The 55807-nt window shown below is 71.2% G+C and carries 55 protein-coding genes and 1 pseudogene (2 of these 56 cut by a window edge); 29 read left to right on the top strand and 27 right to left on the bottom strand.

Annotated features, from left to right (window positions below; translation table 11 throughout):
• A protein-coding gene (locus P8A20_RS32190; RefSeq protein ID WP_147962511.1) for a DedA family protein crosses the window boundary here: on the bottom strand, positions 1-86 show its 5' end (the start). 577 nt of this gene lie to the left of the window's left edge; only the first 86 of its 663 coding nucleotides appear in the window; the start codon lies at positions 84-86; the stop codon falls past the left edge of the window.
• A gap of 185 nt (positions 87-271) precedes the next feature.
• Positions 272-709 (bottom strand): DUF4442 domain-containing protein, encoded by a 438-nt coding sequence (locus P8A20_RS32185; protein ID WP_147962781.1) that lies wholly within the window; start codon positions 707-709, stop codon positions 272-274.
• 109 nt (positions 710-818) lie between these two features.
• Here P8A20_RS32185 and P8A20_RS32180 point away from each other — a divergent pair, with 109 nt between their 5' ends.
• Together P8A20_RS32180 and P8A20_RS32175 are read left to right on the top strand one after the other, a co-directional pair.
• A complete protein-coding gene (locus tag P8A20_RS32180; protein WP_306104756.1) occupies positions 819-1862 on the top strand; it encodes a DUF8017 domain-containing protein in 1044 nt (347 codons plus the stop codon).
• Between the two features lie 67 nt (positions 1863-1929).
• Positions 1930-3240, top strand: coding sequence for an MFS transporter (locus P8A20_RS32175; RefSeq protein WP_306104755.1), 1311 nt, complete (start codon positions 1930-1932; stop codon positions 3238-3240).
• On the opposite strand, the gene P8A20_RS32170 is transcribed toward P8A20_RS32175, so the two are convergent.
• From P8A20_RS32170 to tuf, 3 genes are all read right to left on the bottom strand, one after another.
• On the bottom strand, positions 3202-4047 hold the full coding sequence (locus P8A20_RS32170; protein WP_147962510.1) for a spermidine synthase: 846 nt from the start codon (positions 4045-4047) through the stop codon (positions 3202-3204). The two genes, P8A20_RS32175 and P8A20_RS32170, sit on opposite strands and share 39 nt — an antisense overlap.
• A 40-nt stretch (positions 4048-4087) precedes the next feature.
• The gene (locus tag P8A20_RS32165; RefSeq protein ID WP_147962509.1) at positions 4088-4939 is read right to left on the bottom strand and encodes a patatin-like phospholipase family protein; all 852 of its coding nucleotides are present in this window, start codon (positions 4937-4939) and stop codon (positions 4088-4090) included.
• A gap of 70 nt (positions 4940-5009) precedes the next feature.
• Complete coding sequence (gene tuf / locus P8A20_RS32160; protein ID WP_147962508.1) at positions 5010-6179, bottom strand: elongation factor Tu; 1170 nt, start codon at positions 6177-6179, stop codon at positions 5010-5012.
• Positions 6180-6760: 581 nt separating this feature from the next.
• Between tuf and P8A20_RS32155 the strand changes: the two genes are divergently transcribed.
• From P8A20_RS32155 to P8A20_RS32115, 9 genes are all read left to right on the top strand, one after another.
• A complete protein-coding gene (locus P8A20_RS32155; RefSeq protein ID WP_147962507.1) occupies positions 6761-7195 on the top strand; it encodes a hypothetical protein in 435 nt (144 codons plus the stop codon).
• A 50-nt stretch (positions 7196-7245) separates the two neighbouring features.
• Entirely contained in the window at positions 7246-8685 is a 1440-nt protein-coding gene (locus tag P8A20_RS32150; RefSeq protein ID WP_306104754.1) for a hypothetical protein, read from the top strand.
• Complete coding sequence (locus tag P8A20_RS32145; RefSeq protein ID WP_147962505.1) at positions 8682-9197, top strand: hypothetical protein; 516 nt, start codon at positions 8682-8684, stop codon at positions 9195-9197. The genes P8A20_RS32150 and P8A20_RS32145 overlap by 4 nt, the downstream gene beginning before the upstream one ends.
• A gap of 379 nt (positions 9198-9576) precedes the next feature.
• Complete coding sequence (locus P8A20_RS32140; RefSeq protein ID WP_306104753.1) at positions 9577-9792, top strand: hypothetical protein; 216 nt, start codon at positions 9577-9579, stop codon at positions 9790-9792.
• Between the two features lie 21 nt (positions 9793-9813).
• Positions 9814-10596, top strand: a complete 783-nt coding sequence (locus P8A20_RS32135; RefSeq protein WP_306104752.1) for a MarR family transcriptional regulator — start codon at positions 9814-9816, stop codon at positions 10594-10596.
• A gap of 58 nt (positions 10597-10654) precedes the next feature.
• Positions 10655-10822: a hypothetical protein gene (locus P8A20_RS32130; protein WP_187282338.1), complete on the top strand. Its 168-nt coding sequence runs from the start codon at positions 10655-10657 to the stop codon at positions 10820-10822.
• A 58-nt stretch (positions 10823-10880) separates the two neighbouring features.
• Positions 10881-11627 (top strand): TVP38/TMEM64 family protein, encoded by a 747-nt coding sequence (locus P8A20_RS32125; protein WP_306104751.1) that lies wholly within the window; start codon positions 10881-10883, stop codon positions 11625-11627.
• A 171-nt stretch (positions 11628-11798) separates the two neighbouring features.
• The gene (locus P8A20_RS32120; protein WP_147962502.1) at positions 11799-12671 is read left to right on the top strand and encodes an undecaprenyl-diphosphate phosphatase; all 873 of its coding nucleotides are present in this window, start codon (positions 11799-11801) and stop codon (positions 12669-12671) included.
• 167 nt (positions 12672-12838) lie between these two features.
• The gene (locus tag P8A20_RS32115; RefSeq protein ID WP_306104750.1) at positions 12839-13618 is read left to right on the top strand and encodes an SGNH/GDSL hydrolase family protein; all 780 of its coding nucleotides are present in this window, start codon (positions 12839-12841) and stop codon (positions 13616-13618) included.
• A 2-nt stretch (positions 13619-13620) separates the two neighbouring features.
• On the opposite strand, the gene P8A20_RS32110 is transcribed toward P8A20_RS32115, so the two are convergent.
• The gene (locus tag P8A20_RS32110; protein ID WP_306104749.1) at positions 13621-17814 is read right to left on the bottom strand and encodes a bifunctional nitrate reductase/sulfite reductase flavoprotein subunit alpha; all 4194 of its coding nucleotides are present in this window, start codon (positions 17812-17814) and stop codon (positions 13621-13623) included.
• Between the two features lie 218 nt (positions 17815-18032).
• On the opposite strand from P8A20_RS32110, the gene P8A20_RS32105 reads away from it, so the two are divergent.
• Positions 18033-18896, top strand: a complete 864-nt coding sequence (locus tag P8A20_RS32105; RefSeq protein WP_306104748.1) for a universal stress protein — start codon at positions 18033-18035, stop codon at positions 18894-18896.
• 146 nt (positions 18897-19042) lie between these two features.
• Positions 19043-20671: an apolipoprotein N-acyltransferase gene (gene lnt / locus P8A20_RS32100; protein WP_306104747.1), complete on the top strand. Its 1629-nt coding sequence runs from the start codon at positions 19043-19045 to the stop codon at positions 20669-20671.
• Here lnt and P8A20_RS32095 read toward each other — a convergent pair.
• Together P8A20_RS32095 and P8A20_RS32090 are read right to left on the bottom strand one after the other, a co-directional pair.
• Positions 20595-21500 (bottom strand): Gfo/Idh/MocA family protein, encoded by a 906-nt coding sequence (locus P8A20_RS32095; RefSeq protein ID WP_147962500.1) that lies wholly within the window; start codon positions 21498-21500, stop codon positions 20595-20597. The genes lnt and P8A20_RS32095 overlap by 77 nt on opposite strands.
• 39 nt (positions 21501-21539) lie before the next feature.
• The gene (locus P8A20_RS32090) at positions 21540-22745 is read right to left on the bottom strand and encodes an FAD-dependent monooxygenase (protein WP_147962499.1); all 1206 of its coding nucleotides are present in this window, start codon (positions 22743-22745) and stop codon (positions 21540-21542) included.
• A gap of 79 nt (positions 22746-22824) precedes the next feature.
• Between P8A20_RS32090 and P8A20_RS32085 the strand changes: the two genes are divergently transcribed.
• A complete protein-coding gene (locus tag P8A20_RS32085; RefSeq protein WP_147962498.1) occupies positions 22825-23439 on the top strand; it encodes a TetR/AcrR family transcriptional regulator in 615 nt (204 codons plus the stop codon).
• A 41-nt stretch (positions 23440-23480) separates the two neighbouring features.
• Positions 23481-23993, top strand: a complete 513-nt coding sequence (locus P8A20_RS32080; RefSeq protein ID WP_147962497.1) for a DinB family protein — start codon at positions 23481-23483, stop codon at positions 23991-23993.
• 133 nt (positions 23994-24126) lie between these two features.
• Here the strand turns inward: P8A20_RS32080 and P8A20_RS32075 are convergent, their stop codons facing one another.
• The 8 genes and pseudogenes from P8A20_RS32075 to P8A20_RS32040 form a co-directional block, all read right to left on the bottom strand.
• Positions 24127-24633: a hypothetical protein gene (locus P8A20_RS32075; protein WP_187282361.1), complete on the bottom strand. Its 507-nt coding sequence runs from the start codon at positions 24631-24633 to the stop codon at positions 24127-24129.
• Between the two features lie 108 nt (positions 24634-24741).
• Positions 24742-25461 carry a uracil-DNA glycosylase gene (locus P8A20_RS32070; RefSeq protein WP_147962495.1) on the bottom strand — a complete coding sequence of 240 codons (720 nt, stop codon included), beginning with the start codon at positions 25459-25461 and terminating at the stop codon, positions 24742-24744.
• 91 nt (positions 25462-25552) lie between these two features.
• Positions 25553-27133 carry an ABC transporter substrate-binding protein gene (locus tag P8A20_RS32065; protein ID WP_147962494.1) on the bottom strand — a complete coding sequence of 527 codons (1581 nt, stop codon included), beginning with the start codon at positions 27131-27133 and terminating at the stop codon, positions 25553-25555.
• Positions 27134-27250: 117 nt separating this feature from the next.
• Positions 27251-28006, bottom strand: coding sequence for an SDR family oxidoreductase (locus P8A20_RS32060; protein WP_147962493.1), 756 nt, complete (start codon positions 28004-28006; stop codon positions 27251-27253).
• A gap of 22 nt (positions 28007-28028) precedes the next feature.
• Positions 28029-28790: a 3-oxoacyl-ACP reductase FabG gene (fabG, locus tag P8A20_RS32055; protein WP_147962492.1), complete on the bottom strand. Its 762-nt coding sequence runs from the start codon at positions 28788-28790 to the stop codon at positions 28029-28031.
• A gap of 202 nt (positions 28791-28992) precedes the next feature.
• A complete protein-coding gene (locus tag P8A20_RS32050; RefSeq protein WP_147962491.1) occupies positions 28993-29376 on the bottom strand; it encodes a DUF3037 domain-containing protein in 384 nt (127 codons plus the stop codon).
• On the bottom strand, positions 29373-30257 hold the full coding sequence (locus P8A20_RS32045; RefSeq protein WP_306105223.1) for a HipA family kinase: 885 nt from the start codon (positions 30255-30257) through the stop codon (positions 29373-29375). The genes P8A20_RS32050 and P8A20_RS32045 overlap by 4 nt, the downstream gene beginning before the upstream one ends.
• Before the next feature lie 233 nt (positions 30258-30490).
• Positions 30491-31604: pseudogene (locus tag P8A20_RS32040) on the bottom strand (PP2C family protein-serine/threonine phosphatase).
• 123 nt (positions 31605-31727) lie between these two features.
• On the opposite strand from P8A20_RS32040, the gene P8A20_RS32035 reads away from it, so the two are divergent.
• Both P8A20_RS32035 and mgtA read left to right on the top strand, forming a co-directional pair.
• On the top strand, positions 31728-32081 hold the full coding sequence (locus P8A20_RS32035; protein ID WP_014157511.1) for an ArsR/SmtB family transcription factor: 354 nt from the start codon (positions 31728-31730) through the stop codon (positions 32079-32081).
• Positions 32044-34719, top strand: coding sequence for a magnesium-translocating P-type ATPase (gene mgtA, locus P8A20_RS32030; protein WP_371606600.1), 2676 nt, complete (start codon positions 32044-32046; stop codon positions 34717-34719). Before P8A20_RS32035 ends, mgtA begins: the two co-directional genes overlap by 38 nt.
• Positions 34720-34764: 45 nt before the next feature.
• Here mgtA and P8A20_RS32025 read toward each other — a convergent pair whose 3' ends face one another.
• Positions 34765-36324, bottom strand: coding sequence for an LCP family protein (locus tag P8A20_RS32025; RefSeq protein WP_306104745.1), 1560 nt, complete (start codon positions 36322-36324; stop codon positions 34765-34767).
• 149 nt (positions 36325-36473) lie between these two features.
• On the opposite strand from P8A20_RS32025, the gene tatA reads away from it, so the two are divergent.
• Positions 36474-36749: a Sec-independent protein translocase subunit TatA gene (gene tatA, locus P8A20_RS32020; RefSeq protein WP_147962488.1), complete on the top strand. Its 276-nt coding sequence runs from the start codon at positions 36474-36476 to the stop codon at positions 36747-36749.
• Between the two features lie 21 nt (positions 36750-36770).
• On the opposite strand, the gene P8A20_RS32015 is transcribed toward tatA, so the two are convergent.
• Positions 36771-37001 (bottom strand): hypothetical protein, encoded by a 231-nt coding sequence (locus P8A20_RS32015; RefSeq protein WP_306104744.1) that lies wholly within the window; start codon positions 36999-37001, stop codon positions 36771-36773.
• Between the two features lie 110 nt (positions 37002-37111).
• On the opposite strand from P8A20_RS32015, the gene P8A20_RS32010 reads away from it, so the two are divergent.
• Positions 37112-37690: a TerD family protein gene (locus P8A20_RS32010; RefSeq protein WP_147962486.1), complete on the top strand. Its 579-nt coding sequence runs from the start codon at positions 37112-37114 to the stop codon at positions 37688-37690.
• Positions 37691-37741: 51 nt separating this feature from the next.
• On the opposite strand, the gene P8A20_RS32005 is transcribed toward P8A20_RS32010, so the two are convergent.
• Positions 37742-38185, bottom strand: coding sequence for a sec-independent translocase (locus P8A20_RS32005; RefSeq protein ID WP_147962485.1), 444 nt, complete (start codon positions 38183-38185; stop codon positions 37742-37744).
• A 151-nt stretch (positions 38186-38336) separates the two neighbouring features.
• Between P8A20_RS32005 and P8A20_RS32000 the strand changes: the two genes are divergently transcribed.
• The 4 genes from P8A20_RS32000 to P8A20_RS31985 all read left to right on the top strand — a co-directional run bounded on the left by P8A20_RS32000 (position 38337) and on the right by P8A20_RS31985 (position 41697).
• A complete protein-coding gene (locus P8A20_RS32000; RefSeq protein ID WP_306104743.1) occupies positions 38337-38912 on the top strand; it encodes a TerD family protein in 576 nt (191 codons plus the stop codon).
• A 336-nt stretch (positions 38913-39248) separates the two neighbouring features.
• Positions 39249-40499, top strand: a complete 1251-nt coding sequence (locus tag P8A20_RS31995; protein ID WP_306104742.1) for a cytochrome P450 family protein — start codon at positions 39249-39251, stop codon at positions 40497-40499.
• 184 nt (positions 40500-40683) lie between these two features.
• Complete coding sequence (locus P8A20_RS31990) at positions 40684-41139, top strand: Rieske (2Fe-2S) protein (protein WP_306104741.1); 456 nt, start codon at positions 40684-40686, stop codon at positions 41137-41139.
• Positions 41140-41226: 87 nt separating this feature from the next.
• A complete protein-coding gene (locus P8A20_RS31985; protein ID WP_306104740.1) occupies positions 41227-41697 on the top strand; it encodes a pyridoxamine 5'-phosphate oxidase family protein in 471 nt (156 codons plus the stop codon).
• Between the two features lie 67 nt (positions 41698-41764).
• On the opposite strand, the gene P8A20_RS31980 is transcribed toward P8A20_RS31985, so the two are convergent.
• Positions 41765-42679, bottom strand: coding sequence for a LysR family transcriptional regulator (locus tag P8A20_RS31980; protein WP_147962481.1), 915 nt, complete (start codon positions 42677-42679; stop codon positions 41765-41767).
• A gap of 73 nt (positions 42680-42752) precedes the next feature.
• On the opposite strand from P8A20_RS31980, the gene P8A20_RS31975 reads away from it, so the two are divergent.
• Positions 42753-43793, top strand: a complete 1041-nt coding sequence (locus tag P8A20_RS31975; protein ID WP_261988913.1) for a DMT family transporter — start codon at positions 42753-42755, stop codon at positions 43791-43793.
• On the opposite strand, the gene P8A20_RS31970 is transcribed toward P8A20_RS31975, so the two are convergent.
• On the bottom strand, positions 43780-45111 hold the full coding sequence (locus P8A20_RS31970) for an aminotransferase class I/II-fold pyridoxal phosphate-dependent enzyme (protein ID WP_306104739.1): 1332 nt from the start codon (positions 45109-45111) through the stop codon (positions 43780-43782). The genes P8A20_RS31975 and P8A20_RS31970 overlap by 14 nt on opposite strands.
• Positions 45112-45146: 35 nt before the next feature.
• Here P8A20_RS31970 and P8A20_RS31965 point away from each other — a divergent pair, with 35 nt between their 5' ends.
• Positions 45147-45875: a pyridoxamine 5'-phosphate oxidase family protein gene (locus P8A20_RS31965; RefSeq protein ID WP_306104738.1), complete on the top strand. Its 729-nt coding sequence runs from the start codon at positions 45147-45149 to the stop codon at positions 45873-45875.
• 19 nt (positions 45876-45894) lie between these two features.
• On the opposite strand, the gene P8A20_RS31960 is transcribed toward P8A20_RS31965, so the two are convergent.
• The 3 genes from P8A20_RS31960 to P8A20_RS31950 form a co-directional block, all read right to left on the bottom strand.
• Complete coding sequence (locus P8A20_RS31960) at positions 45895-46929, bottom strand: EamA family transporter (RefSeq protein ID WP_306104737.1); 1035 nt, start codon at positions 46927-46929, stop codon at positions 45895-45897.
• A 67-nt stretch (positions 46930-46996) separates the two neighbouring features.
• Complete coding sequence (locus P8A20_RS31955) at positions 46997-47539, bottom strand: Clp protease N-terminal domain-containing protein (RefSeq protein ID WP_371606599.1); 543 nt, start codon at positions 47537-47539, stop codon at positions 46997-46999.
• Between the two features lie 231 nt (positions 47540-47770).
• Positions 47771-48382 (bottom strand): PadR family transcriptional regulator, encoded by a 612-nt coding sequence (locus tag P8A20_RS31950; protein WP_147962477.1) that lies wholly within the window; start codon positions 48380-48382, stop codon positions 47771-47773.
• Positions 48383-48578: 196 nt separating this feature from the next.
• On the opposite strand from P8A20_RS31950, the gene P8A20_RS31945 reads away from it, so the two are divergent.
• A complete protein-coding gene (locus tag P8A20_RS31945; protein ID WP_306104736.1) occupies positions 48579-49238 on the top strand; it encodes a class I SAM-dependent methyltransferase in 660 nt (219 codons plus the stop codon).
• A 94-nt stretch (positions 49239-49332) separates the two neighbouring features.
• Positions 49333-50154, top strand: coding sequence for a PhzF family protein (locus tag P8A20_RS31940; protein ID WP_147962475.1), 822 nt, complete (start codon positions 49333-49335; stop codon positions 50152-50154).
• A gap of 22 nt (positions 50155-50176) precedes the next feature.
• On the opposite strand, the gene P8A20_RS31935 is transcribed toward P8A20_RS31940, so the two are convergent.
• A complete protein-coding gene (locus tag P8A20_RS31935; protein WP_306104735.1) occupies positions 50177-50956 on the bottom strand; it encodes a CPBP family intramembrane glutamic endopeptidase in 780 nt (259 codons plus the stop codon).
• Positions 50957-51051: 95 nt separating this feature from the next.
• On the bottom strand, positions 51052-52557 hold the full coding sequence (locus P8A20_RS31930) for a glutamate-cysteine ligase family protein (protein WP_147962473.1): 1506 nt from the start codon (positions 52555-52557) through the stop codon (positions 51052-51054).
• 490 nt (positions 52558-53047) lie between these two features.
• Between P8A20_RS31930 and P8A20_RS31925 the strand changes: the two genes are divergently transcribed.
• Together P8A20_RS31925 and P8A20_RS31920 are read left to right on the top strand one after the other, a co-directional pair.
• Positions 53048-53662: a hypothetical protein gene (locus tag P8A20_RS31925; RefSeq protein ID WP_147962472.1), complete on the top strand. Its 615-nt coding sequence runs from the start codon at positions 53048-53050 to the stop codon at positions 53660-53662.
• Between the two features lie 289 nt (positions 53663-53951).
• Complete coding sequence (locus P8A20_RS31920) at positions 53952-54158, top strand: DUF5999 family protein (protein WP_147962471.1); 207 nt, start codon at positions 53952-53954, stop codon at positions 54156-54158.
• Between the two features lie 89 nt (positions 54159-54247).
• Here the strand turns inward: P8A20_RS31920 and gcvP are convergent, their stop codons facing one another.
• Positions 54248-55807: the 3' portion of an aminomethyl-transferring glycine dehydrogenase gene (gcvP, locus tag P8A20_RS31915; RefSeq protein ID WP_147962470.1), read on the bottom strand. It continues 1326 nt past the right edge of the window; the window shows 1560 of its 2886 coding nt (coding positions 1327-2886); the start codon falls outside the window, past its right edge — the gene reads right to left on this strand; it ends in the stop codon at positions 54248-54250.

Below are 55807 nucleotides of genomic sequence, written 5' to 3'. Positions count from 1 at the left end.
CCCAGGCTCTCGAGTCCGATGACCACCCCCACCAGGAGGTAAATGCTGACCGCGGGTACGGTCTCGAGCCACTCCTGGACGTGCATCGCCGGTCCTCCCGTGAGAATTCTGCCGCCGCGCACCACGAGGGGTGCACGGCGGGCAGCCTACCGGGCCGGACGGACGGAGAAGTCGCCGCGGCCCCCGGCCGGGGTCCGCGGGGCCGGAAGGCAGTCACCGGGGGCGGCCGGGGTCCGCGGGGCCGCCGGCGGTCACCGGGGGCGGCCGGGGGTCAGCGGTTCGGGCGCAGGGTCCAGACCACACTCATCTCGCTGGTGACGGCGCCGTCGGCGCGACGGATCTCGACGCGCACGGGAAACTCCGGGCGCTTCCCCTCGTCCAGCTCCGCGACGACCTCGGCCGCCGGGCGCCCCAGGACCGCGGTGGCGGTGAGATCGCCCATGGCCACCTTCTTGAAGGCCATCTCGGTCGTGACGGGCAGCGGAACCGCCCGGCCCATCTGGTCACCGAACGCCGCGACGACGATCGCGCCGCTCGCCGACTCGGCGAGCGTGAACATCGCTCCGGCGTGCGGTCCGGCGAGGTGGTTGTGGTACTCGGCACGGTCGGGGAGCGAGAGGACAGCACGCTCCGCGGTCGTCTCGAGGTATTCGATGCCAAGGGTCCGGACCATCGGGACGCTTGCGGACAGGATCTCGCCGACCGTCATCTCTTCAGTACTCATGGCGGCGATGTTACTTGCCAGTAGCAGGCTTTGGCCATCCCCTCACAGGGGCGCCCGTAGCAGTCGACGCCCCTCCCCTCTATGGTTACTGGCCATGTGGCCAGGACAGCAGCCGCCCGGGGGCGAGCAGAACCCGCAGGACCAGAACCAGAACCCGTACCAGCAGCCGGGGTACCAACAGCCGAATCCCTATCAGCAGCCGGGATATCAGCAGCAGGGTCAGCCAGGGCAGCAGCCGGGCTACCCGCAGCCCAACCCGTACCAGCAGCCCACGATGCCGCAGTACGCCGTACCCGGCGGGCCCGGCGGACCGCAGCCGGACGACAAGAAGAAGACGACGATCGTCGCCGTCCTCGCGGCGACCGCCGTCGTCATCGCGGCCGTCGTCACCGGTGTCGTCGTCATGAACAAGGACGACAAGGGCGGCTCGGACGTGGCCGACGACAAGGCGTCCTCGTCACCGACCGCCAAGCCGTCCGACACCGCGTCCTCCTCCCCCGCGGCCAACCCGCGGGGCGGCGAGGACGCCGCACCCACGGTCCCGGGCTGGAAGGTCGTGACCAACCCCAAGTGGGGCACGCAGTTCGACGTGCCCGGCGACTGGGAGGTCTCGGGCACCGGTGTGATCTCCGGTTTCGAGGACGTGAAGGACCCCACGGGTCCTCCGGCGGTCGGATTCTCCGCTCCCGCGTACCTCAAGACGAAGTGGTGCAGCGACGACACGGACAAGGACGGCAAGCAGGAGGACACCGGTCTGGCCGGTGTCGGCACCAAGGGAGCCCAGGGCGCCAAGAGCACGGACGAGGCGGCCACCAACGAGGCCTCCAACTGGGTCTGGGCCGCCTATGCCCAGGAGGACCCGAAGGAGAAGGTGAAGACCGGTAAGCCCGAGCAGTACACGACGAAGTCGGGTCTGTCGGGCAGCGTCGTCAAGGCCACCGCCACCGGGCTGGCCAACAAGAACAAGTGCGACACCGACGGCAAGTCGATCGCGTTCAGTTTCAAGAACGCCAAGGGCGACTACTCGTCCTGGATCCTCTACGCCAACGCCGGCGTCGACGACGAACTCCCGGACGCCACCATCCAGAAGATCCTCAGCACGGTACGCCTGGCGGAGGGCGCGGAGACCACGTCCTGAGCCTCCGGCCCGGGTCCCCCGGGCCGTCCATTTGGCGGGGAGGGGCCGGGGCGGGGATAGTCCCTTGGTGACCTCCGCCTCCACCTCCCCCTCTCCCGCCCCGCGCTCCCTGCCCGCGGGACGCAATTTCGGTCTGCTGACCGCCGCCGCGATCATCACGAGCCTGGGCACCAACGGCGCTCTGATCGCGGCGGCGTTCGCGGTTCTGGAGTCGGGCGGCGACAGCGGCGACGTCGGGCTGGTCGCCGCCGCGCGTACGGCGCCGCTGGTGCTCTTCCTGCTGATCGGCGGCGCGGTCGCGGACCGGCTGCCACGTCACCGCGTGATGGTGGCCGCCAACACGCTGAACTGTGTCTCACAGGCCGTGTTCGCCTGGCTGGTACTGACCGGCGGCGCCGAGCTGTGGCAGATGATGCTGCTGACGGCGCTCTGCGGCACCGGGCAGGCCTTCTTCGGTCCGGCCGCCGAGGGCATGCTGATGTCCAGCGTCAACGGTGAGCAGGCTGCCCGCGCCTTCGCCTTCTTCCGGATGTCCATGCACGGCGCGGCCATCGGCGGCGCGGCGCTCGGCGGCGCCATGATCGCGGCCATGGACCCGGGCTGGGTGCTGGCGGTCGACGCGGCGGCGTTCGCCGTCGCCGGCGCGCTCAGGGCCTTCCTCGACGTGAGCCACATCCCCGCGCGCCTGCCCGGCGGCGGGCTGCTCGCCGATCTCCGTGAGGGCTGGCAGGAGGTCGTCGGGCGCCCCTGGCTGTGGGCCGTCGTGCTGCAGTTCTCCGTGGTCGTGGCCGTCGTGGGAGCCGCCGAGGCGGTGTACGGGCCGCTGGTGGCGCGGGACGAGCTCGGAGGCGCCCGCCCCTGGGGCTTCGCCCTCGCGGCCTTCGGCGTCGGCACACTGGGCGGGGCGCTGCTGATGATGCGGTGGAAGCCGCGGCGGCTGCTGCTCGCCGGAACGCTCTGCGTCTTCCCTCTGGCCCTGCCGTCCGCGGGGCTCGCGATCCCGCTGCCGGTCGCCGGCCTCTGCGCCGTGATGTTCGTGACCGGGGTCGCCATCGAGGTGTTCGGGGTCTCCTGGATGACGGCCCTCCACCAGGAGATCCCGGAGGAGAAGCTGTCGCGGGTCGCGGCGTACGACTGGTTCGGCTCGGTCGCGATGGTGCCCCTCGCCACGGCTGCGGCCGGCCCGGTGGAGACGCTCGTCGGCCGCAGCGAGGCGCTGTGGGGCTGTGCCGCCCTCATCGTGGTGGTGACCGCGGGCGTCCTGCTCGTTCCCGACGTACGGAATCTGACGCGCCGCGGCACCGTGGCGAAGATCAGCGTGCCGGAGCCGGCCGGCGTGTCAGCCGACGCCGAAAGCCCCGTCGGGGGGCTCGGGTGAGGCCACGGCCTCACTGTCCGGTACGGGCTTCGCACCGCCGACGAAGCGGGTGAGCGCCGCACCGTGCTCGACCCGCGCGGGGAACACGTCGGCGGCGCAGAGCCTGATGAGCGGCACGACGTCGAGGGGGGCGTGCGAGGCGAGCAGCACGGCGTTGCCGAAGCGCCGGCCGCGCAGGACGGACGGTTCGGCGATCAGGGCGAGTTCTTCGAACACCGCGGCGAAGTTGGCCAGTTGCGACCGGAGAAAGGTGAAGGGAGCACCGTCGGCCAGGTTCGCCGCGTAGACGCCGTCACTGCGCAGGACCCGTCCGGCGGCCCGGGCGTACTCGACGGAGGTGAGCTGCGCCGGTACCCGCGAGCCGCCGAAGACATCGCCGATCAGGAGGTCGGCGGAGCCGTCCGGTGCCTTCTCGATCCAGGCCCGGGCATCGGCGCCGTGCACGGTGACATCGGCCCCTCCGGGCAACGGCAGGTGCTCACCGACCAGTTCGGCGAGCCCGTGGTCCGCCTCGACGACGTCCTGCCGCGAGCCCGGCCGGGTCGCGGCGACGTAGCGGGGTAGCGTGAGCGCGCCACCGCCGAGGTGTACCGCGTCCAGGGGCGCACCCGGCGCCCCGGCCAGGTCCACGACGTGGCCGAGCCGTCGTACGTACTCGAATTCGAGGTGTTCCGGCTCGTCGAGGTCGACGTACGACTGCGGGGCGCCGTCGACCGTGAGCAGCCAGGCCCGGTCCCGGTCGACGTCGGGCAGCAGCCTGGCGGTGCCGCAGTCGGTGTCGCGGATGACGGGTATCGGCTCGTTCACTCCCCCATTGTGACGGGCTCCGGGCGTCCTCCTGGCCGGGTCAGCCGTTCCACACCGCGGCGACCGCCTCGGTGTGGGCCGCGGACTGGGCGAGGCCGGCCCTGGCCGCCGCGGCTCGCCCGGCGGGATCCAGGGGATTGCGCCCGATGGCCTTCCGCGTGCCCGCGTCCGGGGTGATGACCTCGACCCGGGCGCCCTCGGCCTCCAGCAGGGCGGCCTGCGAGCGGGGCGAGGCGATCACCTTGTTCCCGGTGGCGGTGGGCGCGATCACGACGACGCGTTCGTAGCCGGAGGCGAGCTGGGCGTTGGCCGGGGAGTGCACTCCGCCGTCGATCCAGTTCCGGCCCCCCGCGCTGACCACGGGCCAGACAACGGGGACCGCGCAACTGGCGGTGACCGCGTCGGCGAGCGGGACCGTGCCCGTCCGGTCGAAGGTGTGCAGTGCGCCGGTGGCGGCGTCCACGGCGGTGACCAGCAGGTTCCCCTCGGGCCATTCGGACGAGGGGAGCAGGCTCGCGATCATCTCCCGCCGTTCGTCGGCGGTCACCACGGACCGGCTGTCGCGGGCCAGGGCACCCAGTCTGCGGCCGTAGTCGTCCGGCGTGCGGGAGGAGAGCACCGCTCTCGCGTAGCGCAGCACGGTGACGGGGCCGAGCCTGCCCACCGGCCCGTTCTCGCTCTCCGGGGCCACGAGCTGGCGCTCGTAGAGATCGTCGACGCCGGCCGGCCCGAAGGCGAGCTGCGCCCCGACGATGGCACCCGCGGAGCTCCCGACGATCAGATCGGCGGTGGAGAGGTCGACGCCCGCCTTGGCGAGGCCGTGCAGGATGCCGCTTTCCCATGCGGTGCCGGTGACGCCTCCGGCACCCAGTACGAGAGCTGTGTCTGCCATGGCCCCCAGTCTGCCGCAGGTGGCGCGGCCCGCCTTCCCGGGGTCGGGGAGGCGGGCCGCGCGGGTAGGTTCAGAGCAGGCCGGTGACCGTACCGGCGCCGACCGTGCGGCCGCCTTCGCGGATCGCGAAGCCGAGGCCGGACTCCAGCGGGACGTCACGGCCGAGCTCGACGGTCATGGTGACCGTGTCGCCGGGCCGCGCGACGGCCGCCTCGCCGAGGTCGACGTCCCCGACGACGTCCGCCGTACGGATGTAGAACTGCGGCCGGTAGCCCGTGGTGACCGGTGTGGTCCGGCCTCCTTCCCGGGCCGACAGGACGTACACCTGCGCGGTGAAACGCCGGCTGGGCGTCACACTGCCCGGCGCCGCGACGACGTGGCCGCGGCGGACACGGTCGCGCTCGACCCCGCGCAGCAGCAGCGCGACGTTGTCACCGGCCTCCGCGGACTCCATCGGCTTCCCGAAGGTCTCCAGCCCGGTGACGACGGTCTCCACGTCCGCGCCGAGCACCGAGACACGGTCCCCGACGCGCACCGTCCCGCGCTCCACGGCCCCGGTGACGACGGTGCCTCGTCCGGTGATGGTGAGGACGTTCTCCACGGACAGCAGGAACGGCGCGTCGGTGTAGCGCACCGGCATCGGTACGTACGTGTCGACCGCGTCCAGCAGCCCCTCGACGGACGCCGTCCAGCGTGGGTCTCCTTGGAGCGCACCGAGCCCCGACACCCGTACGACGGGCACGGTGTCCCCGCCGTATCCGTGCGCGGAGAGCAGCTCGCGGACCTCCAGCTCGACCAGGTCGGTGAGCTCGGGGTCACCGGCGTCGGCCTTGTTGAGGGCCACGACGATGTGGTCGACACCGACCTGACGGGCCAGCAGGACGTGCTCCGCGGTCTGCGGCATGATGCCGTCGAGCGCGGACACGACGAGGATCGCCCCGTCGAGCTGCGCCGCTCCGGTGACCATGTTCTTGATGTAGTCGGCGTGTCCGGGCATGTCGACGTGCGCGTAGTGCCGGGTGTCGGTCTCGTACTCGACGTGCGAGATGTTGATGGTGATGCCGCGCTGCGCCTCCTCGGGCGCCCGGTCGATCCGGTCGAACGGCACGAAGGTGCCGGTGCCGCGGTCGCTGAGCACCTTGGTGATGGCGGCGGTCAGGGTGGTCTTGCCGTGGTCGACGTGGCCCATGGTGCCGATGTTGAGGTGCGGCTTGGTGCGCACGTATGCCGTCTTGGGCATGGCTCGTCCTTGGTGTTCGAAGCTGAGAGAGAAGACCCCAGGGCCCCGCCGACCCTCCCCTTACGGGGTCCGCCGGATTGTCGGGGGAGGGTCAGCTTCGGGCGCCGCCGAAGGGCGCCGTTGCAGCGGCGAACGCTGCGTCGGTCGCTGCTGCTGCGACAGCCGTCGCAGGGCTCACGGCAGCCTTCGGCGTGTCCGCGACTGCGGACTGCGCTGCGAGGAAGGCGTACCGGAACATGCCCTGATCATGGCGGAGCGGCGGGGCGGCGTCGAATGGTTTTCGCGCGCTCCCACCCGGCCCGAGTGGCAGAATCGCTACGCGGCGGCTGAGCCCGAAGGAGGCCCGTCACCGGAGAGCAGTTCGGTGGCACTGAAGGCCGTGCGGTCGGCGTCGTCCGGGAGGAAGCGGCTCGCACGGCCGTTCCACGTCACGACGAGTCCGTCACGAGAACGGGGTCGCTGCCACGAATTCCCTCACACATCAGCCAGCCCATCTCGAACCTTTGGCCAGGCTCCAGCTGTCAGCCGACGCACCGACTTCCGTATCTTTATCGCAAGTGATCACACTGACGGGGGATCCCATGGCCTGGGAAGAGTGGAAGCAGATCAAAAACGATGTGGCCGCCCAGCACACGGACTCGATGCGACTGAACCAGCTCGCCCCGGCGGCAGGGGGCGGCGGCGCCCCGGATCTCGCCTCCAGCCCGGAAAAGAAGCAGGCTGCGGCGAAGGCCATCAACGATCATCTGGAACCGGACGTCGAGAGGGGCGGCAAGCACGCCGCCGAGAGCGTGAAAGCGGTGGTCAAGGAGCTCGGTGCCAGGGACGGGTACGGCTGGGACACGTCGGGTGCGTTGAAGAAGGCGCACAGGACGTGGGAGCAGCAGGTCAAGGCGCTGCTGGGTCGACTGGCGTCGGAGAAGCACGCCTTGAGCAAGACGGGCATCGACTTCCGGAACGACGACATCGGCATCGGCTCGCAACTGGGTCCGCCGTCCCCGATCGACGACTACTGACCAGCCGACCGACCGCCCCGGGGGATGCCGTGCCGACCTATCACGAAGTGATGAGCAGCGACCTGTCCAAACTCACCGACGCCGCCGACAAGTGGGTTGAGATGGCAGGCAAATTCGAGACGATCGAGGAGCAGTACGAACGAGATGTCCATGGCGTCTCACTCGGACCGTCATGGGTCGGCCAGAGCGCCGATGCCGCGAACTACAGGTTCACCGTGACACTCAAGGAGCTGCAGGGGGCTCAGAAGGAGGCCAAGGCGATTGCGTCCATCCTGCGGGATTCACACACCCAGCTCGCCGCCCTCCGCGGCAGGGTGAACACCGTGCACACCGACGCGATCAAGGACGGCATGCGCGTCTCCGATCAGGGCGTCGTTTCGTTCGATACCGAACAGCTCAGCCAGAGTGCACGCAGTGCATACGTACATGACCCCGGCTACCAGGAAAGTGTGCGCGCGCAGGTGACCCGGTGGGGCGATCTCCTGGACCAAGCGGTCCAGGCGGTCACTGACGCCGACGACGGCATCAGGCTCGCCCTCGCAGCCGCCGTGGTCGACTCCGACATCATGGACGGGACCATGAACGGCTTCAACAGAAGCCCTGCGAGGAGTCCTTATCCCTCCCTGGAGGAGGCCGGCAAGGCTGCCAACGTGCCGAAGGGGAAGGCCGCCGTGGCGGAGTGGTGGCGTGATCTCGATCCGGTGACCCGCGGCATCCTGCTGCGGGAGCGCGGCGACGACCTTCGAGAGGCGGGGATCATGGCCCCGCTGTACGAGTGGAGACCGGCCGACGCAGGCTCGGGAGCATTCGACACGGAGGATCCCACCGCTCACGACCTCTGGGTCCTGACGCAGGCTCAAGCGATCGCTGCAGGGGGCGATTTCACAGGAGAGGTAGCGGCATCCCGCAACATGCAGCACTACCTCGGTGGCACCGGCGAGCCGCTCGACCTCGACGTCGACCGCATCCTGCACGACGATTCCGGGTTCCGGACCGACGTCGGCACGCTTCACATCACCGAGAACCAGGACGCATGGCGTCAGAAGGCCCTCGACGAGTTCGAGAAGGCCGGCGGCGACAGGACGGTCGTCGTTCCTGTGGAGAGCCAGGCGATCGGGCGGACCTTCGGGGAGGACGAGTGGTTCCACGCGGTCGGGTCGCACCAGCAGAACGTGTCGGGCATGGTCACCGTCAGTCCGGGCGACGGCGGCAAGCCACAGCTCTCGCTCGACTACCAGGTCAACGTGTGGGACCGGTACAACTGGGACTCCGGAAAATCGACGACGTTCCCCGGGGGCGTCACCATTCCCGACGACGACATGGGGCGGCTGCACAAGGTGGGCTTCGCCCAGGAATTCGATATGCGCGGGAGCAGCAGCACCTACACCCAGGATCTGAACAGTGGCTCAGCCCCCGGGGTGACACCGGCGGACCCTGGGCGCGAAGGGTCCCGCGGGGACGTCTCGCGCGGCGACGAGGAGAACCGGTGAACAACGGATCTGCCCTGCGGCCACAGCTGCTCGCGGCCTTCGGGGCCGCCCTGCTGCTCACCTCCTGTTCGAGTGCCGGCGGGGATGGTCACCGGACGACGGACGGGCGCACCTCGCACTGGGAAAAGGACATGGGCGCCCCGGAGGCATCGGCGTTCATGAAGGTGACGGTGCCCGAGAGCGCGACAGAGGTGAAGGGCGCCGTGCAGATCAACCCTCAGGAGGACATCTACCTGCTCTCCTTCGTGACCGACGAGAAGACCGCCGTACGAGTGGCGGAGGATCTGCGTCCCGAAAAGCCCCTGCGCGCCAGGAACCAGGATCTCCCGTCCCCCACGGAGCTTTTCGGACATCTCGGCCTCGCCGAGCCGCAGAGCGAGAAGGGCGTCCGCTGGGCCGGGGTCTGCCCGCCCTGCGTCGGGGACAGCCGCCGGAGCAAGGTCCAGTGGATCGAGATCCACGTACTCGGACTGGACGCCGACAGGACCCGGGTGTACGTGCAGGCGTTCTGACCGCCCGTGAGATGCGTGTGTCGCCTCGGAGCTCGGAGCTCGGAGGCCGGCACCTGAGCTTCGAGGTCCGGGACCGGGCGGTTCACTCTTTCGCAGGTACGCCGACGAGGTGCGGGCCCGGCGCTTGAGCTTCGGGATGCGGGCGTCGGGATGCGGGCTCCGGGATTCGAGCGATACAGGTATCCGGTAGGGAAAAGAAGGGTGGTCGGGAAAACCTTCCCACCTTCCCCACCCCGCCACGACCAGCAAGTATGACCAATCGTGAGCGAGTTGCGGCGCAGCGCGACGACTGCTTACGGTGCCCACAGCGAAACGACCCCGACGCGGTGCAACGAACACCAGGCCGGGGTCTCACCCCAAGATCGAAAAGAGCGATCTCGTGGCTACCGAGCACCTTAGCTCCGCGCTGCGCACCCCCGCAGCCTCCCGCCCGTACGACAGGGACCAGCGCGACTACGGCAAGCGTTCCGCACCCGACCAGCGCCCCTCTCGCGCGGACGACTTCGCACTCCTGCCGGAGCGCGAGCGGTACATCGCCGGATTCGTCGACCGGCTGCCCGAAGGCGCCGCCATGGACGTCAAGTCCCTGGCCTAGGCCCTTCCCCTGTACGGGCAGATGGCCGTCGGCACCGCCTTGCGGGCTCTGGGCGTGGCCGGTCATCTGCGGCGCGTGCGCTGCCAGGTCGTCGGCAGCGGACAGAGCCGCTGGGTCACCCGCACCTTCTGGTCCCGTACCGCCCGGGACGGCGAGTGGTGGGACGCCTTCACACGAGCCGAGGAGCGCCTGGCCACCCAGGCAGCCGAGTGCGCATCGGCCACTCCCCCACCACCCCCGGCCTCGACGGAGGCCCCCGAGAGGCCCTTCGAGACCGAATCCCCGGCACCGGTCTCGCCCGCAGCCGTGGTTCCCCAGCAACGGGGCCCTGAGCGGACTCCGGCCGGTCCGTCACCCGCGTATCTCGCCCTCGCCCGACTCGGCCGCGTCGAGCCGCGCCTGGCTCTCTCCGCTGCCGACTGCGCCGTGCTGGAAGAGTTGGCCGCCGCCTGGCTGGACCGGGGTGTGAACACGGACTACCTCACCCAGGCCCTCGTCTCCGGACTCCCCTCCCAGGTCGGCTCGCCCGTGGGCCTCGTACGCCGTCGGCTCACCGACAAGGTCCCGCCCCGCCTGCCCGCCGCCCCGGCACCGGGCGCCCCGGGAGCACCGGCACGCCGCGTGCTGATGGAGTGCACCGAATGCGGCGCCCCCGGAGAGCCGGAGGCACTTCCCGACGGCCTCTGCCGCCGTTGCCGCACACAGGCGGAGGGCCCGCCCACGGCCACCTCTGCCGAGGCGCCGGTGGAACGTGACATCCACGCCCTGGTCAGCGGACTCAGGGACCTGCTGAAAGCCCCTTGATCTGCGGGAGCCGGTCCGATCCAGGGCAGCGGCACGGCGGTTTCTGTACGCGTCAGGGATGCAGCCGGAGGACGAGCCGGGCACGGCGATGGTCGCGGCGCTCGGCCGGCTGGTACGCAGGACGGCGGGCATGGAGCGGGCCGAGCTGGGAGCAGGACCGGGCTACGCGGCTCCGATCCCCCCGCTCACCACGTGCCCGATGTCCCAGCCGTCGGAGGCCAGGTGACCCGTCGTCCGCCCGCGCATTACGACGATCACACACCCATTTCGGTTACGCTCCCCAGATGTTCGACCCCGTCCCCGCAACACGGCCCTCCGGTGGCCTCGCAGTGCGCTGTACGAGGGCGCTGCTCTCCCCCTGGTCCCGGTTCTCCCTGCTCGTGGCGGTCCTGCTGGCCGCTGCCGTCACCATGCTGCTGTTCGAACCACAGCGGCTGCTGTCCTCCGGCTGGCCATCCCAACTGACGGGGTCCGGCGCGGCGATGCTCTTCGGGCTCGCGTACGGCGTGTGCACCGTGGCCTTCGTGCCGCGCCCGCTGCTCAATCTGGCCGCCGGGGCGTTGTTCGGCGCCCAGGCCGGGCTCGCGGCGGCGCTGGCCGGCACCGTCCTGGGCGCGGGAGTGTCCTTCCTGCTCGGCAGGGTGCTGGGGCAGGACGCGCTCCGGACGCTGTTGCGCGGCAAGTACCTGAAGGCTGCGGACGGACTGCTCAGCCGGCACGGGTTCCGGTCGATGCTGGCGCTGCGGCTCTTTCCCGGGGTGCCCTTCGCCGCGGCGAACTACTGCGCGGCGACATCACGCATGGGCTACCCGCCGTTCCTGCTGGCCACCGGGCTCGGCTCGATCCCGAACACGGCGGCGTACGTCATCGCGGGCAGCACGGCCGCCTCGCCGACGTCCCCGGTGTTCCTGGCTGCGACGGCCTTCATCGTGCTGTCCGGCGCGGGTGCGGCCCTGGTGGCCTGGCGCAGGCGGCACCGGCTGGCCGGGGAGGACGGCGCTCCGCCGACGGAGGCGGGCGGCGCGGCCTAGTCAGGGGCAGGCGGCAGTCTGTTCACCCGCAGACGATACGCTGCCCGCAACCGACAGAGGATGTCCGGGGCCGTGGCGTCCCGTCTCCCTTTCTGACCGCATCCGCACGTTGCCGACGGCCTTCGCGTCCGTCGGCCGTTGCTTGAGTACCTCCGGGATGGCCTAAGCCCCATGAGCTGGTTCGAATCATTCGTCCTGGGCCTCGTTCAGGGACTGACCGAGTTCCTGCCGATCTCCTCCAGCGCGCACCTGCGGCTGACCGCGGCCTTCGCGGGCTGGCACGACCCGGGGGCCGCGTTCACCGCGATCACCCAGATCGGCACCGAGGCCGCGGTCCTCATCTACTTCCGCAAGGACATCGCCCGGATCGTCTCCGCATGGTTCCGGTCGCTGACGAACTCCGCGATGCGCAGCGACCACGACGCCCAGATGGGCTGGCTGGTCATCCTCGGTTCCCTTCCGATCGGTGTCCTCGGCCTGGCGTTCAAGGACCAGATCGAGGGGCCCTTCCGCGACCTCCGCCTGATCGCCACGACCCTGATCGTTCTGGGCATCGTCCTCGGCATCGCGGACCGGCTCGCGGCCCGTGACGAGACAGGCGGGAAGCACCGGGCGATCAAGGAGCGCAAGTCGCTGAAGGAACTGGGCGTCAAGGACGGTCTGATCTTCGGCTTCTGCCAGGCGATGGCGCTGATCCCCGGTGTCTCGCGCTCCGGTGCCACGATCAGCGGTGGTCTGCTCATGGGGTACACCCGTGAGGCGGCGGCCCGCTACTCCTTCCTCCTGGCCATTCCCGCCGTCCTCGCTTCCGGCGTGTTCGAGCTGAAGGACGCGGGCGAGGGACATGTCTCCTGGGGGCCGACGATCTTCGCGACGGTCGTCGCGTTCGCGGTCGGCTACGCGGTCATCGCGTGGTTCATGAAATTCATTACCACGAAGAGCTTCATGCCGTTCGTCATCTACCGCGTGCTCCTGGGCATCCTGCTGTTCGTCCTGATCGGCGCCGGTGTGCTGAGCCCCCACGCGGGTGAGTCCGCCGGCTGAGAAGGACGCTGCCGCCCCTGACTCCCGGACCGCCACGGTCCGGGAGTCAGTCATTTCACCGATGACGTGCGGGCCCGGGGGCGGGAAGTTGGGAGTGGTCCACGGCGTCGTGTCGCACGGCGGCCGCGGGCCTGCCGCCCTTCGCTCCCACACCCCGGAGAAACCCCATGTCTCTCTCCCGTACGGCCGGTGCCGCCCTTCTGGCCCTCGCGCTCGCCTCGGTCGCCGTCCCGGCCTCCGCCACGACGGATGCGGCCGCCGCACGCTACGTGGCGCTCGGCGACTCGTACGCCTCGGGCACCGGCGCCGGCAGCTACTCCGATGTCGCGTGCACACGCAGCCGTAACGCCTATCCCGCGCTCTGGGCCGCCGCCAACGCCCCCGCCTCGTTCACCTTCGCCGCCTGCGGTGGGGCGACGATCCCCGACATGCTCGGCGACCAGGTGGACGAGCTCGGCGACGACACCACCCTGGTCAGCCTCAGCATCGGGGGCAACGACTCGGGCTTCGCGTCGACCATGCTCAGCTGTCAGTACTCCACCCAGTCGGCCTGCGAAAGGGCCCTGCGGACCGCCGGGGAGTACGTCGTGAACGAACTGCCGGGCGAGCTGGACAGCCTCTACGCGACCGTCCGCGCCCGGGCGCCCCACGCCGAGGTGGTCGTCATCGGATACCCGCACCTCTACAAGGAGGGCGGCCTCTGCCTCGGGGGCCTCAGCTCGGCCAAGCGCACGGCCGTCAACCAGGGTTCCGACCTGCTGAACGAGACGATCGCGGGCCGTGCCGTGGCCGCCGGGTTCGCCTTCGCGGACGGGCGGCCCGCCTTCGCCGGGCACGAGATCTGCACGAGCGACGCGTGGATCAGCAGCACGAACGTCCATCCGACGGCCGAGGGCCACGCGTCCGCGTATCTTCCGGCCTTCAGCGCGGCCGTGTCGGCGGGCTGAGCTCAGTACACGTCGCGGACGTACCGTTTGTCCGCCGCGAGCTGCTTGACGTAGGCGGTGGCGGCGTCCTCCTGGAGTCCGCCGTGGGCCACTGCGATGTCCCGCAGGGCCTGGTCCACGTCCTTGGCCATCCGGGAGGCGTCGCCGCAGACGTAGAAGTGGGCGCCTTCCCGGAGCCAGGACCACAGCTGGGCGCCGTGCTCCCGCATCCGGTCCTGCACGTAGATCTTTGAGCGCTGGTCGCGGGAGAAGGCCGTGTCCAGCCGGGTCAGGGTGCCGTCGCGGCGCAGGGCTTCGAGTTCCTCGCGGTAGTAGAAGTCGGTGGCGCTGCGCTGCTCGCCGAAGAACAGCCAGTTCGCCGCCCGGTGGCCGAGGGCACGCCGTTCGTCGAGGAATCCGACGAACGGCGCCACTCCCGTGCCGGGGCCGACCATGACCATGGGCGTGGCGGGGTCGGCCGGCGGGCGGAAGTGCGGGGCGCTCTGGACGAAGACGGGGACGGGGCTGCCCGCTTCCGCGTCGGCGAGGAAGGTGGAGGCCACGCCCTTGCGGACGGCTCCGTGCCGGTTCTCGTACCGGACGACGGAGACGGTGAGACCCACCAGGCCCGGGTCCGTCAGCGGACTGGAGGATATGGAGTAGAGCCTCGGCCGCAGGCGCGTCAGCGTTCCGGCCCACTCGGCCGCGGTGGCGCGGGCGGAGTGTTCGGCGACGACGTCGACGGCCTGACGGCCCCAGGTGTACTGGGCGAGTTCGCCCTTGTTGTCGGGGCGGAGCAGCTTCTTGAGGGTGCGGTCGTGGGTGCGGTCGGCGACCAGGCGCAGCAGCCCGGGGGTGATCCGGGCGATGTCCAGGTGGCGGTGCAGGGCCTCGCCCAGGGACACGGTCCCCGCCCCGGACAGGTCGACGGTGTCCGCGGGGTCCAGTCCGGTGACGGCGAGCCATTCCGCGACGAGTCCGGGGCAGTTGCGCGCCTCCACGCCGAGTGCGTCGCCGGCCTCGTAGGTGAGCGGGACGGCGCTGTCCTGCGTGTCGAAGGTGAACCGGCGCACTTCCTTGGTGGCGCCGGGGAGGCTGAGCAGTTTGTTGCCGACGAGCCGGCCGGTCGTCACCGCGCGGCGGGAGCGTGCGGCCCCGGGTGCGGACGCGGCGTCCGAACCGGAGGCGGGGGGCGCGGCCGACGGGGCGGGGGCGGACGGGGCGCCCAGCGCGGCGAACACCTCGTCGAGCCACTGCCCGGCCGGCTCCTCGTAGTCCGGTTCGCAGTCCGTACGGGGGACGAGCCGGACTGCGCCCAGCTCCCCGAAGCGTTCGTCGAGGCGTCGTCCGTGCCCGCAGAAGTCGTCGTACGAGGAGTCCCCCAGGGCGAGTACGGCGTAGCGCACACCGTCCAGCCGGGGCGTGTCGGGCGCGTTGAGCGACTTCCAGAATCCGGAGCCGTTGTCCGGGGCGTCGCCGTCACCGAACGTGCTGGTGACGACGAGCAGGTCGGCTGCGCGCGGGAGGCTCTCCAGCGGGCTGTCGTCCATGCCGAGAAGGGTCGCCGGCCGCCCTTCGGCGGTCAGCCGCCGGGCCGCGGCCGCGGCGACCTCCTCGGCGTTCCCGGTCTGCGACGCCCAGAGCACCACCACCTGGCGGCCGGACGCGGCGTCGGGGCCCGCAGCCGTCCCTGCGGGCTCCGCGCCGTGGGCCGCGTCGCCGGGCACACGGGAGAACATTCCGGCCAGCACCCCGTTGACCCACAGGGCGTGGTCCGGATCGAACGGCGCGTGGGCCGGCAGTACGGGTGTCCCGGCGGGCGGGGTCCCGAGTCCCGCGAGGAAACCCGACAGGTAACGCCGCTCGTGGTCGGCCAGGACGGGCGGTGTCGTGTCCTCGATGCCGAACACCCCGGCGAGGGCGGCGACGGGCGCGGCCACCGCCGCCGGGACCGTGGCCCCGGCGGATGAGGACGCGGCAGCGGGTACGCCGGCGGACGAGGGCGCGGCGGCCGGCACGACGGCGGCGACCTTCACCATCGTCACGGCGCAGACCTTGAACTCGGGCTGGAGGGACACCGGGTCGACGGCGTCGTTGGTGACCGCGTTGACGCTGAGGTACTCACCGAAAAGATCGTTCCAGTGGAACGGCGCGAAGCAGTCCCCCGGCCGCACCCGGTCGGTCACGACGGCCGGCAGCACGGCCCGGCCGCGCCGTGAGGCGACCTCGACCGAGTCGCCCTCCGCGATCGACAGGGCGGCGGCATCCCGCGGGTTGATCTCCACGAAGGGGCCCGGGTTCAGTCTGTTCAGCTTGGGGACCTTCCCCGTCTTCGTCAGGGTGTGCCACTGGTGCTGCAGGCGGCCGGTGTTCAGCACGAAGGGGAAGTCGTCGTCGGGCATCTCGGCCGGGGGCATGTGCGGGCGGCCGAAGAACGCGGCCCGGCCGCTCGCCGTGGGGAAGGCCAGCCGGGGCACGCTCCCGTCGGGGCGTACGGTCAGGGTCTGGCTGACGCCGTCGTTGAGGTAGCGGACCGGGTTGCGGTCGGGGCCGTCCGCGGCGGCGCTGGGCCACTGGACGGGGGCCCGGCGGAGCCGCTCGTAGCTGACCCCGCGCAGGTCGTACCCCGTCCTCGGGTTGTGGGCCCGCCTGATCTCCTCGAAGACCTCCTCGGCGTCCGCGTAGCCGAAGGCCTCCTCGTAGCCCATCTCGCAGGCGATCCGCGCGATGATCCGCCAGTCCGGCCAGGCCTCACCCGGTGGGTCGGCGGCCTGCGTGGCCAGGGTGAGGTTGCGCTCCGAGTTGATCATGACGCCCTCGGCCTCGCCCCACAGTGCGGCGGGCAGGGCGACGTCGGCGTACGCGTTGGTCTCGGTGTCCGCGAACACGTCCTGGGTGACGACGAAATCCGCCGCTTCGAGCCCCTCGATGACGGTCCGGCGGTTGGCCACGGATGCCACCGGGTTGGTGCAGATGATCCAGCAGGCCTTGATGTCGCCCTCGGACATCCGCCGGAACATGTCAATGGTTCCCGCGCCGGCCGCGTCCGTGCGCAGGGTTCCCGGCTCGATGCCCCACAGTTCCTCGACGTGGGCGCGGTCGTCGTCGGACTGGAGGACGCGCTGGCCCGGGAGGCCCGGCCCCATGTAGCCCATCTCGCGGCCGCCCATGGCGTTGGGCTGGCCGGTCAGTGAGAAGGGGCCGCTGCCGGGGCGGCAGATGGCTCCGGTGGCCAGGTGCAGGTTGATCAGGGCGTTGGTGTTCCAGGTGCCGTGGGTGCTCTGGTTGAGTCCCATGGTCCAGCAGCTCATCCACTCGCCCGCCTCGCCGATCCAGCGGGCGGCGAGACGGATGTCCGCCTCGGGGATGCCGGTGATCTCCGCGACCGTCGCGGGCGGGTAGTCCCGCAGGAAGCCGGGCATGGCCTCCCAGCCCTCGGTGTGCTCGGCGATGAACTCGGGGTCGGTGTGGCCGTTCTCGACGAGGAGATGCAGGAGGCCGTTGAGGAGCGCCAGGTCGGTTCCCGGGCGTATCTGCAGGAACAGGTCGGCCTTGTCGGCGGTGGCGTTGCGCCGCGGGTCGACCACGATGAGTTTCGCCCCGGCCTTCACCCGTTCCAGGAGGCGGAGAAAGAGGACGGGGTGGCAGTCCGCCATGTTCGAGCCGGTCACGAGGAAGGTGTCGGCGTGCTCGAAGTCCTCGTACGAGCCGGGCGGGCCGTCGGCGCCGAGGGAGAGCTTGTAGCCGCTGCCCGCACCGGCCATGCAGAGCCGGGAGTTGGACTCGATCCAGCTGGTGCGGACGAAGCCCTTGGCCAGCTTGTTGGCGAGGTACTGCGCCTCCAGCGTCATCTGCCCGGAGACGTAGAGGGCGAGCGCGTCGGGCCCGTGCTCGTCCACGACCGCGCGGAGCCGGCGCGCGGTCTCCCGGACCGCCGCCTCCATGGGCAGCGGTGCGGGCTCCTGGCTGCGGTCCGCCCGCACCAGAGGAGTCGTCAGCCGGCCGGGGGCGGCGAGCATGTCGGCGCTCAAGGCGCCCTTGGTGCAGAGCCGTCCGCCGTTCGCGGGGTGCGCCTTGTCGCCCGTGGCCTTCAGGACCGTACGGCGTCCGTCGGGGCCCCTGCCGATGTCGAGGACCATCCCGCAGCCGACCCCGCAGTACGAGCAGACCGTCCGCACCTGTGCGGGGGTGTCCGGCTGCGGATTCGCCACGGTCATGTACGGCCTTTCCTGGGGAACGCTGATGTCGCGACGGTACGAAACGCCCGTTTCCCGGGTGTCACACCGGACGAACAGCCGTGGTTACGTCCCCTGCACAGCCGTCCGTGGACGCCGGTGAGGCCCGGCCGACCACACCGGCGCACCGTCGGGTCATAATCGCAGTTCGGGCGATCATGGACGCGCCCGGGAGTACTCCGACGGTCCTGGAGGCCCGCATGAGCACCGACGCCCTTCCCGTGATCGCCGCCGTGGACGGCTCGGCGCACAGCTGGGAGGCGCTCGACTGGGCCGTGGACGAGGCGGTGCGCGGCGGTCTGCCGCTGCTGATCGTGCACGTCCGGCCGCACGCCGGGCGCGCGGAGGAGGAGAGGGGACTGCGGGAGGCCGAGGAACTGCTCGCGCGGGCCGTGCTGCGGGTCTCCGCGCGGGCCCCGGAGCTGCCCGTCTCAACCCTGGCCCCGCTGGACTTCCCCTCGGCTGCGCTGGTCTCGCTCAGCCGTGACGCCTCGCTGGTCGTCGTCGGGTCCCGTGGGCTCGGCGGTTTCCGCTCGCTGATGACCGGATCCGACAGCCTGGCCACCGCCTCGATGGCGCGGTGTCCGGTCGTCGTCGTCCACACCGGCCGCACGGACGGGAGTGACGCCGGGCACGCGGGCAGCTCCCTGGACGTGGTGGCGGGGATCGCCGCGGACGAGAGCAGCGCGACGGTCCTCGACTTCGCCTTCGAGGCCGCCGCCGCCAGACCGGGCGCACGGCTGCGGCTCGTGCACGGGTGGACGATGTTCTCGTCCGTCCTGTCCGGCGGCCCGGTCTTCGACAGCGAGGCGGCCGCGGAATCGGCGGAGCGTGCGCTGGCCGAACTCACCGCCGGGCGGGATGAGAAGTACCCGCAGGTGGAGGTCGTGCGCGAACCCGTCCGGGGCTCGGCGTCGCGCACCCTGGTCACGGCGTCGGCCACCGCGGCACTGACCGTGGTCGGACGGCGCAGGGGCGGTGAGTCCCTCGGGCTCGGTCTCTCGCCCGTCGCGCAGACGACGGTGACGCACGCGCTCGGGCCGGTGGCCGTCGTTCCCAGCTGACAGCGTGCCTCACTGCGCACCCTGGTCACGGGAACACCCCGCCCCGGCGGGGAGGCGTGGTCCGGCGGCTGCGGCACGCCCACTGTGCACTGCTGATCTTCTGCACCACACTGGGATCAGGCACTGGACGGGCGAGGAGGAGACGCATGCCGATGCGGGGCGGGCGGCCTCCGGGCGGGCGGGCGGGCGAAGGCGGAGCGCGGCCGTACGAGCGGCTGCTGCGTTCGCGCACCGGCCGCGGGGCAGTGGCGCTCTGCGCGGGCGCCCTGCCGGCCCTGGCGTTTCCGGCGCCCTCGCTCTGGTGGTTCGCCTACGTCGCTCTGGTGCCCTGGCTGCTGCTGATCCGGTCGGCGGGTACGGGACGGCGTGCGGCGGCCGACGGCTGGCTCGGCGGCATGGGCTTCATGCTCGCCGTGCACCACTGGCTCATGCCGAGTCTCCATGTGTTCATCGTGGTGCTCGCCGCTCTGCTGGGACTGCTCTGGGCGCCCTGGGGCCTGCTCGTGGCCCGGCTGCTCGGCGGCACGCCGTCCCTGCGGCGTTCGGTGGCGGCCGTGGCCGTGGTGCCTTCCGGATGGCTGATGATCGAACTGGTCCGCTCGTGGGAGGGGCTCGGCGGGCCCTGGGGGCTGCTGGGAGCCAGCCAGTGGGAGGTGGCGCCGGCTCTGCGCGTCGCTTCGGTGGGGGGTGTGTGGCTGGTCAGTCTGGGTGTCGTGGCCGTGAACACCGCGCTCGCGCTGCTGCTGGCCGTGCCGACGGCCCGTGCGGCCGCGGCCGCGTGTCTGGTGGCCGTCGCGGTCGGCGTGGGAGCGACGGTGGTCTGGGCACCACGGCCGCAGGAGACCGGCTCCGTCCGTGTCGCCGTCGTGCAGCCGGGCGTGGTCGAGGGTCCCGGCAGTGTCGAGCGCCGGTTCTCCCGCAGCGAGCAGCTCACCCGGGAACTGGCGGGCCGGGACGTGGACCTGGTGGTGTGGGGCGAGAGCAGTGTGGGCGTCGACCTGTCCCGGAGCCCCGGGCAGGCGGACCGGGTCGCGGCGCTGTCGCGTCTGGTCGGGGCCGATGTCCTGGTCAACATGGACGCACGGCGCACGGACTCCCCCGGCCGCACCGGGATCTTCAAGTCGGCGGTGCTGGTGGGCCCGGACGGGCCGACCGGGGAGCGTTACGACAAGATGCGCCTAGTGCCGTTCGGGGAGTACGTCCCGGCCCGCGCGTTGCTGGGCTGGGCGACCTCGGTGGGCAAGGCGGCGGGCGAGGACCGGCTGCGGGGCAGCGGCCCCGTGGTGATGGACCTGCCGGACGGGCTGCGGGTGGGCCCGCTGGTGTGCTTCGAGTCGGCGTTCCCCGACATGAGCCGGCACCTGGCGAAGGACGGGGCCCAGCTGCTGGTCGCCCAGTCGTCCACCTCGACGTTCCAGCACAGCTGGGCCCCCGCACAGCACGCCTCGCTCGGGGCGCTGAGGGCCGCGGAGACGGGGCGCCCGATGGCGCACGCCACGCTCACGGGCGTGAGCGCGGTCTACGGCCCGCTGGGCGAACGGGTGGGACCGGTGCTCGGCACCGACGCGAGCGAGGCCGCCGTGTACGACGTCCCGCTCGCCCGGGGCACCACCCTGTTCGTCCGGCTGGGTGCCTGGCCCGTGTACGGCGCCCTGGCGGTACTGGCCGTCTTCTTCGGTGCGCTGGGCCTGCGGTCCCTCAGGACGCCTGCTCCGAGGCGTCCAGGACCACCCGCTCGCACAGCCGGTGGGTCTCCAGGGCGTCCTGGGCACTGAGGAGTTCCCCGGACCGCACCGCGTCCAGGAAGGACACGACGCTCTGCTCGATCCCGCGCTGGCGGGCGACGGGCACCCAGTCGCCGCGGCGTCGCAGGGTGGGCTGTCCCTTGTGGTCGACGACGTCCGCGAGGTTGAGGACCTGCCGCTTCGTGTCCTGCCCGGAGACCTCGAGGATCTCCTCCGTCGATCCGTTGAGCCGGTTCATCATGCCGATCGCGGTGAATCCGTCGCCGGACAGCTGCAGCACCACATGGTGCATGAGGCCCTCGTCGATCCGCGCGCGCACCACGACGTCGGACACCGGTCCGGGAACCAGGAAGCGCAGGGTGTCGACGACGTGGATGAAGTCGTCGAGCACCATGGTGCGCGGGTCCTCGGGCAGCCCCACCCGGTTCTTCTGCAGGAGGATCAGTTCGCGCGGGTGCTCGGCGCACTGCGCGTACGACGGGGCGAGCCGGCGGTTGAACCCGACGGCGAGTGAGACGCCGCGCTCCTCGGCGAGGGCCACCAGTCTTTCGGAGTCGGCGAGTTCGTAGGCGAGCGGCTTGTCGACGTAGGTGGGGACGCCCGCTTCGAGCAGTCGGCCGACGATCTCCGAGTGCGCGGCGGTCGGCGCGTGCACGAAGGCGGCGTCGAGCCCCTGGGCCAGGAGCGCGCCGAGGTCCTGGTGGCACTTTGCCGACGGGATCCGGTGTGCCCCCGCCACCGCCGTGAGGGTGGCCGGGGTGCGGGTCTGCAGATGCAGTTCGACGCCGGGCAGGGTCGTCAGTACCGGCAGGTACGCCTTCTGCGCGATGTCTCCGAGCCCGATGCAGCCGACCTTCACGAGGTTCTCCCTGTCGCCTTGACCAGGGTCTTGTCACGGTCACGTGCTCTGCCCTTCCCTGGTCCTGGCAGCATACGTGCGCTGCGGGGGCCGCCAGTCGCAGATGCCGTCGAAGGTCCGCAGGACGAGACCCGGGCCGAGCCTGGAGACCGCGGACATCAGCCCGTCCCTGAGGGCGACGGCCGGTGCCGCGGACAGTCTCGTCATCCGGGAGATCTGCGCCGCCTTGCGGACCATCGCGGTCGTCCGGGGCACCCTGGCCGCACTGTAGGCGGCCAGACCCGCGCCCAGGTCGGCTTCGGGCGCGACGTGGTGGGCGAGCACCACGGCGTCCTCGATGGCCTGGTTACCGCCCTGACCGAGGAAGGGCACCATGGCGTGCGCCGAGTCGCCGACCAGCACGGTGCGGCCCCGGTGGAAGGACGGCAGCGGATCCGCCAGCTGGTGGACGTCGTGGCGCAGGACCTGGCCGGGCTCGACCGACGCGATGATCCCGGGGATCGGGTCGTGCCAGTCGCCGTACCTGCGCAGCAGCTCCGCCTTCTCGTCGTCGGCAGCCCGCACTCCCGCCGGCACGGCCGCCGCGGCGTAGGCGTAGATCCCGCCGTCCTTCAACGGGTGGCTGCCCCACAGCGCGCCGCGGCCCCAGGTCTCGTGCGAGCTGAAGGTGTGGCCGACTCCCGGGGAGATGACCCGCCAGGTGGTGAATCCGCTGTACGCGGGTCCGGGGTGACCTGGGAAGAGGGTGCTGCGAACCGCCGAGCCGATGCCGTCGGCGCCGATCACCAGGTCGGCCTCGATGTCCCCCGAGGGCGTCCTGACCAGGGCCCGGGCCCCGTCCGCGACACCGGGCGTGACGAGTCGGGCCGGTGTGCCGGTGTGCACGGCGGACCCGGGGAGCCGGGCGCGGAGCAGGCCGATGAGCGCGGCGCGGTGCAGCAGCACGAGCGGCCCGCCGAACCGCTCGGCGGCGGCGGCGCTGTCGGTCCGGGCGAGCCAACGCCCGGACGGCGTACGCATGCCACCGTCGCCCTGCCACACGGCGAGGGACCTGACCTGGTCGCCGAGCCCGATGACGTCCAGGGCGCGCTGGGAGTTCGGGGCGAGGCTGATGCCCGCCCCGACGGGTTCGAGCGAGGCGGCGCGCTCCAGCACCGTGACCTGCCAGCCGCTCCGGTGGAGCGCAGCGGCAGCGGTGAGGCCGCCGATTCCGCTTCCGATGACCACCGCTGCGGATGTCGCCATGACCGGACCTCCCATGCACTACACCTGTAGTAACAGCCTCACCGTACTACACGTGTAGTGGCGGCGGTAGATTAAATCCATGCCCACACGCACCACACCCGCAGGCAGCGCCCGGCCGTCCGGGCGGTCCCGCGCCGATCTGATCGCCGACTCCGCGCTCGCGCTGCTCGCGGAACGCGGCATGAGGGGCCTCACCCACCGGGCCGTGGACGAGCGGGCCGGACTCCCCCAGGGATCCACGTCGAACCACGCCCGCACCCGGGAAGCCCTGCTGGAGGCCGCCGTGCACCGGCTCGCCGAACTGGAGGGGCGGGTGCTCACTCTCGGGGAACTGCTCCCGGGCCGCGGGCCGGACCGGTTGGCCGAGGCGCTGGCCCACGCCCTGCACCGCTATCTGACCGGCAGCACCGAGCTCCTGGTCTGCCGCTACGAACTCGCCCTGGAGGCCACCCGGCGCCCCGCGCTCCGTGCCTACTACGACGAGGCGGGCAGGCGGTTCCGTGATCCGCTGGTCGCGTCGATGGCCGCGGCGGGGTCGGCCGATCCGGAACGTCACGCTCTGTCGGTGGTGGCGTGGGCGGAGGGGATGATGTTCGCCTGCGCCGCGGGGTCCTACCACCGGGCCGTACCGACCGAGGCCCAACTGAGCGCAGGCTGCGCCGAACTGCTGCGGGGCATGCTCGGCACCGGATAAGCCGTCGCGGCAATCGTCACCGATGCACGACGATGGCACCCATGACGACAAACGAACGGTCCGCGCCCGCCCTCGACGCCGCCGAGCGCACGATGCTGGAGGGGTGGCTGGACTACCACCGCGCGACCCTGGCCATGAAGTGCGCGGGCCTCACCGACGCCCAGTTGCGGGAGGCGTCCGTGCCTCCTTCGGAATTCACCCTGCTCGGCCTCGTGCGGCACCTGGCCGAGAACGAACGCGGGTGGTTCCGCGAGGTGCTGGCCGGCGAGGAGGTTCCACCGATCTACGGGACGGACGAGGACCCGGACGGGGAGTTCCATCCGACCGAGGAGGACACCTGGGAGGAGGCCAGGACCACCTGGGAGGCGGAGATCGAGGTCGCGCGGGCGAACGCCGCGAAGTTCGGACTCGACGGGCTGTCCGTCGGCGTGGGCAGGGCGGGCAAGCCCTTCACCCTCCGCTGGATCTACACGCACATGATCGAGGAGTACGCGCGGCACAACGGCCACGCCGACCTCGTCCGGGAACGGATCGACGGCGCGACCGGCGAGTGACCGGAGCGGGACCGGCCCCTTCGGGACGGCCGGCCCGGGTCATCCCCGGCCCGGCTAGCCCGGGGACACGGCGCCCGGGTGGCCGGCGAGGGACACGGTCCAAGTGGCCGGCCGGGGGGGGGCAAGGCCCACGTCATGCACCGTCCCCGCACCCCCGCATGCGCTGCTCCATACGCCCGATGGCGGCCCGCACCCCGCCGCCGTATCCGTCGTCGTCCAGGACCGCGACCCCGTCCCAGGCCCGGTCGAGGTGGATCCGGGCCGCCTCGAAGCGCTGCAGCTTCAGATAACTACGGGCCAGATCGAGATGGAGCGACGGGACGAGGGCCCGCACGGCGGTCATGTCCTGGTGCTCGGCGCCCCCGTGATCGGCGTGTCCGTGCTCGGAGCCCTCGTGCTCGGCGTCCCGGTCCGTGGCCGCCGTCCCGGTGAGGCCCTCCGCGGCCGTCAGCGCCCTCAGGCCCCAGGCCAGCCCGTCCCCGGGGTCGTCCTGGGTACCCGCCATGTAGTGGGCGAGGGTGCAGCGGTGCAGGGCGTCGCCGCTCTCACCGATCTCGGACCAGATGATCCCGAACCGGTTGCGGGCCTCCTCCCGGTCCCCCGCGTGGAGCAGCATGACCGCCTGGCCGATCCTGGTCATGACGACGTCGCCCGGCACTTCCCGCCGCTCCACCGCAGAAGTCTCCCCTGGTCACCGCCGGCCTGTTCCGGTGGCTCAGACGCTAGCCGCACCCACCGGCGATCCTGCTCAGGCGCGGGCCGCGGCCTTCGGACGGGTCGCCGGGAGGCCCAGGTCCGGGATCCGCCAGTCGATGGGCTCGTGGCCCTGGGCGGCAACGGCCTCGTTGATCTGGGTGAAGGGCCGGGAACCGAACCACTTCTTGGCGGAGAGCGGCGAGGGGTGTGCGCCCTTCACCACCACGTGGCGGTCCTGGTCGATCAGCGGGATCTTCTTCTGGGCGTAGTTGCCCCAGAGGACGAACACGGCTGGATCGGGCCGCTCGGCCACTGCGCGGATCACCGCGTCGGTGACCTTCTCCCAGCCCTTGGCCTTGTGGGAGTTCGCCTCGCCGCCGCGGACCGTCAGCACCGCGTTGAGCAGGAGGACGCCCTGCTCGGCCCACGGCATCAGATAGCCGTTGTCCGGGACGGGCAGGCCGAGCTCGTCGTTCATCTCCTTGTAGATGTTGCGCAGGGACGGCGGCGTCTTCACGCCCGGCTGGACCGAGAAGCACAGACCGTGCCCCTGGCCCTCGCCGTGGTAGGGGTCCTGGCCGAGGATGAGCACCTTCACCCGGTCGTACGGCGTGGCCTCGAGCGCGGCGAAGACCTGCTCACGCGGCGGATACACCGGCCCCTTGGCCCGCTCCTCCTCGACGAAATCCGTGAGCTCCTCGAAGTAGGGCTTCTGCAGCTCTTCGCCGAGGACGCCGCGCCAGGACTCGGGCAGCAGGTCGGTGTCGGTCACGTCCACAACCTCCGGTATGCAATCGGTTCTTGATGACAGAACCTACCGGGGACCACTGACAACCGACCCGCCGAGTCCGTCGGCCGCACTCCTACCAGCTGGTCTTGCGGTACAGCTCCCACATCTGCATGACCGTCTGGGGGTCGAGGGCGCGCTCGCCGCCGCCGATGTCCTCGCCGGCCGCCACGTAGAGCTTGCCCTGCCACAGGGGCAGCAGCCGGACGTCCTTGACGAGGATGTCCTGGGCCCGCTTGAACTGGTCGGAGACGGCACCGCGGTCGCTCTCCTGCCGGGAGGACGGCAGCAGCTCACGGGTGATCTCGTTACTCAGGTACGGAGTACCGGTGACGCTGTCCTGGCCGACGAAGGGGGCGATGAAGTTGTCCGGGTCCGGGAAGTCGGGGAACCAGCCACGGCCGAAGACCGGGTAGTCACCCTTGTTGAAACCTTCCTGGAAGGTCTTCCAGGGCGCGCTCTTCAGCGTGATCCGGAAGAGGCCGGACGCCTCCAGCTGGCGCTTCAGCTCGGCGAACTCCGGTGCGGTGGAGGAACCGTAGCGGTCGGTGGTGTACCAGAAGGTCATCTTGACCGGTGCGGTGATCCCCGCCCCGGCGAGCAGCGCCTTGGCCTTGGCCACGTCGGGGTCGCCGTAGGAGTCGAAGAAGCTGGTGGCGTGTCCCGCGATGCCCTTCGGGACCATGGAGTACAGCGGCTCGGCGGTGCCCCGGTAGACCTTGGCGACGAGCGCGTCGCGGTTCACGACCTGGGCGACGGCCTGCCGGACGGCCAGCTTCCCGGCTGCCGGGTCCTTGGGGTTGAAGACGAGGAAGCGGATGTCGGCGCCCACCGACTCGACGATCTGCAGACCGTTGTTGTCCTTCTTGTTGTCCTCGAGGCCGATGACCTCCTCGGCTGTCAGACCGCGGTAGGTGGCGTCGATCTCCTTGTTCTTCAGCGCCTCGACCATGGGGGCCGAGTCGTCGAAGTAGCGGATCGTGACCGCGTTGTTCTTCCGGTCGGCGAACCCCTTGTAGCCGGGGTTCTTCGTCAGCTCGGCCTGCTTGCCCTGCTCGTACGAGTCCAGGACGTACGGCCCCGAACCGGTGACCTTGCCGTCGTCGCGGACGCGGTCCGCCGGGTACTCGCCGGGCGGGACGATCGACATCGCGGGAGTGGCCAGGATGAAGGGGAAGGTCGCGTCCGCCTTGGCGAGGTGGAAGATGACCTCGTCGTCGCCCTTGGTCTCCACCCGGTCCAGAGACCCGAGAAGGCCGGCCGGGCCACCCTTGACCTTGATCGTCTTGATCCGGTCGATGGAGTACTTCACGGTCTCGGCGTCGATCTTGTCGCCGTTGGAGAACTTCAGGCCCGAGCGGAGGGTGCACCGGTACGCCATGCTCGAGGAGTCGGTGAAGCGGCACTCCCGGGCCGCGTCGGGCTCGGGGCTGGTACTGCCGGTCGGGAAGCTCACCAGGGTCTGGAAGACGTTCCTCATGAGCTCCCAGGAACCGTCCCAGGCGGCCGCCGGATCGAGGGTCGAGGGCGAGCTCGTCGTCCCGACCGATATCCGCTGTTCCGTCTCCGAACCGCTGTCGGACAACAGACCGCAACCAGCCAGCAGAGAAAGGGAAGCAAGGGCTGCAGAGGCCTGCAGACTGGACCGGTAGAACACGAGCACGCTCCTCGATCGGCCTTGGGGTCGGCAGACCATACCGCAGCGCCTCGCCAGGACAATCCGTAGGCCCGGCGAGGCACTTGAGGCAATCAGGCCAAACTGACGCAGGCCCGGTCAGGCCACGCCGGCGTTCAGGAAGATCCCCCCGTCGACCACCAGCGTCTGCCCCGTGACCCAGTCGGACTGCTCCGAGGTGAGGAACGCCGCCGCCCCGCCGATGTCCTGCGGGACACCGAGCCGGCCCAGCGGGTAGGCGGCTGCCGCCTCGGCCTCACGGCCCTCGTACAGCGCCTCCGCGAACTTGGTCTTCACCACGGCCGGGGCGATCGCGTTGACCCGCACGACCGGCGCGAACTCGTGCGCCAGCTGGAGGGTCAGGTTGACCATGGCCGCCTTGCTCATGCCGTAGGCGCCGATGAACGGGGACGCGGAGACGCCCGCGACCGAGGCGATGTTGACGATCGCCCCGCCGTTCTCCCTCTGCCATGCCTTCCAGGTCTGCTGGGCGAACCCGAGCGCCGAGATCACGTTGGTCTCGTAGACCTTGCGGGCCACGTTGAGGTCGAGCTCGGCCATCGGCCCGAAGACGGGGTTCGTCCCCGCGTTGTTGACCAGGTGGTCGACCCGGCCGAACGCCTCCATCGCACGCTCGACAGCCGCGGCCTGGTGCGCCTCGTCGTGCGCCTTGCCCGCGATGCCGACCGCCCTGTCGGCGCCGAGCCTCTCGACGGCCTCCTTCAGCGCGTCCTCGCCACGGCCCGTGATGACGACACGGTCACCGCGGGCGACGAACGCCTCCGCGATGCCGTAGCCGATGCCCCGGCTCGCACCCGTGATGAGCGCGACCTTGCCACTGTCCTGCACAGTCATGTTGTCCGTTGCCCTTCCGGGGTCAGTTGAGCGGTCCGCCGGCGACGTACATGACCTGGCCGGACACGAATCCCGCGTCGTCGCCCGTGAAGAACGCGATGGCGTTGGCGATGTCCTCGGGGTGCCCCACGCGCTGCACCGGGATCTGCGTGGCGGCAGCCGCCTGGAACTCCTCGAAGCCCATACCGACCCGGGCCGCGGTCTGGGCGGTCATCTCGGTGACGATGAAGCCCGGGGCGACGGCGTTGGCGGTCACACCGAACTTGCCGAGCTCCTTGGCGAGCGTCTTGGTGAAGCCCTGGAGACCGGCCTTGACCGCGGAGTAGTTCGCCTGGCCACGGTTGCCCAGCGCCGAGGAGGAGGAGAGCGAGACGATGCGGCCGAACTTGGCCTCCACCATATGCGACTGGACGGCCTTGGCCATCAGGAACGCACCCTTGAGGTGGACGTTCATCACGAGGTCCCAGTCGGACTCGCTCATCTTGAAGAGCAGGTTGTCGCGGAGCACGCCCGCGTTGTTGACGAGGATCGTCGGTGCGCCGAGCTCGGCGGCCACCCGTGCGACGGCGGCCTCCACCTGGGCGCTGTCCGACACATCGCAGCCGACGGCGAGGGCCGTGCCCCCGGCGGCGGTGATCTTCTCGACCGTGTCCTTGCACGCCGCCTCGTCGAGGTCGAGTACGGCGACGGCGCGGCCCTCGGCCGCCAGGCGTACGGCGGTGGCGGCGCCGATGCCCCGTGCCGCTCCCGTCACGATGGCGACGCGCTGCTCGGTGGTGGACATGCTTGGTTCTCCTCGCCCTTGGATCGCGGCTCAGCGGACGTCAGGAAGTTCCCGATAACTGAGCAACCGCTTAGTACCTTCAGCAGACGAGACGCTAGAAGCCCTGGCACCCGGTGTCAACGGCACACGGGGGCGCGGGCGCATGTCACACCGGACGGCGCCGTGGCCGCGTACGTCACGGGCGGCGCCGCCGGTGCCGGAATCAGCGCACCAACAGGTCGAGCAGCCGCTCGATCTCGGCCTCGGGGTCCAGGGTGAGCCCGCTGTGCACGGTGCCCGGCTGGACGACCGTGGAGCGCGGAGCGATCAGCCAGCGGAAGCGCCGGCCGGGGTCGTCACCGGCCGCCTGGCCCGCCGCGTCACCGCCGCCGCAGACCCCCTCGACCGCACGCAGGGCGGCCCGGACTCCCACCACGTCGGCATGCGGGTCCAGGGCCTTGAGCTTGCGCTCGTCCAGGTGGGTGCGCGCGGCGACGAAGGACTTCGCGCGGCAGTAGACCAGTACGCCCGCGTTGAAGCACTCACCGCGCTCGACACGGGGCACGACGCGCAGGACCGCGTACTCGAAGACATCGCGTGTGCTCATCGGGCGCTGTCCTCGCTGTTCCGTGAGGTGTCCGCCCGGGCGGCACGGTCCTCGTCCGCTGGATTCGGCCGCGGGGCCAGACGCTCCGCGAGCCAGCCGGGGGCCCGGGAGGGCTGCGTCTTCGTGGGTTCCCCCATGGAGATCCGCTCGTGGATGCTCCCCGCGCGCGCCAGCAGCGGCTCCACGTAGGCCCGCCGCAGCAGGTCAGTCGTCTCGAATCCCGGCTCTCCCGCGAGCCACTCGTCCGGCACCTCGGCGGCCACCTCGGTGAGCAGTTCCTCGGTGACCAGCGGGGCGAGCTCGGCGGCGGCAGCCGCGATGTCGGGACCGAACGGCGCGAGCACGTGGTCGGAGGCGTTGTACGGCTTCGCCGCGGACGCCTGGGCGCCCGGCCAGTTGTGGTGCCAGATCATGGTGGCCCCGTGGTCGATCAGCCAGAGATCACCGTGCCAGACCAGCATGTTGGGGTTCCGCCACGAGCGGTCCACGTTGTTGATCAGCGCGTCGAACCAGACGATCCTCCCGGCCTCCGCCGGATCCACCTGGTAGGCGAGCGGGTCGAAGCCGAGCGATCCGGGGAGGTAGTCCATGCCGAGGTTCAGCCCGCCGCTCGCCTTGAGCAGCTCCTGCACCTCCTGGTCCGGTTCGGCGAGACCGATGACGGGGTCGAGCTGCATGGTCACCAGCTCCGGCACCCGCAGCCCGAGCCTCCTGCCGAGCTCGCCGCAGATGACCTCCGCGACCAGGGTCTTGCGCCCCTGTCCCGCCCCGGTGAACTTCATGACGTACGTGCCCAGGTCGTCGGCCTCGACGATCCCGGGCAGCGAGCCGCCTTCACGCAGGGGCGTGACGTAGCGGGTCGCGACGACCTCTCTCAACACTTTCCGGGCCACCCATCTCTTCGACTGTGCACTCCATGGACTGCTTCACGGGTGCGATGACGGAAGCCGGCCGTCGGCCGCTCCTCGGGCACGAGGGTCGCCGGCCGGCGATCCGGTCCCGCCGATCCGCTTCTCGGCGGTCCTCCGGTGACGTCGTGCCCCGAACCGCACGTCTCCGGCATGAGGAGAGCATAGTGACCGAGGGTGATCGCGGGCGACGGGCGTCCGGATGCTCAGGCCCGGGGTGTGGCAGGACGCCCTATGACGATCATGACGGCGTCGTCGTCGAGGTGTCCGCCGACATGGTCCAGCAGGTCGCGCCGGAAGCGGTCGAGGAAGGCGTCCGGATCCCTCTCGGTCCAGCCGGTGACGCGCTCGGCGAGCGGGTAGAAGACGCCGCCGGCGTCGCGGGCCTCAGTGACACCGTCCGTGTACAGCATCAGGAGGTCTCCTGGCTCGAACATGAAGCTGTGGACGTGGTACCGGCGGTGCGCCAGTTCGCCGAGGCCCAGCGGGGGTGCCGGGTGGAGGGCGTCCACCGTCGTCGGACGGCCGTCGCGCAGGACGACCGGCGGCGGGTGTCCGCAGGCGATCATCTCGACCCGGCCGTCCCCGTCGGGGATGTCGAGGACGGTGGCGGTGATGAACGTTTCTCCGTAGCGGCCCGGCTCATCCGGCTCCGTCACGTCCGAGCACACGCTCCGGTCCAGGTGGGCCACCAGTTCGGCCAGGCTCGCCCGGCGTCGGGCGGCGACGCGGAACGCTCCGAGCAGCGCGGCGGCGTCATGGACCGCGGCCATCCCCTTGCCCCGCACGTCACCGACGATCAGCCGGGTGCCGGAGGGGGTGCGCGCCGCCGCGTACAGGTCCCCGCCGATCTGGGCCTCGGCCTCCGCGGCGAGGTAGAGGGAGGCGACGCCCAGCGGGCCGAGCTGCTTGGGAAGCGGCGGCAGGACCACGCGCTGGGCGGCCTCGGACACGTACCGGACCTGGGCGAGTTCCTTCGCGCGGCGCTCACGCAGTACGCAGAAGATCACGAGGCTCGTGCCGACCAGTACCAGGGCGATGATCTGTGACTCGTGGTTGGCCGAGAGCAGTTCGTCGGGATCGCGCAGCACCCCGACGACCGTCTGCCCGATCACCGCGAGCGCGGCGACCAGGCCCACGGTCCGGGGCCCGCCGAACAGCGGGGTGATCGCCGGGGCCGCGACGAGCAGCGGACCCAGATGGATGTCGGGCGGCGCGAGGACGTCGACCACACACCGCGACGATCCACGCGATCGGAATGGCGACCATCGCCCGGCCCGCTCGCGCCGGCCGACGAAGTCCTCCGGGGCGCTGCGACATGGTTCCTCTCTACACCGCCCGTACCCGGCTCGCACGCAGAGCGGGACGTTTCCCGCGGCTGGGCGGCGCCTACACTGGGAACCTTCGGGCCCGACCGCACGGCCCACGCCGGACGGGAGAACGATGGTGGCAGCAGGGGGCTCCGACGATCCGCCCGCCGAGGTGCTGGCGGACGCGGCTGCGGCTTTCGGGCTGCTGGCGTCGCCACCACGTCTGCACATCGTGTGGGCCCTGGCGGAGGGCGAGAGCGATGTGAGCGGCCTCGCCCAGCGCGTGGGCGGGGCTCTGCCCGCGGTGAGCCAGCATCTGACGAAGCTGAAGCTCGCCGGGCTCGTACGTTCCCGGCGGGAGGGACGGCGTCAGGTCTATTTCGTCGACGACGCCGACGTGGTGACCGTGGTGCGGCTGATGATCGGCCAGCTGACGGACCGGGCCGCGCATGCGTCGGCCCCCCGCCTCCGTGACCTCGGTGCCTGAGACCGCAGCGGCCTGCGGTACCGATCCGGCCGGCCCCGGGGAGCGATGGGCGGGGCAGCCGACGGGCACGGGCTCCCTGCCGGACGACGGTCCACCGCCCTGGCACGGGCTCACCTCGCTCCAGGTACTGCGGCATCTGGACAGCGGGCCCCGCGGGCTCGTCGAGGCGGAGGCGGTGGAGCGGCTCGCCAGGTTCGGCGAGAACACGGTGCCGTCGTGGAGCACCGCGTCCTGGCCCCGCCGTCTCGTGAGAAGTCTGCGGGACCCCTTCACCGCGGTGCTGCTGTGTCTGGGACTGGTCTCGGCCGTCGTGGCGGCCTGGGGCACCGCGAGCGTGATCCTCTCCCTCGTGGTGGTCAGCTGCGTCCTGCGGGCCGGCGGGGAACGCCGGGCCGACCGGTCCGTGGCCGCGCTGCGGAAGCTGGTGGCGACCACCGCGACCGTGCTCCGGCGTCCGGCTGAGGACGAGGCGCCCGGGTCACGGGAGATCCCGGTCGACGAACTGGTGCCGGGCGACGTGATCCGCCTGGGCCCCGGTGACCTGGTCCCCGCCGATGTGCGGCTCCTGCGGGCGAGCGGTCTCACGGTGCACCAGGCACCGCTGACGGGCGAGTCGGCGCCCGTGGCCAAGGAGGCCGTCGACGCACCCGATCCCCGGGGCGGGCTGTTCGACCGGCCTCAGTTGTGCTTCCAGGGCAGCAGCGTGGCCTCGGGCAGCGGTACCGCGGTCGTCGTCTCGACCGGTCCGCACACCCGCTTCGCAGCGACCCGGAGCGGCCCGGGGCAACGCGTGGCCAGCGCCTTCGACCGGTCCGTGCACGGGATCTCCTGGGTCCTCATCCGTTTCATGCTGCTGACCCCGCCCCTGGTGCTCATGGCCAACGCGGCCCTGCGCGGCAGGGGGTTCGAGACACTGCCGTTCGCGGTGGCGGTCGCCGTCGGACTCACCCCCGAGATGCTGCCGGTGATCGTCACCACCGCCCTGGCCCGCGGGGCGTCCCTCCTCGCCCGTGACCACAGGGTGATCGTCAAACGGCTCCCCGCGCTGCACGATCTCGGCGCGGTGGACGTACTGTGCCTCGACAAGACGGGCACCCTCACCCAGGACCGGCCCGTCGTGCACCGCGCGCTGGACGTGCGGGGCGGTGAGGATCCCGAGGTTCTGCGCTGGGCCGGCGTCAATGCGTGGTGGACGCTCCAGCTCGCAGACCTGCCGGTTCCGGACGCCCTGGACGAGGCGATCCTGGACGCCGTCGAGGAGGACGAGGCGCTGGAGTACGAAGGCGTGGCGGCGCTCCCCTTCGATCCGGTACGGCGCCTCTCCACCGCGGTCGTGCGCCGTCCCGGCCGCCTCGGTCTCCACACGCTGGTCGTCAAGGGGGCGGCGGAGGACGTCCTGGAGCGCTGCGCCCTCATCGAGGACGAACGGGCCCGGCTCCTCGCGCTGGCCGCCGGGGAGGCGGCGAGCGGCCTGCGGGTTCTCGCGGTCGCCACCTCCGAACGACAGGCGCGCAGCCGGGACTACACCCCGGCCGACGAACGCGGCCTGACCCTCGTCGGCTTCGTCACCCTGCGCGACGCCCTCGCGCCGACCGCGGCGGAGGCCCTGGAGGTCTTCGCCGACCGGGGCGTCACCGTCAAGATCCTCACGGGTGACCACCCGGGCACGGCGGCCCGCGCCTGCAGCGATCTCGGGCTCGACCCCGGCGTCGTCCTCGCCGCCGACACCGTCGACGGGCTGACGGACGACGAGCTCGCCGTGGCCGCCCGCCGCACCACCGTCTTCGCACGCTGCGCCCCCGAGCACAAGGCCCGGATCATCTCCGCGCTGCGCGCCGACGGGCACACCACGGGATTCCTGGGTGACGGCGTCAACGACCTGCCCGCACTCCACACGGCCGATGTCGGCATCTGTCCGCGCGACGCCGTGGACGTGGCCCGTGAGAGCGCCGACGTGGTCCTGGCCGACAAGGACCTCACGGCCATCGCCCACGCCATAACCTCCGGCCGGCACAGCAGCGTCAACATCGCCACCTACCTGCGCATCACGCTCTCCTCCAACCTCGGCAACGTGATCGCGATGCTCGTGACCGGCCTGATGCTGCCCTTCCTCCCGATGCTGCCGGCGCAGATCCTGGTCCAGAACCTGTGCTTCGACGCCGCTCAGCTCGCGTTCGCCTTCGAACGGCTCCGTCCCGCGGCGCTCCGCGCGCCGACGGTGCTGCAGCCCCGCTACTTCCTCCGCTTCATCACCGGCTTCGGACTGCTGGGAGCCGCCGCCGACCTGGCGACCTTCGGCGTCCTCGCCCTGGCCCTGCACGATGCCGCCGGCTCCGGGCAGGCCGCCTTCCACTCCGGATGGTTCACCGAGAACCTCCTGACCCAGGCACTGGTGATGCTGCTGCTGCGCACGGGCCGCCGAACCGCCGAGGGCGCCACCGCGAGTCCGGTCCGCTGGGCCGCCGCCGGCCTGGCCGTCATCGGCATCCTCCTGCCGCTCTCCCCCCTCGGACCGCTGCTGGGCATGACCGCGTTGCCGGCCCTGTACTACCCGCTGCTCGCCGCGGTCCTCGCGCTGTACACGGTGGCTCTGACGGCGGCACGGTCGCGTTACGACAGGCCCGGCGCCGAGCGGTAGGGGCCCGCGTGGGCCTGCTCGTCCGCCACCCACGCCGCTTCCGGATCATCCGTACGACAGCGAGGCGCAGAGGTCGTCGTCCGCGGTGCGCGCCCCCTCGGCGACCTCAGCCGGCACCTCGGAGGGCGCCGGGGACGCGGAGGACGCCCCCGCCTGGTCCGCGTAGGACTGCCCGAGCACGACCTCCAGGCCGCCGGTGGTGGTGGAGCGGAGCTCCCCGGTACCGAGGAGCCGGGCCAGCGTCTCCGCCTCCGCCTTCCGGCCGGGTCCGTACTCGATCACCGTGGTGCGGTGGTCCTGGCTGCTCGCCGTCGCCGTGCCGGTGACGGTCACACCCGAAGCCTCCAGTACCGCCGCCGCACGGGCGGCGAGTCCGGTGACGTCGGTGCCGTTGCTGACGGTGACGGAGATGTCCTCGGCAGGGGCCTCCTCGTCGGCGTCCGTCGAGGGGCCGGCGCCCTCCGAGGAACCGTCGCCCTTCGAGGAGGAGGTGTCCTTCCCGTCGTCGGCGTCGCTCCCGCCGCCCGCGTCCTGACCGTCGAGGGTGCGGTCGGCCTTCAGCGCCGCCCACAGCGCCGCCGCGTCCGGCTCGACGATCGCGACACGAGCGCCCTCGTACCGCCAGGGGACCGTGACGAACCGGGTGTCGTTCAGATCGATGTCCTTCAGCGACATCGCGAAGGAGACCAGTTTGTCGGCCGAACCGAGGCCGGGGTCGACCGTCATGGACGTCGTCGCCGCGTCGGCGAGCGGCAGGAGTCTCGTGGGCGTGAGCCCGTCGCTCTTCACCTTCTTGATCAGGCTGCCGACGAAGGCCTGCTGCCGTTTGATGCGGCCTATGTCGGAGCCGTCGCCGATGCCGTGCCGGATGCGTACGTAGTCCAGGGCCTTCTGGCCCGAGACGGTCTGCACCCCCTGGGTGAACAGGCGCTTGCCACGCGTGGCGCGGTTCGGGTTCAGGTCCTTCTGGTAGATGTCCTGCGGCACGCATACCTCCACGCCGCCGACGACCTCCGTCAGCGCCGAGAAGCCCTTGAAGTCGACGACCACGGTGTGGTCGACACGCAGGCCGGTGAGGTTCTCGACGGTGTTCTGGGTGCAGGCGGGGTTGCCCTCGGCCGTGCTGCCCACGGTGTACGCCTCGTTGAACATGGCCTGGTGCCTGGTCTCGGTCCAGCTGCCGTCGGGCAGCTTGCACGGCGGGATGTCCAGCAGGGTGTCGCGGGGGATGGACACCGCGACCGCGTGACGGTGGTCGGCGTAGACGTGCAGCAGGAACGCGGTGTCGGAGCGGCCGATGTCGTTCTTGTCACCGCCGCCCAGTTCGCTGTTCCCCGCGGTCCTGGCGTCCGAACCGATCACCAGGACGTTCTGCCCGTCCGAGGCGGCGGCGGGTCTGTCGTCCGAGATCCCGTCGGCCCCGAAGGTGTCGATGTTGCCGTTGAGTCTGAGGTACGCCCAGCCCGCGCCCGCCGTCACGAGCACGAGCAGCGACACCGCCGTGGCCAGGACGATCCGTATCCGGGTGCGCCCGGACCGCCGGCCCCTGGTCGCTGCTCCGGCGCCCCGACGGGTGGTCGTCGCCGCCCGGTGACTGCCTGTCATCTACGCACCCTCGTTCGTCCGGATCCGGCGGAGGGGACGACTGGACCCACCCCATGCTTGTACAGTTGCGCAATCTAGCAACCTTTGAAGCGTGCGACGCACCACCGGGTGCGCACACCGGCACCGTCGAGAGAAAGGACGGGGTGGACATGCTCCGCAACGGACTGGAACCCTGGCACCTGCTGATCCTGGCGATCGTGGTCATCATGCTGTTCGGGTCGAAGAAGCTGCCGGACTCCGCGCGCGCACTGGGGCAGTCGCTGCGGATCCTCAAGAGCGAGACGAAGGCCATGAAGGAGGACGGCGCGGCACCCGACACGGCCACCGACACCGAACCGCTCACCCCCAGGACCGCACAGCCCGCACCCGGCGACACTCCTCCGGCCCGGCCGTCCGGCCCGGAGGGCAGCGCCCGGACCCACTGAACGAACGCACCCGCGGGCGCATCAGGGACTGGCCGCGTCGAAGCCGTAGCGCAGCGACCCGCCCCGCGCCCGCGGCTCGCGCCGGTAGACGTACAGCGCGTCGACCCGCACCCCCGACGACGGCGCGTCCAGCTCGCAGGGGCAGGTCACCTGGACCACCCCGGGCCGGTCGGCGACCCTCACCCGCAGCCCGTCGGCGGGCCCTCCGTCGAGCACAGCGACTTCCCACAACGTCGTACCGTCTCCATTCATGCACAACACTTTAATAGTTGCGCATCTTCTGAACTATCGTGAAATCCGTCACGCGGGAAAGCCCGAACCGGGGTTTCCGGCACCTTCTCGAGCCAGGAGCGGCAGCACACATGGGCGTCAGCCTCACCAAGGGCCAGAACGTCGTCCTCAACCAGGACGGCACCCCTCTCGCCGACGTCACCGTCGGCCTGGGCTGGGACGCGCGGCCGACCGGCGGTACGGACTTCGACCTGGACGCGTCCGCGGTCATCTGCGGGCCGGACATGAAGGCCGTCTCCGACGCGCACTTCGTCTTCTACAACAACCTCGCCAGCCCTGACGGCGCGGTCCGGCACACCGGGGACAACCTCACCGGTGAGGGCGAGGGCGACGACGAACAGATCCTCATCGACCTCGACCGCCTGGGAGAGGGGACGGGGCAGGTCGTGTTCGCCGTGTCCATCCACGCGGCCGGGACACGGGGCCAGAACTTCGGCCAGGTCGACGACGCCTTCATCCGGGTCGTGGACAACCTCACCGGCCGGGAGATGTGCCGGTACGAGCTCTCCCACGACGCCGCCGGAGAGACCGCGATGGTCTTCGGAGCCCTGTACCGCAGGGCCGGCGAGTGGAAGTTCCGCGCCATCGGCCAGGGCTACGCCTCGGGACTGAGCGGCATCGCCACCGACTACGGCGTGAACGTCGGCTGAGCCGCCCGGGGCGAAGGAGGGCGGCCCCGTTCCACCACCGCACGGATCAGGTCAGGTGGCGTCGGGGTCGACCGGCGGGCGCTCGGCCGCGGGACCGCCCACCCCCTTACGCAGGGAGACGGGGCCCTCGTGGGGGCCGGCCGGGGATTCCCGGGCGGCCCCGGCATCGGCCATGTCACGCACGGAATCCAGGGCCTCCTTCAGCTCCGGACGGGGATCCAGGGCGTTGCGGATCCCTTCCAGCCCCATGCCGTCACCGTCCAGGACGTGCTTGCGCACGAACGTCCGCGGGTTCAGGTCCTCGAACTCGAAGTCCTCGAACTCCGGTCCCAGGCCGTCACGGACATCCCGCTTCGCGCTCTCGGAGAACTCCCGGAATTTCCGGATGACCGCGGAGACGGTCCTGATCGCTTCGGGCAGCTTGTCCGGTCCGTAGAGGACGAGGGCGAGGACCACGAGCGTGGCCAGTTCCAGCACACCCACATCGGAGAACACGCCACCGCCTTCCGGGCCGCCGCGCTCCGCGTACCGTCGGAGGTTCCGCAGCGACATCCATAGTTACAAACTTGCGCAACCATGGAACCATAAGCGTCGCTCCGGCGTTGGACCGGATGACGACGCCAACCAGAGCAATGGAGGAACACTCGTGGGAGTCAGCCTGTCCAAGGGCGGAAACGTGTCGCTCAGCAAGGAGGCCCCCGGCCTCACCGCCGTGACGGTCGGACTCGGCTGGGACGTGCGGACCACCACCGGTGCCGATCACGACCTCGACGCCAGCGCCCTGCTGTGCACCGAGGCCGGCAAGGTGGTCTCCGACCGGCACTTCGTCTTCTACAACAACCTCAACAGCCCCGACGGCTCGGTCCAGCACACCGGCGACAACCTCACCGGCGAGGGCGAGGGCGACGACGAGTCCATCAACGTGGACCTGTCGACGGTGCCCGCCGAGGTCTCGAAGATCGTCTTCCCGGTCTCCATCCATGACGCGACGGCGCGCGGCCAGAGCTTCGGCCAGGTCCGCAACGCCTTCATCCGGGTGATCAACCGCTCCGACAACGTCGAACTGGCCCGCTACGACCTGAGCGAGGACGCCTCGACCGAGACCGCGATGGTCTTCGGCGAGCTCTACCGTCACGGCAGCGAGTGGAAGTTCCGCGCGGTGGGCCAGGGTTACGCCTCAGGTCTGGCGGGCATCGCCGCCGACTTCGGCGTCAACATCTGACGCCACGTACGGACAGCCGTACGACGGGGGACGAAGGCGGGCCCGGGGTTTTTCCCCCGGGCCCGCCTTCCGTCGTGGGTGCGCAGGGCCCGCCTTGCCTCGTGGGGTGCCCCTTGGGCCGGCCTTGCATCGCGGGGTGCCCTTGGGCCCGCCTTCCGTCATGTCGGCCGGGCCGGGGTCGACCGGGCTCCCGGCCACGCGGCGCCAAGTGCTCTACGCTGCCCATGTCCCCTGCCCAGCAGGTGAGTTCGCTGCGTTCCCCGGGCTTCGTCCTCCGGTGACCTCCACCGCCCGGCCGATGGGGTGCGCCTGCTCGCCCCTCGTCCTGGAGCCCAGATGAACACGTCACCGGAGAACCCCGAGCCCGGCCGCCCGCACCGCATGGACCCCGCCGGCGGCTGCCCGCACGCGGCGAACGCGAGTCTGCTGTCCCGGGGCGCGGTCACCGCCGTGGTGCTGCCGGGCGAGGTGGAGGGCATGGCGGTCCTCGGGCACACCGCCCTCAAGGAGTTCCTGGCGCACCCCGATGTGGCCAAGGACGCGCAGCACTTCACAGCGCTCCGGTCGGGCTCGATCCCGGACGGCTGGCCGTTGAGGACGTTCGCGACGGTGCAGGGCATGACCACCGCCGACGGGGCGGACCACCGGCGGCTGCGGGCCCTGGTGAGCAAGGCGTTCACCGCGCGGCGGGTGGAGGAACTACGGCCGCGGGTCGAGGCGTTGACCGCATCCCTGCTGGACGGGCTCGACCGTGCCGCCACTGCCGGGGGCGGTGTCGCCGACCTGCGTACGCACTTCGCGCTGCCCCTGCCCATGGGCGTCATCTGTGAACTGCTGGGGGTGGACGCCGCACATCACGACCGGCTGCACGACCTGTCCAACCGCATCGTCGCCACGGACATCGGTCCCGCGGAGTCGATGGCGGCCAACAGGGAGATGGTGGAGGTGCTGAGCACGGTCGCCGCGGCCCGGACGAAGGACCCGGGGGGCGATCTGATCAGCGCGCTGATCGCGGCCCGCGAGGACGACGGAGACCGGCTCGGCCCCCATGAGCTGATCGGCACACTGATGCTCACGATCATCGCCGGGCACGAGACGACACTCAACCTGATCACGAACGCCGTACGCGCCCTGTGCACCCACCGCGATCAGCTCGACCTCGTCCTGTCGGGCAGGGCGAGCTGGGCGGACGTGGTGGAGGAGACGCTGCGCTGGGACAGCCCGGTCAGCTACTTCCCGTTCCGCTATCCGACCCGTGACCTGACGCTGGAGGGCACGGTGATCCCCAAGGGGACCCCGGTGCTCGCCGGTTACTCGGCGGCGGGGCGCGACGAGAAGGCCCACGGTCCCGACGCCGGCCGCTTCGACATCACCCGCACGGGCGAGACCCGTCACCTCTCCCTCGGCCACGGCGCGCACTACTGCCTGGGCGCCCCACTGGCCCGGATGGAGAGCACGGCGGCACTCCGGGAGTTGTTCACCCGCTTCCCCGACCTCGACCTCGCCGTTCCGGACCCGGAACTGCCGCGCCACGCCTCCTTCGTGGGCAACAGCGTGCGAACCCTGCCGGTCCGCCTCCACGGCTGAGGCCGGGGCCTCCACGGCTGAGGCCGGGGCCTCGGGCGGCCGGAGCCGGGCCGACAGCGAAGAGATGGAGGAGCCTGTCGGGGCGAGTCCTTCCGTGCGGGCGACTGAACAGACGGCCACGCGGGTCCGTATGCACTGATGAAGTCCTTCCAACTGACGTCTTGTCGATGAAGGGAATGCCGGCATGAGCGCATCACAGGAGAGCCAGGTCCGCCTCGGGCGGCGCACCGTCGTGACCGTGGGAGCCGCGGGACTGGCCGCCGCCCTCACCGCGTGCGGAAGCGGGTCGAAGGACTCAGGCGGCTCGGACACGGTCGAACCGGCAGGGGAGGGCGGCGGCAGCGCGAACGCCGGTGCGCCGCTCACCGCGACCGCCGACATCCCGGAGGGCGGAGGAGTGGTCTTCGCCGACCAGGAGGTGGTGGTGACACAGCCGAAGGCCGGTGAGTTCAAGGCATTCTCGTCGAAGTGCACCCACCAGGGCTGTGCGGTGAAGGGGATCGCCGACGGTGTCATCACCTGCCCGTGCCACAACAGCACGTTCGACGCGGCGACCGGCGAGGTGACGGGCGGCCCGGCGACCCGGCCGCTGCCGGAGAAGCAGATCCGGGTCGAGGGAGGCTCCATCACCCTGGCGTGAGAGGGCGGTACGGCGGGAGCATTGCGTGATCACGACCGAGGCCCCATGCTTCCGGAACCGACCGGATCCTCAAGGGAAGGGCGTCCTGTGAACGCTGCCCAGCGCCGTGGCCGTCGGATCATGATGACCGACGCGGAGCGGGACGCCTACCTCACCGAACAGCGCACCTGCCGGGTCGCCACCGTCTCGCCCGAGGGCATGCCGCACGTGGCGGCCCTGTGGTTCGTGTGGGACGGCAGCTCCCTCTGGCTCTACTCGCTCGTCAGGAGTCTGCGCTGGTCGCAGCTCCGCCACACCCCGAAGGCCGCCGTGGTGGTGGACGACGGGGTGGAGTACGGCGAGCTGCGTGGGGTCGAGCTGTGCGGCGAGGTCTCCTTCGTCGGCGAGGTCCCCCGCACGGGCCGGGACTGCGCCGAGCTGGCCGCCCCGGAGAAGCTCTTCGCGGCCAAGTACTTCGGCCTGGACTCCCTGCCGCACGACGAACGGCACGCCTGGATCCGGCTCACGCCGCAGGCGGTCAGGTCCTGGGACTTCACGAAGCTGTCAGGCCCGGTCTGAGCGTGTCCCGGGGGTGGGGCCCTGCCGAGGACCCAGGTATTTCTCGGGCGGCCACGGCCCGGGTCCCTCAGGAAACCGGCGCGTGGAGAGCCCGGCCCGCGGAGCGCAGGGCCCCGACCGCGGCCCTGATCGACGGCCGTCGGTCCGCGTCGGCGCGCCACACCGCGTGGACATGACGCCGCATCGGCTGCCGGACGGGCACCAGACGCACCCCGTCCGGCACCGGCCCCCGCCCCAGCCTGGGCGCCACACAGACTCCGAACCCCGCTGCGATCAGAGCGAGTTGGGTGTGATGTTCGCCGGCCAGATGTGCGATCCGAGGCTCGATCCCCTTGGAGCGCAGGGTGAACATCAGCCAGTCGTAGCAGAATTCACCCTCCGGCCAGGACACCCAGTCGTCGTCGGCGAAGTCCTCCATGTCCACCTCGGTCCGGCCCGCGAGCGGATGATCCGCCGGCATGGCGATGTCCGGTGCGTCGTCCAGGAGCTCGGCCTTGGCCAGGCCTCCGGGGACCGGCAGGCGCTTGTTGCTCCAGTCGAGCACCACGGCGAGGTCCACGTCGCCCCGGAGCACCGCGCGGATCCCACTCTCCGGCTCCAGCTCGGTCGTACGGAGCCTGAGATCGGGGTGCTCGGCGCGCAGCCTGGCGAGAGCCGCCGGGAACAGGCCCCGCGCCGCCGTCGGGAACGCCGAGAGCCGGACCTCACCCACCACCTGACCGCGCTGGGCCTCGATGTCGGACTGCGCGATCTCCACCTGCGAGAGGATCTTCGCCGCGTGGTCCGCGAGCAGCCTGCCGGCATCGGTGAGACGGATACCCCGCCCGTTCTTGGCCAGCAGTTGCTGCCCGACCTCGCGTTCCAGTTTGGCCATCTGCTGGGACACCGCGGAGGTGGTGACATGGAGGCCGTCGGCCGCCCCGCCCACCGAGCCGTGCCGGGCGAGGGCATCCAGTGTCCGTAGGCGCTCCAGATTCAACATGTAAGCGATGCTACGACAATCGACCAAGAAAATCTCGCTTGTTCTAAGCTGTTCCACTCGCCATGGTTGACGCATGAGCGCTGCAGCCGGACCAGGATCCGCGCCTTCCTCCGACACGCCCCCACCCGGACCACCTGTGCGACGGCCGGCCCTGGACTGGCGTATCCGCTTCACGGCACTGTCGCTGATCTGGGGGTTCAGTTTCCTGCTGATCAAGGTCGGCACCGACGGGTACGCCCCGTTCCAGGTGACCTTCGGCAGGCTGCTGGCCGGAACGGTGGTCCTCGCGGTCGCCATGGTGGTGCGCCGCGAGCGGCTGCCGCGCACGGGCAGGATCTGGGGCCACCTCTTCGTCGCGGCGTTCTTCCTCAACGCGTTGCCGTTCTCGCTCTTCGCGTACGCCGAACTGACCATCCCGTCCACACTCGCCGGCATCTGCAACGCGACCTCACCCCTGTGGGGCATGGCGCTCTCGGTGGTCGCACTCTCCGAGGACCGGCCGACCCGCCGTCGCGTCGCGGGGCTCGGCCTCGGGTTCATCGGCGTACTGACGGTGCTGGGCGCCTGGCAGGGGTTCTCGGGGCTGGACGTGACCGGCACGGCGATGGCCCTGCTCGCGTCGCTCAGCTACCCGGTCGGCTGGATCTACGTCCGTCGCACCCTGGCCGGCACGGGCTCGTCGACGCTCTCGCTGACCGGTAGCCAGCTCTTCCTTGGGACAGTGCAACTCGCCCTCGTCGTACCGATGTTCACGGACATGCCCACGCACGCCCCGCTGCTGCCCACGCTCGCCGTCATCGCTCTGGGAGCGCTCGGCACCGGGCTCGCCGTCCTCCTGCAGTACGGTCTCGTCGAGGAAGTCGGCCCCACGACGGCACAGATGGTCACCTACTTCATCCCGGTGATCGCCACGGCGGCCGGAGTGACGCTGCTCGGGGAGCGGTTGAACTGGAACACGCCGGTCGGAGCCCTGATCGTCCTCGCGGGCGCCGCTCTCACGCAGAGCGGGAGCCGCGGCTCCGCCGGCGTCTCCCGTCGCGTCGCCGGTGCCGGACCTGCCGGCCGGGGCACCTCCCGCCGCACCGTCGACGCCGGGCCGGTCAGCCGTAGCTGACCGGGCGGGCGGGCGGTGCGGCCGCCGCCACCGCGTCGGCCAGGGGCTCGATGTCCGCTGCGGACAGTGTCGAGACCGTCAGCCGCACCCCCGGCGGCGAGGCGATCCGGAAACGCGCTCCCGGGGCCACCGCCCAGCCGGCGTGCAGCAGTCTTGCGACCGCCCCGGTCTCGTCGCCTACGGGCACCCATACGTTCATCCCCGTCCGCCCGTACGCCTCGATGCCCCGCTCCCCCAGCGCCCGGACGAGCGCGTCCCTGCGCTCCCCGTAGGAGCGGGCCACGGCCGGCGTGTCGACGGCCCCCGTCGCCCACAGGTGCGCGACGGTCCGCTGCAGCAGTCCGCTCACCCAGCCGGGCCCGAGACGCTGACGCCCCGTCACCCGGTCCACTGTCAGCTCGTCGCCGGTGAGCAGGGCGAGCCGCAGATCGGGGCCGTACGCCTTGGAGACGGACCGCACGAAGGCCCAGCGCTCCGTCACCCCCGCGAGGGGATGCACCGGCAGGTCGACGATGGCGTGGCCGTGGTCGTCCTCGATCAGCAGCACCCCGGGATGCTCCGCGAGGACGGACCGCAGTTCCTCGGCCCGCCGGCCCGTCACCGTCGCACCGGTCGGATTCTGTGCCCGGTCGGTGACCACCAGGGCCCCGGCCCCCGCCCGCAGGGCTCGCTCCACCTCTCCGGGCAGTGGGCCCTCCTCGTCCAGTGCAACCGGCACGACACGCATACCGAGGGCGGGGACGAGGTCCAGCAGGGCTCCCCATCCCGGATCCTCGACAGCCACCGCGTCACCCGGCCTGAGGTGCGCGGCGAGCACCCGCTCGATCGCGTCGAGGGACCCGGACGCGACGGCGACCGGCCCGCCGGGCACACCGTCGGCATCCAGCCCGGCCCGCGCGATCTCCGCGAACCGGGGTGTCACCGCCGCGTCGCCGTAGAGCTGCGGCTCCCGGCCGTACGCCGTCGCGGCCACCGCCAGCGCCTCGCCGAGCCCGGGCAGCAGGGCGGGGTCGGGATTGCCGTCACCCAGGTCACGCACGCCCGGAGGCGCCTCCACCCGGAGCGAGCCGCGTGCCGTGCTCGCGGGGCGCGGCCGCACCCGGCTGCCCCGGCGCCCGGCGGTCTCGATCACCCCGCGCTCACGGAGGGACCGGTAGGCGGCGGCCACCGTATTGGGATTGACACCGAGCCGCGTCGCCAACTCCCTCATGGGCGGCAGGACATGACCGGGAGCGAGGTCACCCGAGGCGACCCCGCGCTCCACACTCGCGGCAATCTCCGATGCGCGCCGCCCACTGATCCGATACTCTCCTAGCACAAACAAGATTATGCACTAGTGCAATGGAGAACGCAATGCCGGACACCGCCACGCCCGACAGCACCGGCCTCCCCGGGACTGCCGCCTACGAGCCGACGGAGCGCACGGTCCCCAGCCGCGCCAAACAGCGCGCCTCGTACGACAAGGAGACGGTGCACTCGATACTCGACGCGGCCTACCTGTGCCATCTCGGCTTCGTCCGTGAGGGCGCACCGGTCGTGCTGCCCACCCTGTTCGGCCGGATCGACGACCGGTTGTACGTCCACGGCTCGACCGGATCGCGCCCGCTGCGCGCGACCGGTGCGGCGGATCCGGGCCTCGCCGTCTGCCTGACCGTGACACATGTGGACGGCCTGGTGCTGGCCCGTTCCGCCTTCCACCACTCGATGAACTACCGCTCCGTCGTGGTCCACGGCATCGCCCGGACGGTGACCGACCCGCAGGAGCGGCGCGTCGCACTCGACGCCATCGTCGACCAGGTGGTCCCGGGCAGGTCGAGGGACTCGCGCCCGGCGGACACGAAGGAGCTGGCAGCGACCGCGGTGATCCGCCTCGACCTCGACGAGGTCTCCGCCAAGATCCGTACAGGCGGCCCGAACGACGAGCCGGAGGACCTCGCGCTCCCCCACTGGGCGGGCGTGATCCCGGTGGCCCGGAGTTACGGGACCCCGCTGCCGTCCGACGACCTGGACCCCGCCGTCCTGGTGCCGGACTACCTCACCGCGCTCCAGGGTGACGGCGACGGAGCGCCCGCGTCCTCCTGAGCGCGCGGGGCCCGGGGCCCTACGGCGAGGCCGGCGGCCGGGACAGCTCGGCCCCCGCACCGGCCGGTTCCTGCGCCTCCGTCGCCCCGGCCGCCGTCACCCCCGGCCCCGATACCACCGGTCCCGACGGAGGCTTGGGCGCGGACGACTGCGCGATGAAGGCGCCGATCAGCACCACACCGCCTCCCACCAGCTGTGGCAGGGAGAGGTGCTCGCCCAGGAGCACCCAGGCGAGCACGGTGGCGACGACCGCCTCGAGGCAGGCGACGACACCGGCGACCTGTGGCGAGAGCAGGCGCACCGACACCACACCGGTCGCGTAGGCCAGCACGGTCGCGAGCAGCACGATCCAGCAGAGCAGCAGCCAGGCTGGCACGTCGTGCCCGTTCATCTCCGCGCTCCCGCCGAGGACCGCCCACTCCATGGCCCAGGGGCCGGCCACCACCGTGAGCACGGCCGCGCCGGCCAGCAGCCCGTACGCGATCACGCCCAGGGGGTGCGGAGGCTGGGAGTCCGCGGTGTCCCCGTGTCCGGCTCCCTGGTCGGACAGGACGAAGTAACCCACCTGGCAGCACGCCGCGCCGAGCGCGAGCAGCAGCCCGACCGCGTCGAAGCTCAGTCCGGCCCACACCTCGACGACGCAGGCGAGCCCGCCGACCGCCAGCACCACCCCGGCGGCGGCGGCGCGGGTGACGGGGCGCCGCTGCACGAAGCGGACCCAGCCGAGGACCAGAGCGGGCGCCAGGTATTCGACGAGGAGAGCGACGCCGACCGGGATGCGCGAGATCGAGGCGAAGTAGAAGGCCTGGACGCCTGCCACGGCGAACAACCCGAAACCGGCCAGCAGTACGGGCCGCTCCCGCAGGAGATTCCGGTGCCGCCAGGCCACCGGCAGCATGACCAGTGCGGCGCCGGTCACCCGGAGCCAGACCACGTGCAACGGGTCCAGGCCCGCCTCGATCAGCGGCTTGGCCGCAACCCCTGAACCACCGAACGCGAAGGCCGAGGCAAGGGCCAGGCCCAGACCGGCACTTCTCTTCTGAGACGCGTGCATCGGCACATCATGGCAGCAGGCGTCAGCAGCGTCACCCCCGTCACACCTGTCCCCCGCGTGTCCATGATCACCCCTGCAGGTCCCGCTCCGCCCGGAGGTCCGCCGCACGGACACTCAACGGCTCCACGGCGACCCCGGCCCGGTCCAGCACCTCGACCGCGCGGCAGCGCGGGTCCGCGACCAGCGCAGCCAGCAGATCGAGGCCGTCGGCATGGAGTTCCCCGCGCCGGAGCGCGCTGCGGGCGGCACGGTCCATCGCCGCCGACGCCGAGGGCGACCACCCCTCACCCGCGGGTTCCGGTACGGCCGGGAAGCCCCCCGAATCCTCCTGCGTCCCCTGCCAGCGGAGGCCGTATCCGATGCTGCGTTGCACGAGGTATCCGAGCACCTTGGCCAGCTGCGGGCCGCCGGCGAAGGCCTCCCGGACCACGGGGTCGGACTCCACCAGGGAGTGCAGGAGATGTGCAGTGTCGACGTGACGGTCACCGTCGCGCACCGCCCGCCTGCGCGCGCCGGTCACCACGACGGTCGTCGCGGAACTCAGCCCGGCACCGGCCCACGGGTGGTTCGGCGGGGCTTGCTCGGGGATCCCTGATGTCCGGATGTGCACCTCTCCACCCCATCAGTCCCGGGGAGCGGAAACATCCCCGGCGCGGCCCATCCGTCATCCCGCAGAAGTCGGGGGCCGCAGGTGGCTCCGTCATCCTTGCGGATGAGATCACGCCGTGGCGGGGTGCAGGGCAGTGGTCGCAGTGCCCTGAGGCCGGCAGGATCCGTGCGGAGACAGACAGAAGAAGGGCCCCACGAGGGGGCCCTTCTCCGCGTGCGCGTGCCGCACGGCTCAGTCCTCGTCGGCGAGGATCAGGTACAGCTTCTTCCGGGCGTCGTTGATCACCGTGAGCGCCTTCTGCCGCTGATCGGCCGAGCCGGTCTTCCAGACCTGGCCGAACGCCTCCATCAGGCCGAAACCGGCCTGCCGGATCTCGTTCACGCCCTCCCAGTCGACGCCGCGCCCCGCCTCCTCCCAGGGGGCGTCGGGGCCGGACTCGGCCTCGCCGCGTCCCAGGTCGGTGAGGGTGAACAACTTCTTGCCGCCCTCGCTGGCGCTGACGATCAGGCCCTCGTCCTCCAGCAGCTGGAGGGTGGGGTACACCGAGCCGGGGCTGGGCTTCCAGGCCCCGCCACTGCGCTCGCCGATCTCCTGGATCATCTCGTATCCGTGCATCGAGCGGTCCGTGAGCAGGGCGAGGATCGACGCGCGTACGTCACCGCGCCTCGCCCTTCCCCGGCCGCCTCCCCGGCCGCGCCCGCCGCCGAAGGGCCCACCACCGAAGGGGCCGCCGCCGAAGGGCGGTCCGAACGGTCCGAACGCGGCGCGGCCGCCTTCGGAGTCTCCCCTGCCGGCGCCTCGGCGCCCGGGTCCGCATCCGTGGTCGTTTCCATGTGAACGCATGACGCGCTCCTCTCGTCGTTATGACTCCGCGACTCTTCATCGAACTGTCGCGATCCCTCAACGATATATCGGAAGCTATCGCATGACAAGGCCCCTGGGTCAGGCCTCCCGTTTCCGGCTCCCGTCGGGCGATTCGGCGGCGGAAGGCCCGCCCGCCCGCCTCCGGGCTGTCAGCACGGTCTTCTAAGGTCACCGCATGACCGAGCCCCGCTACCTCACCGCCGTCCGCGAGTCCTACGACACCGTCGCCGCCGCATACGCCGAACGCGTCAAGTCCCCGGCGGAACTCGACCCGTTGTCACGCGGGATGCTGGCCGCCTTCGCCGAGCTCGTGCGGACAGCCGGGCTCGGCCCTGTCGGAGACCTCGGGTGCGGCCCCGGCAAGATCACGGCGCATCTGGCGGAACTGGGGCTGTCCGTCCTCGGCATCGACCTGTCCCCGAAGATGATCGAGCTGGCAGGCCGGGCCCGTCCGGACCTGGACTTCACCGTGGGGTCGATGACGGCGACGCCCGTCCGGGACGGTGCGCTGGGTGGCGTCCTGGCCTACTACTCGACCCACCACACGCCTCCCGAGGCGCTTCCCGTCGTGTACGCCGAGTTCCACCGCGTGCTCGCACCGGGCGGCCACCTGATGCTGGCCGGCCACGTGGGGGAGGACGAGGTCCTGCGTCCGACGCAGGCATACGGAGGCCACCCGGTGTCGTACGAGTCCCACCTGGTACCGCCGGACCGGATAGCCGCTCTCCTGGGCGGGGCCGGACTCGAGATCAGCGCCCGTCTGCTGGAGGAACCCGGCGAAGGGACGAAGAGGCGGATCGCCACCTTCCTGGCCCGCAGAACCGCGCAGCCGTGAGCACAGTCGCCTCCAGGTGGACCGGACCGCGCCGGGGCCGCGTATCCCGAATTGGCCTTGGACCGCCCTGGGCGGGCCGCCTACCGTCGACCCCATGAAGATCCGGATCGTCGACGCGTTCACCGACCGCCCGTTCGCCGGCAACCCCGCAGGAGTCGTGATCCTGGATCCCGGCGTGTTCCCCGAGGACGACCGCCTCCAGCGGGTCGCCTCCGAGGTCAACCTCTCCGAGACCGCGTTCGCCCTTCCGCTGCCGGAGGGCGGCGACGCCGACTGGGCGCTGCGCTGGTTCACCCCGACCACCGAGGTCGATCTCTGCGGGCACGCGACGCTCGCCGCCGCGCATGTCCTGCACACCACCGGGGTGGCGAGCGGCACGGTCCGCCACGCCACCCGCTCCGGAGTCCTGCGCACCACCGCCCATGACGACGGCACCCTGACGCTGGACTTCCCCACCGCGCCGCTGACACCCGTGTCCGCCCCGCCGGGGCTGGCCGCCGCACTCGGCGCCACGCCGCTCTCCCTCCACGACACGGGCGAGCACGTCGGCGACCTGCTCGTGGAACTGCCCGACGAAGCGGCCGTACGAGCACTGCGGCCGGACTTCCGCGCGCTCGCCGGCTGCTCCCGGCGGGGCGTCATCGCCACGGCGCCGGCCGCGGACCCCACGAGCGCCTACGACTTCGTCTCGCGCGGCTTCTTCCCCGCGGTCGGCATCGACGAGGACCCGGTGACCGGAAGCGCCCACACCGCCCTGGCACCGTTCTGGGCGGCCCGGTTCGGCCGCCACGACCTCGTGGGGCTCCAGGCGTCCGCCCGCTCGGGGCTGGTCCGCACCTCGCTGCGCGGGGAACGCACCCTGCTGACCGGAAGCGCCGTCACGGTGATCGACGGGGAACTGCTCACCGGGCTGTGAGACACGGGACAGGGCCGCCCGCTCACGGGGTGGGCAGCCAGTCCACCTTCCCCGCCAGAAGCGCATATCCGACGAACGCCCCGATGTCGAGCAGGGCGTGGGCGACGACCAGCGGCCCGACCCGCCCCCAGCGCCGGTACAGCAGGACGAAGACCACGCCCATGACCATGTTCCCGATGAAGCCGCCGATCCCCTGGTACAGGTGGTAGGAGCCACGCAGCACGGAGCTCGCCACCAGGGCGGCCATCGGCGTCCATCCCAGCTGCCCCAGCCGTCGCAGCAGATAGCCGACGACGATGACCTCCTCCACGAGCGAGTTCTGCACCGCGGAGAGGATGAGTACGGGGAACTTCCACCACACGTCGGGCAGCGACTCCGGCACCACCGTCAGGTTGAACCCGGCGGCACGTACCACCAGGTAGAACGCCAGCCCGGCGCTGCCGATCCCCGCCGCGATCAGGGTTCCCCGGCCCAGGTCCGGCCCGGGCCTGGTGCGGTCGAGACCGAGGGTCCGCAGACCCGCGCCCTCGCGGAGGAGCAGATGGGCGACGAGTGCGACCGGCACCAGCGCCGAGGCGATGCCGAACAGCTGCCAGGCCAGGTCCAGCCAGGGCCGCCCGGGTGCGTAGGACCCGTTCAGGGTCGCCGCCTGGTCCTTGAGCCCCCCGGGTTTCGTCAGCGAGCCGATGAAGCTGATCAGGGCGGACACCCCACTGGCCCCGAGCGAGAGAGCCAGTACGAGCAGCGTCTCCGACCGCAGGATCCGCCGGGACACCCCCTCGTGAGGAATGGATTCAGCCACGCGCCCCGCCTCCACCTGTACAGCTGCCGTCAGCCGTGCGTCGTCATAGCTTGCCCGACGGGAAGGGGGAGGCGGGACACCGGGCGGGCTCCTCCTCAGGGGGCGGGGAACCCGACGGGCCAGGTGTGCACCGGCTCACCGATCTGCATCAGCTCGCCGTAGCGCCGGGTGGTGGCCGCCAGCGCACCTTCCCGTTCGAGACCTGCCTTCAGGGCCCGGTGGTAGGTGTCGACCTGCCACGAGGCACCGTTCACGCCGAGCCTGCAGCGCTCCTCGATGACGCCGAGGTAGCGGTCGCGGTCGGCGGGTTCGATGTTCCAGGCGTCGAGCCCGGCGGCCGCCAGCGGCAACAGTTCGTCCCGCACGAGCTTCACCGCCGGGACCTTCGCCACCCCGCCGGAGCGGCCGGGGCGCGGCCAGAGCAGCTCGGCGTCGATCCCGTGGCGGCACGCGGCGTCGAAGTTCTCGGCCGCCGCCTCGAATGGCAGTTTCGACCACACGGGCCGGGACTCGTCGGCGAGCGCGCGCACCAGCCCGTAGTAGAAGGCGGAGTTGGCGATCACGTCGACGACGGTGGGGCCGGCGGGCAGGACCCGGTTCTCGACCCTCAGATGGGGCACGCCGTCGGCCACCCCGTACACCGGCCGGTTCCACCGGTAGACCGTGCCGTTGTGCAGGACGAGTTCGGCGAGTGACGGTACGCCGCCCTCGGCCAGGACCCGCAGCGGATCCTCCTCGTCACAGATCGGCAGCAGCGGCGGGTAGTAGCGGACGTTCTCCTCGAAGAGCTCGTACGCCGAATCGATCCAGCGCTCCCCGAACCAGGTCCTGGGGCGTACCCCCTGATTCCGCAGCTCGGGCGGTCGTACGTCCGTGGCCTGCTGGAACAGCGGCGGCCTCGACTCGCGCCACAGTTCCTTGCCGAACAGGAAGGGCGAGTTGGCCCCCAGGGCGATCTGCACGGCGGTGACGGCTTGGGCGGCGTTCCAGACGTCCGCGAAGCGGTCGGGCGTCACCTGGAGGTGCAACTGGACCGATGTGCAGGCCGATTCGGGAGCGATCGAGGCGGAGGTCGAAACCAGTCGTTCGACGCCTTCGATATCGAGGACGAATTCCTCGCCGCGGGCAGCAGCCATTTGGTCGTTCAGGAGCGTGTAACGATCGACGTCCGACAGGTTCGCCGATACCACGTCCTCCCGCCCGAGGGTCGGCAGGATGCCGATCATCACGATCCCGGCGTCCACCTCCGCGGCCTTCCGATGGGCATATGCAAGGCCCGTACGCAGCTCCTCCGCCAGCTGATCGAATACCCGGCCGCTCAGCCGGTGGGGAAGAATATTCACTTCCAGGTTGAACATCCCCAGCTCCGTCTGGAAATCCCGGCTGGCGATGCGCTGGAGCACCTCCGCATTCCGCATCCTCGGCATGCCGTCCGAACCCGCGAGATTCAGCTCGATCTCCAGCCCCATGAGATTCCTGGGGCGATCGAACCTCCGCTCCGACAGGAGCCTCTCCAGCCCGGTCAGGCACTGGGTGAGCTTCTCGCGGTACGCCTGCCGATCGGACGGGGCGAACGCGCCCGCCACGACCTTCTCGCCCATCGAAGGGTCCCTCCTCGAGTGGGCGGCCCGCGGCACAGGCCGCTCGTATCACGATCGATAATGCCCCGACGAGATGATCCGTAACGCCCCCACGGCCGACGAGCACCCAGTAGTCTGGTGACTGGAGCCGGAGGCACATTCCGAAGGCATGGGGCATATGCAGTTGCCGCGTCGGGTCGCACAGCGGAAACACCGATGCGTTTCAGCCTACCGCCGCATCGGTAAAGTACCTGGCGGCGGGGGTCGGGAGCGGTCAGAATCCACAGATTCCACGCAATTCAAAGACTCGAATCCGCCTTGTGGGCAATACGCGGGACGAGTAGCCGAAACATAGTGTGAACATTTGTCGTATAAACTCTGCGCACGAGGCAGAGAGTTGACGCACCGGCCCGGCCGCCCGTCACCGGCCTTCCTCTGGCCCCGCACGCCGACAGCGCCGTCTGCACCCGCCCACGCACCACCGTGTCTCCGAAGTGAGAGGCGACCCACCATGCCGCTGCATGTTTCCCCGGCCCCAGCGCCCGCACTGCGCAGCGTTCTCGCGGCACTCGGTTCTCCCACCGCAGTCCGCGAGGCCCATACGCCCGCTCTCCGATCCGTCCAGGGATCGCTGAGTCCCGAACTCCCGCTGCCCGTCCACGTGCTGGACCGGATCGTGCCGAACGAGGCCGCACCGCGCACCCGGCTCGCCGGCTGGCGCTTCCTGATCCGCAGCGGTGAGCGCGCCGTCGCCGCCGCGGACACCATGCTCACCGCCGACGGCTGGACCTTCTCGCACTTCTTCGAGGGCCCTTACATCGTCTCGACCGAACTCGCCGTACGCCAGGCGGAGTCGGCGGCGACGCATTACCAGCCGCGGCTGCTGTCGGTTCCCGAGCTGTACATGTTCACGCTGTGGCTGCATCACGACGTCGAGGACGACGCCGGGGCCGGCACACTCGCACCGTCCGATGTGCTGGTGCCACTGGCACCGGCTCCCCCGGGCATCACGGCCTACCGCCCGCACCGGGTCGCGGACCTGCTCCCTGTCATGACCCTGCGGGTCACCCCGGCACCGCTTCCTGAACTCCCCGAGCTTCCCGGCCTCCTCGGATCGCCCGCCTGACCGCTCGTGACCCACGCGCCCCTGCCGATCCACTCGGCGGGGGCGCTTCCGTTCCCGTCCGGACTAGTCCGTACAGGTCACCCCGAACCATCCGAACGGACAGTGCAGTTGCGTCGAACCGTCCGGCCGGGTGACGCGTCATGGAAGGAGAACATCAGCTGTCGCGAAATCCCTGCGGAGAGACGCCCGTGGGGCAACACTGGGACCGGACCGACTTGATACGGGGGCGGCCATGAAGATCTCGTCCAGCCGCACGACACTCGAATCGACGCAGCGAAAGAACCCATCCATGTGCCAGCACCAGCCACCCTGCCCGACCGCTGAATCCAACGACCGTGAAGCCGCCCGTCTGATGGCTCACCACCCGGAACAGGGCTGGAGCCTGCTGTGCAACGGCGTCCTGCTCTTCGAGGACACCGGCGAGCTGCTCCCCGACGGGCAGATCATCGCCCCGCACCGCCCGCTGAGGGGCGGCCAGGTGATGAAGGCCGCCTGACCGCGGGCGGACAGAACCCGGGGGCCGGCCCGGAGGATTCTCCGCACCGGCCCCGATACATGCAGCGTGACTGCCGACCGTCCGCGTCCCTACTGGTCGTACGCGTCCAGGGGCGGGCAGGAGCAGACGAGGTTGCGGTCACCGAAAGCGCCGTCGATCCTGCGCACCGGCGGCCAGTACTTGTCCGCCGGGGTGACACCGGCCGGGAAGACCGCTTCCTGACGGCTGTAGGAGTGGGTCCACTCCCCGCCGAGCGCCGCGGCCGTGTGGGGAGCGTTGCGCAGCGGGTTGTCGTCCGCGCTCCACTCCCCCGAGGCGACCTTGTCGATCTCGCCACGGATGGCGATCATCGTGTCGCAGAACCGGTCGAGCTCGGCGAGGTCCTCGCTCTCCGTCGGCTCGATCATCAGTGTCCCCGCCACCGGGAACGACATGGTCGGCGAGTGGAAGCCGTAGTCGATCAGCCGCTTGGCGATGTCGTCGATGCTGACGCCGGTCGCCTTGGAGACCGGACGCAGGTCGATGATGCACTCGTGCGCGACCAGACCGGCCGGGCCGTTGTACAGGACCGGGAAGTGCGGTTCGAGACGCTTGGCGATGTAGTTGGCCGCGAGTACGGCGACCTGCGTCGCACGCTTCAGCCCCTCGCCACCCATCAGACGTACGTACGCCCAGGAGATCGGCAGGATCCCCGCGGAGCCCCAAGGGGCGGCCGAGATCGGGCCGACGCCGGTGTCCGGACCCGCCGCGGGCTGGAGGGGGTGGTTGGGGAGGTAGGGCGCCAGGTGCGCGCGCACCCCGACCGGACCGACGCCCGGGCCGCCGCCGCCGTGCGGGATGCAGAAGGTCTTGTGCAGGTTCAGGTGGGACACGTCGCCACCGAAATGGCCCGGCTTGGCGAGACCGACCAGGGCGTTGAGATTGGCGCCGTCCACGTACACCTGGCCGCCGGCGTCGTGCACCTCTCCGCAGATGTCGGCGACGTGCTCCTCGAAGACGCCGTGCGTGGAGGGGTAGGTGATCATGAGGACGGCGAGCTCGTCACGGTGCTTCGCGATCTTGGCCCGGAGATCCTCTATGTCGACCTCGCCGTCGTCGGCGGTCTTCACCACGACGACCTTCATGCCCGCCATGACGGCGCTCGCGGCGTTGGTGCCGTGCGCGGACGACGGGATCAGGCAGACGGTGCGGCCGTGATCCCCGTTGGCCCGGTGGTAGGCGCGGACGGCCAGCAGTCCGGCGAACTCGCCCTGCGAGCCGGCGTTGGGCTGGATGGAGACGGCGTCGTAACCGGTGACCTCGGCGAGGCGCTCCTCCAGCTCCCTGATGAGGGTGAGGAAGCCCTGCGCCTGCTCGGCCGGCGCGAAGGGGTGCAGCGCGCCGAACTCGGGCCAGGTGATCGCTTCCATCTCGGCGGTCGCGTTGAGCTTCATGGTGCAGGAGCCGAGGGGGATCATGCCGCGGTCCAGCGCGTAGTCGCGGTCGGCGAGCTTGCGCAGGTAGCGCAGCATCGCCGTCTCGGAGCGGTGCTGGTGGAAGACCGGGTGGGTGAGGACCGGGTCGGTGCGCAGCAGTCCCTCGGGCAGCGCGTCGGCGGTCGCGCCGTCGAGCGCCTCGATGTCGCCACCGGCTCCGAAGGCGGCCCAGAC

The sequence above is a fragment of the Streptomyces sp. Alt3 genome (assembly GCF_030719215.1).
Classification (GTDB): domain Bacteria; phylum Actinomycetota; class Actinomycetes; order Streptomycetales; family Streptomycetaceae; genus Streptomyces; species Streptomyces glycanivorans.
The sequence above is the reverse complement of the archived record's forward strand: the minus strand, read 5'-3'. Positions and strand labels throughout refer to the sequence as shown.

Bases quoted from the DNA above. Each gene is read 5' to 3' on its own strand.
- P8A20_RS32135 (WP_306104752.1), top strand. From the start codon at position 9,814: ATGGCCGTCGGCACCGCCTTGCGGGCTCTGGGCGTGGCCGGTCATCTG.
- P8A20_RS31980 (WP_147962481.1), bottom strand. From the start codon at position 42,679: ATGTTGAATCTGGAGCGCCTACGGACACTGGATGCCCTCGCCCGGCAC.
- lnt (WP_306104747.1), top strand. From the start codon at position 19,043: ATGCCGATGCGGGGCGGGCGGCCTCCGGGCGGGCGGGCGGGCGAAGGC.
- P8A20_RS32025 (WP_306104745.1), bottom strand. From the start codon at position 36,324: ATGACAGGCAGTCACCGGGCGGCGACGACCACCCGTCGGGGCGCCGGA.
- P8A20_RS32125 (WP_306104751.1), top strand. From the start codon at position 10,881: ATGTTCGACCCCGTCCCCGCAACACGGCCCTCCGGTGGCCTCGCAGTG.
- tuf (WP_147962508.1), bottom strand. From the start codon at position 6,179: ATGCCCAAGACGGCATACGTGCGCACCAAGCCGCACCTCAACATCGGC.
- P8A20_RS32010 (WP_147962486.1), top strand. From the start codon at position 37,112: ATGGGCGTCAGCCTCACCAAGGGCCAGAACGTCGTCCTCAACCAGGAC.
- P8A20_RS32115 (WP_306104750.1), top strand. From the start codon at position 12,839: ATGTCTCTCTCCCGTACGGCCGGTGCCGCCCTTCTGGCCCTCGCGCTC.
- P8A20_RS31945 (WP_306104736.1), top strand. From the start codon at position 48,579: ATGACCGAGCCCCGCTACCTCACCGCCGTCCGCGAGTCCTACGACACC.
- P8A20_RS32075 (WP_187282361.1), bottom strand. From the start codon at position 24,633: ATGACCAGGATCGGCCAGGCGGTCATGCTGCTCCACGCGGGGGACCGG.
- P8A20_RS31925 (WP_147962472.1), top strand. From the start codon at position 53,048: ATGCCGCTGCATGTTTCCCCGGCCCCAGCGCCCGCACTGCGCAGCGTT.
- P8A20_RS32080 (WP_147962497.1), top strand. From the start codon at position 23,481: ATGACGACAAACGAACGGTCCGCGCCCGCCCTCGACGCCGCCGAGCGC.
- P8A20_RS32060 (WP_147962493.1), bottom strand. From the start codon at position 28,006: ATGACTGTGCAGGACAGTGGCAAGGTCGCGCTCATCACGGGTGCGAGC.
- P8A20_RS32015 (WP_306104744.1), bottom strand. From the start codon at position 37,001: ATGAATGGAGACGGTACGACGTTGTGGGAAGTCGCTGTGCTCGACGGA.
- P8A20_RS32085 (WP_147962498.1), top strand. From the start codon at position 22,825: ATGCCCACACGCACCACACCCGCAGGCAGCGCCCGGCCGTCCGGGCGG.
- P8A20_RS31950 (WP_147962477.1), bottom strand. From the start codon at position 48,382: ATGCGTTCACATGGAAACGACCACGGATGCGGACCCGGGCGCCGAGGC.
- P8A20_RS32130 (WP_187282338.1), top strand. From the start codon at position 10,655: ATGCAGCCGGAGGACGAGCCGGGCACGGCGATGGTCGCGGCGCTCGGC.
- P8A20_RS32155 (WP_147962507.1), top strand. From the start codon at position 6,761: ATGGCCTGGGAAGAGTGGAAGCAGATCAAAAACGATGTGGCCGCCCAG.
- P8A20_RS32105 (WP_306104748.1), top strand. From the start codon at position 18,033: ATGAGCACCGACGCCCTTCCCGTGATCGCCGCCGTGGACGGCTCGGCG.
- P8A20_RS32090 (WP_147962499.1), bottom strand. From the start codon at position 22,745: ATGGCGACATCCGCAGCGGTGGTCATCGGAAGCGGAATCGGCGGCCTC.
- P8A20_RS31930 (WP_147962473.1), bottom strand. From the start codon at position 52,557: ATGGGCGAGAAGGTCGTGGCGGGCGCGTTCGCCCCGTCCGATCGGCAG.
- P8A20_RS31995 (WP_306104742.1), top strand. From the start codon at position 39,249: ATGAACACGTCACCGGAGAACCCCGAGCCCGGCCGCCCGCACCGCATG.
- tatA (WP_147962488.1), top strand. From the start codon at position 36,474: ATGCTCCGCAACGGACTGGAACCCTGGCACCTGCTGATCCTGGCGATC.
- P8A20_RS31940 (WP_147962475.1), top strand. From the start codon at position 49,333: ATGAAGATCCGGATCGTCGACGCGTTCACCGACCGCCCGTTCGCCGGC.
- P8A20_RS31960 (WP_306104737.1), bottom strand. From the start codon at position 46,929: ATGCACGCGTCTCAGAAGAGAAGTGCCGGTCTGGGCCTGGCCCTTGCC.
- mgtA (WP_371606600.1), top strand. From the start codon at position 32,044: ATGCGTCGGCCCCCCGCCTCCGTGACCTCGGTGCCTGAGACCGCAGCG.
- P8A20_RS31990 (WP_306104741.1), top strand. From the start codon at position 40,684: ATGAGCGCATCACAGGAGAGCCAGGTCCGCCTCGGGCGGCGCACCGTC.
- P8A20_RS32035 (WP_014157511.1), top strand. From the start codon at position 31,728: ATGGTGGCAGCAGGGGGCTCCGACGATCCGCCCGCCGAGGTGCTGGCG.
- P8A20_RS32150 (WP_306104754.1), top strand. From the start codon at position 7,246: ATGAGCAGCGACCTGTCCAAACTCACCGACGCCGCCGACAAGTGGGTT.
- P8A20_RS32185 (WP_147962781.1), bottom strand. From the start codon at position 709: ATGACGGTCGGCGAGATCCTGTCCGCAAGCGTCCCGATGGTCCGGACC.
- P8A20_RS32165 (WP_147962509.1), bottom strand. From the start codon at position 4,939: ATGGCAGACACAGCTCTCGTACTGGGTGCCGGAGGCGTCACCGGCACC.
- P8A20_RS31975 (WP_261988913.1), top strand. From the start codon at position 42,753: ATGAGCGCTGCAGCCGGACCAGGATCCGCGCCTTCCTCCGACACGCCC.
- P8A20_RS32180 (WP_306104756.1), top strand. From the start codon at position 819: ATGTGGCCAGGACAGCAGCCGCCCGGGGGCGAGCAGAACCCGCAGGAC.
- P8A20_RS32050 (WP_147962491.1), bottom strand. From the start codon at position 29,376: ATGAGCACACGCGATGTCTTCGAGTACGCGGTCCTGCGCGTCGTGCCC.
- P8A20_RS32120 (WP_147962502.1), top strand. From the start codon at position 11,799: ATGAGCTGGTTCGAATCATTCGTCCTGGGCCTCGTTCAGGGACTGACC.
- P8A20_RS31920 (WP_147962471.1), top strand. From the start codon at position 53,952: ATGTGCCAGCACCAGCCACCCTGCCCGACCGCTGAATCCAACGACCGT.
- fabG (WP_147962492.1), bottom strand. From the start codon at position 28,790: ATGTCCACCACCGAGCAGCGCGTCGCCATCGTGACGGGAGCGGCACGG.
- P8A20_RS32110 (WP_306104749.1), bottom strand. From the start codon at position 17,814: ATGACCGTGGCGAATCCGCAGCCGGACACCCCCGCACAGGTGCGGACG.
- P8A20_RS31965 (WP_306104738.1), top strand. From the start codon at position 45,147: ATGCCGGACACCGCCACGCCCGACAGCACCGGCCTCCCCGGGACTGCC.